Annotated in this window: 53 protein-coding genes (1 of these 53 only partly in view); 33 read left to right on the forward strand and 20 right to left on the reverse strand. The window is 66.8% G+C overall.

The window, feature by feature from the left end:
- Positions 1 to 110: 110 nt before the first annotated feature.
- Positions 111 to 1,040: an NADP-dependent oxidoreductase gene (locus tag ACNPNP_RS15395; RefSeq protein ID WP_448966898.1), complete on the reverse strand. Its 930-nt coding sequence runs from the start codon at positions 1,038 to 1,040 to the stop codon at positions 111 to 113.
- A 94-nt stretch (positions 1,041 to 1,134) separates the two neighbouring features.
- On the opposite strand from ACNPNP_RS15395, the gene ACNPNP_RS15400 reads away from it, so the two are divergent.
- Both ACNPNP_RS15400 and ACNPNP_RS15405 read left to right on the forward strand, forming a co-directional pair.
- Complete coding sequence (locus tag ACNPNP_RS15400) at positions 1,135 to 1,638, forward strand: MarR family winged helix-turn-helix transcriptional regulator (RefSeq protein ID WP_448966899.1); 504 nt, start codon at positions 1,135 to 1,137, stop codon at positions 1,636 to 1,638.
- A gap of 140 nt (positions 1,639 to 1,778) precedes the next feature.
- Positions 1,779 to 2,537 (forward strand): SDR family NAD(P)-dependent oxidoreductase, encoded by a 759-nt coding sequence (locus ACNPNP_RS15405; RefSeq protein ID WP_448966900.1) that lies wholly within the window; start codon positions 1,779 to 1,781, stop codon positions 2,535 to 2,537.
- A 39-nt stretch (positions 2,538 to 2,576) separates the two neighbouring features.
- On the opposite strand, the gene ACNPNP_RS15410 is transcribed toward ACNPNP_RS15405, so the two are convergent.
- Complete coding sequence (locus ACNPNP_RS15410) at positions 2,577 to 2,882, reverse strand: ArsR/SmtB family transcription factor (RefSeq protein ID WP_448966901.1); 306 nt, start codon at positions 2,880 to 2,882, stop codon at positions 2,577 to 2,579.
- 95 nt (positions 2,883 to 2,977) lie between these two features.
- On the opposite strand from ACNPNP_RS15410, the gene ACNPNP_RS15415 reads away from it, so the two are divergent.
- Entirely contained in the window at positions 2,978 to 4,210 is a 1,233-nt protein-coding gene (locus ACNPNP_RS15415; protein ID WP_448966902.1) for an MFS transporter, read from the forward strand.
- Positions 4,211 to 4,295: 85 nt separating this feature from the next.
- Here ACNPNP_RS15415 and ACNPNP_RS15420 read toward each other — a convergent pair whose 3' ends face one another.
- The 9 genes from ACNPNP_RS15420 to ACNPNP_RS15460 form a co-directional block, all read right to left on the reverse strand.
- A complete protein-coding gene (locus tag ACNPNP_RS15420) occupies positions 4,296 to 5,303 on the reverse strand; it encodes a PfkB family carbohydrate kinase (RefSeq protein WP_448966903.1) in 1,008 nt (335 codons plus the stop codon).
- Positions 5,304 to 5,626: 323 nt separating this feature from the next.
- Positions 5,627 to 6,496 (reverse strand): 3-methyl-2-oxobutanoate hydroxymethyltransferase, encoded by an 870-nt coding sequence (gene panB, locus ACNPNP_RS15425; RefSeq protein ID WP_448966904.1) that lies wholly within the window; start codon positions 6,494 to 6,496, stop codon positions 5,627 to 5,629.
- Complete coding sequence (gene panD / locus ACNPNP_RS15430) at positions 6,493 to 6,903, reverse strand: aspartate 1-decarboxylase (protein WP_448966905.1); 411 nt, start codon at positions 6,901 to 6,903, stop codon at positions 6,493 to 6,495. The genes panB and panD overlap by 4 nt, the downstream gene beginning before the upstream one ends.
- The gene (panC, locus tag ACNPNP_RS15435; protein WP_448966906.1) at positions 6,903 to 7,754 is read right to left on the reverse strand and encodes a pantoate--beta-alanine ligase; all 852 of its coding nucleotides are present in this window, start codon (positions 7,752 to 7,754) and stop codon (positions 6,903 to 6,905) included. The genes panD and panC overlap by 1 nt, the downstream gene beginning before the upstream one ends.
- The gene (locus tag ACNPNP_RS15440) at positions 7,751 to 8,500 is read right to left on the reverse strand and encodes a Rossmann-like and DUF2520 domain-containing protein (protein WP_448966907.1); all 750 of its coding nucleotides are present in this window, start codon (positions 8,498 to 8,500) and stop codon (positions 7,751 to 7,753) included. The genes panC and ACNPNP_RS15440 overlap by 4 nt, the downstream gene beginning before the upstream one ends.
- A gap of 181 nt (positions 8,501 to 8,681) precedes the next feature.
- The gene (locus tag ACNPNP_RS15445) at positions 8,682 to 10,007 is read right to left on the reverse strand and encodes an enolase C-terminal domain-like protein (protein WP_448966908.1); all 1,326 of its coding nucleotides are present in this window, start codon (positions 10,005 to 10,007) and stop codon (positions 8,682 to 8,684) included.
- A complete protein-coding gene (locus ACNPNP_RS15450; protein ID WP_448966909.1) occupies positions 10,004 to 11,590 on the reverse strand; it encodes an aldehyde dehydrogenase (NADP(+)) in 1,587 nt (528 codons plus the stop codon). The genes ACNPNP_RS15445 and ACNPNP_RS15450 overlap by 4 nt, the downstream gene beginning before the upstream one ends.
- A gap of 47 nt (positions 11,591 to 11,637) precedes the next feature.
- Positions 11,638 to 12,573: a 5-dehydro-4-deoxyglucarate dehydratase gene (locus ACNPNP_RS15455; RefSeq protein WP_448966910.1), complete on the reverse strand. Its 936-nt coding sequence runs from the start codon at positions 12,571 to 12,573 to the stop codon at positions 11,638 to 11,640.
- A gap of 139 nt (positions 12,574 to 12,712) precedes the next feature.
- Positions 12,713 to 13,690, reverse strand: coding sequence for a 2-hydroxyacid dehydrogenase (locus ACNPNP_RS15460; protein WP_448966911.1), 978 nt, complete (start codon positions 13,688 to 13,690; stop codon positions 12,713 to 12,715).
- Between the two features lie 259 nt (positions 13,691 to 13,949).
- Here ACNPNP_RS15460 and ACNPNP_RS15465 point away from each other — a divergent pair, with 259 nt between their 5' ends.
- Genes ACNPNP_RS15465 through ACNPNP_RS15480 form a run of 4 tightly spaced genes read left to right on the forward strand, consistent with a single transcriptional unit; the run spans position 13,950 to position 18,230 of the window.
- Positions 13,950 to 15,515, forward strand: a complete 1,566-nt coding sequence (locus tag ACNPNP_RS15465) for an ABC transporter substrate-binding protein (RefSeq protein WP_448966912.1) — start codon at positions 13,950 to 13,952, stop codon at positions 15,513 to 15,515.
- 31 nt (positions 15,516 to 15,546) lie between these two features.
- Positions 15,547 to 16,536 carry an ABC transporter permease gene (locus tag ACNPNP_RS15470; protein ID WP_448966913.1) on the forward strand — a complete coding sequence of 330 codons (990 nt, stop codon included), beginning with the start codon at positions 15,547 to 15,549 and terminating at the stop codon, positions 16,534 to 16,536.
- The gene (locus ACNPNP_RS15475) at positions 16,529 to 17,497 is read left to right on the forward strand and encodes an ABC transporter permease (protein WP_448966914.1); all 969 of its coding nucleotides are present in this window, start codon (positions 16,529 to 16,531) and stop codon (positions 17,495 to 17,497) included. The genes ACNPNP_RS15470 and ACNPNP_RS15475 overlap by 8 nt, the downstream gene beginning before the upstream one ends.
- Positions 17,498 to 17,504: 7 nt before the next feature.
- Entirely contained in the window at positions 17,505 to 18,230 is a 726-nt protein-coding gene (locus ACNPNP_RS15480) for a sulfite exporter TauE/SafE family protein (RefSeq protein ID WP_448966915.1), read from the forward strand.
- Between the two features lie 19 nt (positions 18,231 to 18,249).
- On the opposite strand, the gene ACNPNP_RS15485 is transcribed toward ACNPNP_RS15480, so the two are convergent.
- Complete coding sequence (locus ACNPNP_RS15485) at positions 18,250 to 19,230, reverse strand: 2-hydroxyacid dehydrogenase (RefSeq protein ID WP_448966916.1); 981 nt, start codon at positions 19,228 to 19,230, stop codon at positions 18,250 to 18,252.
- Positions 19,227 to 20,540, reverse strand: coding sequence for a glucarate dehydratase family protein (locus tag ACNPNP_RS15490; protein WP_448966917.1), 1,314 nt, complete (start codon positions 20,538 to 20,540; stop codon positions 19,227 to 19,229). Before ACNPNP_RS15490 ends, ACNPNP_RS15485 begins: the two co-directional genes overlap by 4 nt.
- A gap of 94 nt (positions 20,541 to 20,634) precedes the next feature.
- Here ACNPNP_RS15490 and ACNPNP_RS15495 point away from each other — a divergent pair, with 94 nt between their 5' ends.
- From ACNPNP_RS15495 to ACNPNP_RS15505, 3 genes are all read left to right on the forward strand, one after another.
- Complete coding sequence (locus tag ACNPNP_RS15495) at positions 20,635 to 21,543, forward strand: LysR family transcriptional regulator (protein ID WP_448966918.1); 909 nt, start codon at positions 20,635 to 20,637, stop codon at positions 21,541 to 21,543.
- A 103-nt stretch (positions 21,544 to 21,646) separates the two neighbouring features.
- Positions 21,647 to 23,374, forward strand: a complete 1,728-nt coding sequence (locus ACNPNP_RS15500; protein WP_448966919.1) for a dipeptide ABC transporter ATP-binding protein — start codon at positions 21,647 to 21,649, stop codon at positions 23,372 to 23,374.
- Between the two features lie 31 nt (positions 23,375 to 23,405).
- Positions 23,406 to 24,068 carry a hypothetical protein gene (locus ACNPNP_RS15505; RefSeq protein ID WP_448966920.1) on the forward strand — a complete coding sequence of 221 codons (663 nt, stop codon included), beginning with the start codon at positions 23,406 to 23,408 and terminating at the stop codon, positions 24,066 to 24,068.
- 216 nt (positions 24,069 to 24,284) lie between these two features.
- On the opposite strand, the gene ACNPNP_RS15510 is transcribed toward ACNPNP_RS15505, so the two are convergent.
- Together ACNPNP_RS15510 and ACNPNP_RS15515 are read right to left on the reverse strand one after the other, a co-directional pair.
- The gene (locus ACNPNP_RS15510) at positions 24,285 to 26,336 is read right to left on the reverse strand and encodes an aldehyde dehydrogenase (NADP(+)) (protein WP_448966921.1); all 2,052 of its coding nucleotides are present in this window, start codon (positions 26,334 to 26,336) and stop codon (positions 24,285 to 24,287) included.
- A complete protein-coding gene (locus ACNPNP_RS15515) occupies positions 26,333 to 27,340 on the reverse strand; it encodes a dihydroxyacetone kinase subunit DhaK (protein ID WP_448966922.1) in 1,008 nt (335 codons plus the stop codon). The genes ACNPNP_RS15510 and ACNPNP_RS15515 overlap by 4 nt, the downstream gene beginning before the upstream one ends.
- A gap of 155 nt (positions 27,341 to 27,495) precedes the next feature.
- Here ACNPNP_RS15515 and ACNPNP_RS15520 point away from each other — a divergent pair, with 155 nt between their 5' ends.
- From ACNPNP_RS15520 to ACNPNP_RS15555, 8 genes are all read left to right on the forward strand, one after another.
- Positions 27,496 to 28,413, forward strand: a complete 918-nt coding sequence (locus ACNPNP_RS15520) for a dihydrodipicolinate synthase family protein (protein ID WP_448966923.1) — start codon at positions 27,496 to 27,498, stop codon at positions 28,411 to 28,413.
- A gap of 33 nt (positions 28,414 to 28,446) precedes the next feature.
- A complete protein-coding gene (locus ACNPNP_RS15525) occupies positions 28,447 to 29,325 on the forward strand; it encodes a dihydrodipicolinate synthase family protein (protein ID WP_448966924.1) in 879 nt (292 codons plus the stop codon).
- 182 nt (positions 29,326 to 29,507) lie between these two features.
- Complete coding sequence (locus tag ACNPNP_RS15530) at positions 29,508 to 30,509, forward strand: tripartite tricarboxylate transporter substrate binding protein (protein WP_448966925.1); 1,002 nt, start codon at positions 29,508 to 29,510, stop codon at positions 30,507 to 30,509.
- Between the two features lie 65 nt (positions 30,510 to 30,574).
- The gene (locus tag ACNPNP_RS15535) at positions 30,575 to 31,063 is read left to right on the forward strand and encodes a tripartite tricarboxylate transporter TctB family protein (protein ID WP_448966926.1); all 489 of its coding nucleotides are present in this window, start codon (positions 30,575 to 30,577) and stop codon (positions 31,061 to 31,063) included.
- Positions 31,064 to 31,065: 2 nt separating this feature from the next.
- Entirely contained in the window at positions 31,066 to 32,616 is a 1,551-nt protein-coding gene (locus ACNPNP_RS15540; RefSeq protein ID WP_448966927.1) for a tripartite tricarboxylate transporter permease, read from the forward strand.
- A 16-nt stretch (positions 32,617 to 32,632) separates the two neighbouring features.
- Complete coding sequence (locus ACNPNP_RS15545; RefSeq protein WP_448966928.1) at positions 32,633 to 33,463, forward strand: SDR family oxidoreductase; 831 nt, start codon at positions 32,633 to 32,635, stop codon at positions 33,461 to 33,463.
- Entirely contained in the window at positions 33,460 to 34,365 is a 906-nt protein-coding gene (locus ACNPNP_RS15550) for an N-acetylneuraminate lyase (RefSeq protein WP_448966929.1), read from the forward strand. The genes ACNPNP_RS15545 and ACNPNP_RS15550 overlap by 4 nt, the downstream gene beginning before the upstream one ends.
- Positions 34,366 to 34,479: 114 nt before the next feature.
- On the forward strand, positions 34,480 to 35,175 hold the full coding sequence (locus ACNPNP_RS15555) for a FadR/GntR family transcriptional regulator (RefSeq protein WP_448966930.1): 696 nt from the start codon (positions 34,480 to 34,482) through the stop codon (positions 35,173 to 35,175).
- A 39-nt stretch (positions 35,176 to 35,214) separates the two neighbouring features.
- On the opposite strand, the gene ACNPNP_RS15560 is transcribed toward ACNPNP_RS15555, so the two are convergent.
- A complete protein-coding gene (locus tag ACNPNP_RS15560; RefSeq protein ID WP_448966931.1) occupies positions 35,215 to 36,114 on the reverse strand; it encodes a LysR family transcriptional regulator in 900 nt (299 codons plus the stop codon).
- 114 nt (positions 36,115 to 36,228) lie between these two features.
- Between ACNPNP_RS15560 and ACNPNP_RS15565 the strand changes: the two genes are divergently transcribed.
- The gene (locus ACNPNP_RS15565; protein WP_448966932.1) at positions 36,229 to 37,536 is read left to right on the forward strand and encodes an MFS transporter; all 1,308 of its coding nucleotides are present in this window, start codon (positions 36,229 to 36,231) and stop codon (positions 37,534 to 37,536) included.
- Between the two features lies 1 nt (position 37,537).
- Complete coding sequence (locus tag ACNPNP_RS15570; RefSeq protein ID WP_448966933.1) at positions 37,538 to 39,175, forward strand: amidohydrolase; 1,638 nt, start codon at positions 37,538 to 37,540, stop codon at positions 39,173 to 39,175.
- A gap of 5 nt (positions 39,176 to 39,180) precedes the next feature.
- On the opposite strand, the gene ACNPNP_RS15575 is transcribed toward ACNPNP_RS15570, so the two are convergent.
- Together ACNPNP_RS15575 and ACNPNP_RS15580 are read right to left on the reverse strand one after the other, a co-directional pair.
- Positions 39,181 to 40,032 (reverse strand): hypothetical protein, encoded by an 852-nt coding sequence (locus ACNPNP_RS15575; RefSeq protein WP_448966934.1) that lies wholly within the window; start codon positions 40,030 to 40,032, stop codon positions 39,181 to 39,183.
- A complete protein-coding gene (locus ACNPNP_RS15580) occupies positions 40,033 to 41,115 on the reverse strand; it encodes a type I restriction endonuclease (protein ID WP_448966935.1) in 1,083 nt (360 codons plus the stop codon).
- A gap of 248 nt (positions 41,116 to 41,363) precedes the next feature.
- On the opposite strand from ACNPNP_RS15580, the gene ACNPNP_RS15585 reads away from it, so the two are divergent.
- A complete protein-coding gene (locus ACNPNP_RS15585; protein ID WP_448966936.1) occupies positions 41,364 to 41,762 on the forward strand; it encodes a (deoxy)nucleoside triphosphate pyrophosphohydrolase in 399 nt (132 codons plus the stop codon).
- Between the two features lie 10 nt (positions 41,763 to 41,772).
- On the opposite strand, the gene ACNPNP_RS15590 is transcribed toward ACNPNP_RS15585, so the two are convergent.
- Positions 41,773 to 42,660 (reverse strand): HNH endonuclease, encoded by an 888-nt coding sequence (locus ACNPNP_RS15590; RefSeq protein WP_448966937.1) that lies wholly within the window; start codon positions 42,658 to 42,660, stop codon positions 41,773 to 41,775.
- Positions 42,661 to 42,720: 60 nt separating this feature from the next.
- Here ACNPNP_RS15590 and ACNPNP_RS15595 point away from each other — a divergent pair, with 60 nt between their 5' ends.
- Together ACNPNP_RS15595 and ACNPNP_RS15600 are read left to right on the forward strand one after the other, a co-directional pair.
- The gene (locus tag ACNPNP_RS15595; RefSeq protein ID WP_448966938.1) at positions 42,721 to 43,044 is read left to right on the forward strand and encodes a nucleotide pyrophosphohydrolase; all 324 of its coding nucleotides are present in this window, start codon (positions 42,721 to 42,723) and stop codon (positions 43,042 to 43,044) included.
- Positions 43,041 to 44,762 (forward strand): DNA/RNA helicase domain-containing protein, encoded by a 1,722-nt coding sequence (locus ACNPNP_RS15600; protein WP_448966939.1) that lies wholly within the window; start codon positions 43,041 to 43,043, stop codon positions 44,760 to 44,762. Before ACNPNP_RS15595 ends, ACNPNP_RS15600 begins: the two co-directional genes overlap by 4 nt.
- A gap of 686 nt (positions 44,763 to 45,448) precedes the next feature.
- On the opposite strand, the gene ACNPNP_RS15605 is transcribed toward ACNPNP_RS15600, so the two are convergent.
- Positions 45,449 to 46,312 carry an NmrA family NAD(P)-binding protein gene (locus ACNPNP_RS15605; protein ID WP_448966940.1) on the reverse strand — a complete coding sequence of 288 codons (864 nt, stop codon included), beginning with the start codon at positions 46,310 to 46,312 and terminating at the stop codon, positions 45,449 to 45,451.
- A gap of 82 nt (positions 46,313 to 46,394) precedes the next feature.
- Here ACNPNP_RS15605 and ACNPNP_RS15610 point away from each other — a divergent pair, with 82 nt between their 5' ends.
- The 10 genes from ACNPNP_RS15610 to ACNPNP_RS15655 all read left to right on the forward strand — a co-directional run.
- Positions 46,395 to 47,123, forward strand: a complete 729-nt coding sequence (locus ACNPNP_RS15610) for a helix-turn-helix transcriptional regulator (RefSeq protein ID WP_448966941.1) — start codon at positions 46,395 to 46,397, stop codon at positions 47,121 to 47,123.
- A 116-nt stretch (positions 47,124 to 47,239) separates the two neighbouring features.
- Positions 47,240 to 47,725, forward strand: a complete 486-nt coding sequence (locus tag ACNPNP_RS15615; RefSeq protein ID WP_448966942.1) for a pyridoxamine 5'-phosphate oxidase family protein — start codon at positions 47,240 to 47,242, stop codon at positions 47,723 to 47,725.
- A gap of 48 nt (positions 47,726 to 47,773) precedes the next feature.
- Complete coding sequence (locus ACNPNP_RS15620) at positions 47,774 to 47,944, forward strand: hypothetical protein (protein ID WP_448966943.1); 171 nt, start codon at positions 47,774 to 47,776, stop codon at positions 47,942 to 47,944.
- 115 nt (positions 47,945 to 48,059) lie between these two features.
- Complete coding sequence (locus ACNPNP_RS15625) at positions 48,060 to 49,085, forward strand: LacI family DNA-binding transcriptional regulator (protein WP_448966944.1); 1,026 nt, start codon at positions 48,060 to 48,062, stop codon at positions 49,083 to 49,085.
- A 176-nt stretch (positions 49,086 to 49,261) separates the two neighbouring features.
- Entirely contained in the window at positions 49,262 to 50,209 is a 948-nt protein-coding gene (locus ACNPNP_RS15630; protein ID WP_448966945.1) for an ROK family protein, read from the forward strand.
- On the forward strand, positions 50,206 to 52,008 hold the full coding sequence (locus tag ACNPNP_RS15635; protein ID WP_448966946.1) for a class I mannose-6-phosphate isomerase: 1,803 nt from the start codon (positions 50,206 to 50,208) through the stop codon (positions 52,006 to 52,008). The genes ACNPNP_RS15630 and ACNPNP_RS15635 overlap by 4 nt, the downstream gene beginning before the upstream one ends.
- Positions 52,009 to 52,053: 45 nt before the next feature.
- Complete coding sequence (locus tag ACNPNP_RS15640) at positions 52,054 to 53,319, forward strand: ABC transporter substrate-binding protein (RefSeq protein WP_448966947.1); 1,266 nt, start codon at positions 52,054 to 52,056, stop codon at positions 53,317 to 53,319.
- A gap of 8 nt (positions 53,320 to 53,327) precedes the next feature.
- Entirely contained in the window at positions 53,328 to 54,203 is an 876-nt protein-coding gene (locus ACNPNP_RS15645; RefSeq protein WP_448966948.1) for a carbohydrate ABC transporter permease, read from the forward strand.
- A 1-nt stretch (position 54,204) separates the two neighbouring features.
- Positions 54,205 to 55,014 (forward strand): carbohydrate ABC transporter permease, encoded by an 810-nt coding sequence (locus ACNPNP_RS15650; protein WP_448966949.1) that lies wholly within the window; start codon positions 54,205 to 54,207, stop codon positions 55,012 to 55,014.
- 12 nt (positions 55,015 to 55,026) lie between these two features.
- Positions 55,027 to 56,883, forward strand: partial view of a glucosidase family protein gene (locus ACNPNP_RS15655; RefSeq protein WP_448966950.1) — the 5' portion only. Its footprint extends 267 nt past the window's final position; only the first 1,857 of its 2,124 coding nucleotides appear in the window; it begins with the start codon at positions 55,027 to 55,029; its stop codon lies off the right edge, out of view.

Here is a 56,883-nt window from a genome sequence, read left to right on the forward strand (position 1 = left end):
GCCGCTCCCCAGCGCCGCGATCGTCAACGCATTCGAGCTGATCCTGCTCATCGGCATCGTCGCAACGATCGCGTTCCAGGATCGGATCGCGGCCCGCCCCGCGCCCGGCCTCACGGGATCACGATGACCTTCCCCGCGATCCGACCCTCGGCCGCCTCCGCGTGCAGAGCCTGCAACTCGGTCAGCGGGATCCGGCGGGTGACCTCGAGATGCAGGGCGCCGCTGTCGACGAGTGAGACCAACTCGGCGAGCCGCTCGGTGTCGCTGCGGACGAACACGACGGCCGAGCGCACGTTCCGTTCGGCGTCGTCAGGCGCCGGCATCCAGGCGGTGGTGCTCACGACGACTCCACCCGATCGGACGAGGCTCACCAGGGCGGTGAACTCCGCCGGCTCGATGGGAGCGAGGTTGAGCAGAAGGTCGACCGGCTCGGAGACCGCATCGAGCACCTCGGCCTCGGTGCGGTCGATGATCTCGTCCGCACCCGCAGCTCGCACCGCGTCGACACTCCGCGGGCTCGCGGTCGCGATCACGTGCGCCCCGGCTCGCTTCGCCAGGGCGATGGCGTACTTTCCGACCACCCCGCCGGCGCCGACGATCAGCACCCGCTGACCGGCCTCGAGTCCTCCGTCGTCGGACAGCGCCTGCCACGCGGTGAGCGCGACCGAGGGCAGAGCCGCAGCATCCGCGAGCGGCACGCTGGTCGGTGCCGCGACGAGCACATCCGCGGGTGCGACGACGTACTCCGCCGCCCCGCCGTCCTCACCCATCGGCAGGAATCCGATCACCTCGTCCCCGATGGCGAACCCGTCGACTCCCTCGCCGATCGCATCGATCGTGCCCGACACGTCGTACCCCGGGACGTGCGGGAGCGTGAGTGGGATCGGCAGGAATCCTGCGCGCATGCCGTTGTCGGCTGCGCTGAACGCGGATGCCGCGACCCGCAGCCGCACCTGCCCCGCACCCGGCTCTGGTCGATCGATCTCGCCGTACTGGAGTACCTCTGGTCCGCCCACTTCGTGGAACCGCACTGCCTTCATGATCCTGTCCTCTCATTTCGAATGTGCTTCGAATTCGAAGCACATTGTGACAGTAGCACTGCTTCGAATTCGAAGCAACACGTATACTTGAAGCATGAGCACTCGCCCTCCCCAGCTCTCCTCCACCGAGCTCGCGGCCTACTTCGCCTTCACCGAGGTGAGCAGCCTTCTGCGGCATGCGGTGGAGAAGCAGTTGCGCGACGTCGGAAAGCTCAGCTACGTGCAGTTCCAGGTGCTCGCGCGGCTGAGAGACGCACCGAACGGCAGCCAGCGGATGACGGACCTCGCCGACGACCTCGTCTACAGCCGCAGCGGGCTGACGTACCAGGCCCAGTCGCTCGAGGAGCGCGGCCTGCTCACCCGAGCGCCCTCCCCCGAGGACGAACGCAGCACGATCGCCGCCATCACGGCTGAGGGACTCGAGGTGCTTGCGAAGGTGTTCCCCGGGCACATCGAAGTCGTCAAGAGTCTGCTGTTCGAGTCACTCGCCGGCGACGATGTCGAGGTGCTCGCCCGAGTGATGACGCAGGTCAGCGGTCACCTGCGCGCGAACCCTCCGCGGTCTGCGACGAGGCGGAGGAGCAGCAAGACGGCGTAGCGGCTTGCGGCGGGGAGACGTTCACGGTGCGCCGCACGGGACGTGACATACTCGCGAAGCACAAGGAGACGCCGCTCCTCGACCTCGCCGTCAACGCGGTGGACTGCTGATGCGCCCCGGCATCCTCGAAGGAGCTCACCATGCCCAACGCCCTCGTCACCGGCAGTTCCCGCGGCATCGGTCGCGCGATAGCGCAGAACTTCGCCCGCCGCGGTGATCGGGTCGCGGTGCACTACTCCAGCGATCGGGCAGCCGCGGAGCAGACGCTCGCATCACTCCACGGCACCGGGCACGCGATCGTCGGCGGCAATATCGGTACACCAGCAGGCAACCAGCAAGTCGTCGACGATGCGGTCGCCGCACTCGGATCGCTCGACATCCTGGTCAACAACGCCGCGGTCGCGCCGAACGCAGGCAACGCGCACCGGCCCGACTCGACCACATTCGAGCAGTGGCAAGAGGCTTGGATCCCGATGGTGGAGGTCAACCTGCTCGGGGCCGCGAACGTGACCCTGTTGTTCGCCCAGCACCTGATCGCCCGCGGATCCGGCGGCGCGATCGTGAACATCGGCTCGCGAGGTGCCTTCCGCGGCGAGCCCGATCACCCGGCCTACGCAGCGACGAAGGCCGGCTTGCAGGCACTCGGGCAGTCGATGGCGCTCGCGTTGGCCCCGCACGACATCGCGGTCGCCTCGGTGGCGCCCGGCATGATCGCGACCGAGCGTCAGGCCGAGATCCTCTCCGGCGCATCGGGCGACCGCATCAAGGAACAGAGTCCATTCGGTCGAGTGGGAACGCCGGACGAGGTCGCCGAAGCCGTCGCCTACCTCACATCGGGTTCGGCGACGTGGGCGTCAGGCACGATCCTCGACTTCAACGGGGCCTCTCACCTTCGATGAGCGACCTGAAGGATGCCGGCGGTCGCTCGCTGCAGCGCCCTATGCCTGCAGCACGGAATCCAGCAGCCCAGGGAACAGGGCGTCGAGATCGTCGCGCCGCAGCGTCAGCATCCGCCGGCGCCCGTTGGGCTCGTTGCGGATGACGCCGGCCTCGCGCAGCACCTTCATGAAGTGCGACTTGGTCGACTTCGGCAGGTTGGGATCGGTGGCATGGCAGGCGGCCATGTCGAGGGGGCCGTCGGCGAGCTGGCGCGCGATCGCGAGGCGCTCAGGGTCGCTGAGCGCGAAGAGAACGTCCGTCAGCTGGATGTCGGAGCGCTCCGGATGCGGGAGATCACCGGGCATGGTTCGATGATAGTTGAACAATTGAAGAAGGGCGAGTACGCTCCGATAGTTCGATGATTCTCGAACCGACAGAGTCTCGAACTCGAGGAGCACGCATGACCACGACCGAACCGATCACCATCCGGCAGACCAGCCCCGGCATCCCGTCGTACTCACGCTCCACCCGCACGCGCTTCGGATTCGCGCTGGCGGTCGTGGCGCAGATCCTGATGATGGCCGGCGCGAGCGCACCCTCGCCCTTCTATCCGGTCCTCGCCGAGCAGATCGGCTTCGCCCCGATCGTGATCACCGCCGTGTTCGCGGTCTACGCGATCGCGCTGCTGCTCACGCTGCTCACCGCCGGGTCGCTGTCCGATCACGTCGGCCGGCGTCCGGTCGCGATCGTCGGATTCGTCCTGCTCGCGGGCAGCATGCTGCTGTTCTCGCACGCGGACTCGGTCGCGCTGCTCTTCATGGCACGCATCATCCAGGGCATCGCGAGCGGGCTCCTGCTCTCTGCGCTCTCCGCCTCGGTGCTCGACCTCGCGCACCCGGCACGCCCCGCGACCGCGGCGCTGTGGAACGCGCTCGCCCCGGGCATCGGCCTCGCGACCGGTGCGCTCCTGTCCGGCGCCGCGCTCGACATCTTGGGCGAACCGCTGGTCGATGTGTTCGTACCGCTCACGGGTGCCTACTTCGTCCTCGCGGTGCTCTTCTTCTTCGCCCCCGAGACCGCCCCGAAGAAGCCGGGCGTCTGGGCCTCGCTGCAGTTCCGCCTCTCGATCCCGCCCGCGATCCGTGCAGACTTCTGGCGCGCCGCTCCCGCTGTCGTCGCGGGCTGGGCGACCGGCGGACTGTTCCTCTCCCTCGGAGCGAACATCGTGCACAACGAGCTCGGCGGCGTCGCGCACATCTGGCAGGGTCTCGGCCTCGCGATCCTCACCGGCGTCGGGGCGATCACGGCGTTCGTCCTCCGCCGCCGCTCACCGCGGACCATCACGATCTTCGGCACCGCCGCCCTCGCCGCCGGCACGGCGATGTCTCTCGGAGCCCTCGCCCTCGGCTCGCTCCCGGCCTACCTCATCGCCGCCGGCGTGACCGGGATGGGCTTCGGCACCGCGTTCTCGGGCGTGATCGCGTCGCTCGCACCGCGCATCCCGGCGACTGAGCGCGCCGACACGTTCGCGGTCATCTTCCTCCTTGCGTACCTCGCGTTCGGCGTGCCGGCCGTGATCGCAGGGATGCTGGTCGGCGTCGTGGGGCTCGGTGCGGTGTGCGTCGGCTACGGCGTGGTCGTCATCGCGCTCTCGGTGCTCGCGCTGGTGTTCCGGATGCGCAGCAGGAGCTGATCCCGCACTGGCATTCCGGGTGCGCAGCTGGGGTTGAGGACACGCTGGCGTTGGGTGCGCAGCAGGAGCTGAGGATGCCGCGGCCTCACCGCCCGCGCAGGAACTCCTCGACCTCGTCCGCGGTCGGAGCGGTCGTCGGCCCGCGGCGCGTGACCTTGATCGCCGCCGCGGCGTTCGCACGCCGGCACGCATCCACCCAGGTCGCACCTTCGGCGACGCCCGCCAGCAGCGCACCGGTGTGGGTGTCGCCGGCGCCGTTGGTGTCGACGGGAGTCTGCGGAAAGCCTGGCACGTAGGTGCTCTCGCCGTGCGCGTGCACCGCGCATCCTTCAGCTCCGTCGCGCACGATGGTGACGGCGCCGGCGCGCATGAGCGGGACCAGCGCGCGAGCGTGGGCCACGATCTCGCGTTCGGATGCGTCGGTCGAGTCCTCGACGGGCACAGCCAGCGCAGCCATCAGATCGGTCGCCTCCTCGGCATTGCCCGTCCACACGTCGGTGCGGGCGAGCATCGCGTCGCGCACGTCTGCCGGCAGCTCGGCGAAGGCCGCACCGGGGTCGAGGACGACGACAGCATCCTCGGGAAGCGTCTTCAACCACGCCAGCAGCGGATCGCGGGTCTGCGCGACGGCCAGCGAGTATCCGGTGACGCAGATGAGATCGCCGGGCTGCACGTCGGCGGTGGCGAGCGAGTCGACGGTGATCTCGCGCTCCGCGCCCAGCGTCGTGACGAACGTGCGCTCCGCGGAGGGCTCGATCAGCACGACGCACACCCCGGTGTCCTGCGTGGTCACCGGCGGGGCGGATGCGGCGATGCCGTCAGCATCCAGCGCTTCACGGATCAGATCGCCGTACGGACCGGTGCCGATCGCCCCGGCATGCAGGCAATCAGCGCCCAGCCGCGCCGCCGCGAGCAGCACGGTGACGGAGCCGCCCGCGTACTCGGCCACGGAGTCGGCCATCAGGTTCTGCCCCCGCGCGGGAAGGTCTGCCACTTCGATGACCAGGTCGACCAGGGCTTGTCCGGTGTGGATCACCCGTGGTCGGCGCGCATCCCGCGCGAGGAGATCATCGGTCTCGGCACGGCTGCGCATCCCGACAGCCTATCCATCAGGCGCCTCAGCCTGACTACGCCTACCTTGAGGTTTGAACGTCGCACTAAACGATCATTTGAGGATCACAAATGATCGCCAAAGGGGCATAGAGTTACATTATGGACCTGGCAATGTTCCAGAACACCGCCACAGGGTCGTTGGTGCCCATCTCGGCGTCTCTTACCCCCGCGCGAACAAGCTCGTGAGCCAACTGGTGGAACTCGGAATTCTGCGTCAGGTCTCAGGCGCTTCTTACGATCGACGCTTCGTCGCGCCACGGGTGCTTCAGACGCTGACTGCGGGAGAATCAGCGTAGTCTCGCTTCACCGCCCGACGAGCATCCCCCGCAGCTCCGCCGCCTCATCAGCCGGCATCGAGTACGAGTGCTCCGTCGCCGGATACGCTCCCGAACGCACGTCTTCGGCGTACGCCGCGACCCCGGCGACAGCATCCACCCGCAAGTCCGCGTAGCGCTTGACGAACTTCGCCGCACCGCCGTCGTACAGCCCGAGCAGGTCGTGGAAGACGAGTACCTGGCCGTCGGCATCCGCCCCGGCGCCGATCCCGATCACGGGGATTCGCATGAGCGGCTTGAGTGCGGCAGTCACCTCCGACGGCACGGCTTCGATGACGAGCAGCGAGCAACCGGCATCCTGCAGGGCCAGCGCGTCATCGATCACGGAACGCGCAGCTTCGGCAGTACGACCCTGCGCCCGGTAGCCGCCGAGAGCGGTGGCGGTCTGCGGGGTGAGCCCTACGTGACCGACGACCGGGATGCCGGCGGAGACGAGAGCACGCGCCCGATCGACCGAGGTGCCGCCGCGCTCGATCTTCACGAGGTCGCAGCCGGCCTCCTTGATGAAACGCTGCGCCGTGGCGATGGCGAGCGCATCGGATGCCTCGTACGATCCGAACGGCAGGTCACCGACGAGCAGCGGAACCGTCAGACCGCGCCGCACCGCGCGAGTGAGCATGAGCATCTCGTCGACCGTGACAGGCACGGTGCTGTCGTAGCCGAGCACCGTCATCGCACCCGAGTCGCCGACCAGCACGACGTCGACGCCGGCGGCCTCGACGATCTGCGCGCCGGGATGGTCGTAGGCGGTGACCATGACGATCGGCTCACCGACGCGCTTCTTCTCGACGAGACCCGCAAGAGTGACCCGCGTGCGCGTCGTCGCGTGCACGCTCATGCGCCTGCTCCGACCGAGGAAGAGGCCTCGGTCAGCAGCCGGTCCACGACGTCGTCGACCTGGATGATCCGGTTCGCCCGGTCGACGTGCACGACGACGGGCTCGTACGTCTCGAGGTCTTCACGCGAGTAGTCGGCGTAGGAGATGACGATGATGGTGTCACCGGAGTGCACGAGCCGGGCAGCGGCGCCGTTGACCTGGATGACACCGGATCCGCGTTCCCCGGCGATCGTGTACGTCTCGAAACGAGCGCCGTTGTCGACGTCGACCACGTGCACTTGCTCGTGCGCGAGGATGTCGGCGGCCTCGAGCAGATCGGGGTCGATCGTGATCGAGCCGACGTAGTTGAGGTCGCTGCCGGTGATGGTGGCGCGGTGGATCTTCGACTTCAGCATGGTGCGACGCATCAGGCGCTCCGTTTCAGCATGTGGTTGTCGATCAGTCGGGCAGCGCCCACACGGGCGGCGACGGCGAGCAGGGCGTCGCCTTCGACGCTCGTGACCGACCGCAGGCTCTCGGCGTCGCGGAGCTCGAGGTATTCGGGCGTGATGCCGGCCTCGTCGAGCACCCGGCTCGCGGCGGAGAGGATGCTGTCGCCGTCGCGCTCGCCCGACTCGTGCAGAGCCGCGGCGGCGTCGAGTGCACGGTTGAGTGCCGTGGCCTGCACGCGGGCGTCGGGGTCGAGGTAGACGTTGCGCGAGCTCATGGCGAGTCCGTCGGCTTCACGCACGATCGGGCACGCTTCGATACGCACGTCGAGGTCGAGGTCGCGCACGAGACGGCGGACGACGGCGATCTGCTGCGCATCCTTCTGCCCGAAGTACGCGACGTCGGGGCGGACGATGCCGAACAGCTTGGCGACGACGGTGGCGACGCCGTCGAAGTGATGCGGTCCGCGGGCCGCGCCGTCGAGCATCTCGGTGACGCCCGCGACGTGGATGCTGGTCGCGAAACCGTCGGGATAGATCTCGGCCGCATCGGGGGCGAAGAGGATGTCGACGCCTTCCTGCTCGGCGCGCGCGGCATCCGCCTGCTCGTCGCGGGGATAGCTGCCGAGGTCTTCGTTCGCACCGAACTGGGTCGGGTTGACGAACAGCGAGACGACGACGAGGTCGGCGTTCTTCCGCGCCTCGCGCATCAGCGAGACATGGCCGTCGTGGAAGGCGCCCATGGTCGGGACGAGACCCACTCTGTGACCGGCGCGCCTCGCGTTCTCGACGGCGGCACGCACTTCGGGGATCGTGCGGAGGATTCTCATGCCGCGGCCTTCTCGCGGGCGATCGCACGCGTGGCGGCGGCGAGCTCGTCGAAGAGACTCGTCAGCGCGGGGTCGGCTTCGTCGACGGCCGCGCGCTGGCGAGCGATCGTGACCTCGTCGCCGCGGGCGATCGGTCCGGTCAGGGATGCTGCCGCGCCCCCGCGCTGCCAGTTGTCGACCGTGCGGCGGAGGAGCGGAGCGAGGAGGTCGCGCGCCTCGTCGGACGAGATGCCGGCGGATGCCGCGAGCTGCTCCGCCGCGTCGAGCACGGTGAGGACGAAGTTCGAGGCGAACGACGCGGCCGCGTGATAACCGGCACGGTCGGCGTCGTCGATCTCGAACGGTCTGGCGCCGAGGGTGCGTGCGAGCTGCGCGGCCAGACGCTGATCGTCGAGGGTGCGACCGGAGATCGCGGCGCCGATGCCGTGGAACACGTCAGGGGACTCGGCACCCGTGAACGTCTGCAGCGGATGCACGCTGAAGTCGACATCATCGAGCGGGGTGGCGCCCGAGACGTGACCGATGCGGGTCGCCGTCCGTCGAGCCGAGGCGGCGGCGTCGAGGATGGCCGAGTCCGGGACGCAGAGGATCGCGATGTCCGCGTCTGGGACTTCATCACCGCGTCCGAGCGGACCGTGGACGACGAGGCCCTGCGCGCGGAGCGCCCGCGCGAGCACGCCACCGAGGCGGCCGGCGCCGATGATGGCGATGGTCGTCTCGGGCGCGAGAGTGACGGAAGATGTCATGGTGGTTCGGGGCCGGGATCGGACGGCTCAGATGCCACGAGTATCCGCCCGCTCGGCGTGTCGCACCAAATCCAGATGCAATACGCACACCCTAGCGCCACTTCTGGTGGGCTATCTGCGCACGAACAACGCAATCGGCATTACGTATTGATCTCGGCGCCTTCCGGCGCGAAGAGCGAGCTCAGCGCACGAGACAGGGCCGTTTGCTGTCGAACGTCCAGTCCTTCACGAGGTACTGCATCCCGATGGCGTCGTCGCGCGCGCCGAGCCCGTGCTCGACGTACAGCTCGTGCGCCTCGGCCAGACGTGCACGATCGAGCGTCACCCCGAGCCCTGGCTGTTCGGGCACGCGCACCGCTCCGTCGCGGATCTGCGGCGCGTCGACGGTCAGCTGCTGACCGTCCTGCCAGATCCAATGCGTGTCCAGCGCCGTGATCTCGCCAGGCGCCGCCGCGCCCACCTGAGTGAACATCGCCAGAGAGATGTCGAAGTGGTTGTTCGAGTGCGAACCCCACGTGAGGTCGAAGTCGTCGCAGAGCTGCGCCACCCTGACCGAACCGGCCATGGTCCAGAAGTGCGGGTCCGCGAGGGGGATGTCCACGGCATCCGATCGGATCGCGTGCGCCATCTCGCGCCAGTCGGTCGCGATCATGTTCGTCGCCGTGCGCAGTCCGGTGCGCCGACGGAACTCCGCCATCACCTCACGCCCCGAGAACCGCCCCTCCGCACCGCACGGATCCTCGGCGTACGCGAGCACATCCCGCAGGCGATGCCCGATGCGCACGGCATCCTCCAGCAGCCACGCCCCGTTCGGGTCGAGTGTGACGCGCGCCTCGGGGAACCGCTGCGCGAGAGCGGTGACGACGTCCGCCTCGACCTCGGCGTCGAGCACTCCGCCCTTCAGCTTGAAGTCGGCGAAGCCGTAGCGCCGCTGCGCCGCCTCGGCCAGACGCACGACGCCGTCCGCGGTCATCGCCTCTTCGCGCCGCACGCTCTCCCACGATCCGGCGTCGCCTCCCTCCCGCAGATACGGCAGATCGGTGCGATCCGGATCGCCGACGAAGAACAGATAGCCGAGCATCGGCACGCTCTCGCGCTGCTGACCGTCGCCGAGCAGCTCAGCGACCGGAACCCCGAGGTGCTGGGCGTGCAGGTCGAGCAGCGCCGACTCGATCCCGGTGACGGCGTGCACCGTCGTGCGCAGATCGAACGTCTGCAGCCCGCGCCCTCCGGCGTCGCGGTCGGCGAACCGCGTCGCGACCGCCCGCAGCAGCGAGCGGTACCGGCCGACGGGCTGCCCCGCGAGCATCTCCCCCGCCTCCGCGATCGTCGAACGGATCGACTCACCACCGGGAACCTCGCCCAGGCCCTCTCGCCCGTCCGAATCCGTCGCGATCACGATGTTCCGCGTGAAGAACGGCCCGTGAGCGCCGGAGAGGTTCAGCAGCATCGAGTCGTGCCCGGCGACCGGGACGACCTCGATCCGCTCGACGGTGGGAACGGTCATGCCGGCGCCTCGCCGCGCCCGTCGATCAGTCGAGGGACGTTCCACGGGTTCGCATCGCGCAGCGGCTCCGGCAGCAGTTCGTCGGGGATGTTCTGATACGCCACCGGGCGCAGGAAGCGCTCGATCGCCAGGGTTCCCACACTCGTCGAACGCGAGTCGCTCGTCGCAGGGAACGGACCGCCGTGCACCATCGCGTGCCCGACCTCCACACCTGTCGGCCAGCCGCCGGCGAGGATGCGCCCGACCCTGCGCTCGAGCACGGGCAGCAGCGCGGCGGCGAGCTCGTGATCGGCCGGGGACAGCTGCAGCGTCGCGGTCAGCTGGCCCTCCAGCTGCGATGCGGCCTCGACCAGCTCGGCGGCATCTCCGTAGCGCACCACCAGCGACGCGGCGCCGAAGATCTCGTCGTGCAGCACGTGGTTCTCCTCGAACGAGGAGATGTCGGCAGTGTGGATCACCGGCGCCGGAGCGTGCGGTCCATCGCCGTCCGCCCCTCGTGCGAGCACCGCCGCATTGGCGTCGCGCGTGGCGACGCCGTCACGCCACGCGGCGGCGATGCTCGGCGAGAGCATGGTCTGCCCTGTCGACTCGAGCACCGCACCCGAGACGGCGCGCACGAACTCGTCGCCCTTGTCGCCGCGCGGCACGAACACGATCCCGGGCTGCGTGCACAGCTGCCCGCTCGACCCCGTCGCGCTCTGCACGTATCCGGAGGCGAGCGCCGCGATGTCGCCGTCGAGCGCCCCGGGCAGGATGAACACCGGGTTGACCGAGCTCATCTCGGCGTACACCGGGATCGGCACCGGCCGCTCCTGCGCCGTGCGTACGAGCGCGAGTCCGCCTTCCCTGGAACCGGTGAACCCGACGGCATGGATGCCGGGATCGGCGACGAGCGCCTGGCCGACGCTGCGTCCAGGTCCGAAGATGTGCGAGAACACTCCAGGATGCAGTCCGTTCGCCTCGATCGCCCGTGCGATCGCGGACGCGACGAGCTCGCTCGTGCCGGGGTGCGAGCTGTGCGCCTTGAAGACGACAGGGCAGCCTGCGGCGAGCGCGGAGGCCGTGTCTCCGCCCGCGGTCGAGAACGCGAACGGGAAGTTCGACGCCCCGAACACCGCCACCGGCCCGAGCGGGATCTTGCGCTGGCGGATGTCGAGTCGCGGCATCGGCGTGCGATCCGGCTGAGCGGGATCGATCCGCACTCCGCGATACCGCCCTGCGCGCACGACGTCGGCGAACAGGCGCAGCTGTCCGGTCGTCCGCGCCCGCTCTCCGACCAGACGCGCCTGCGGCAGCCCGGTCTCCCGCATCGCCCGCTCGATCAGCGGGTCGCCGATCGCCTCGATCTCGTCGGCGACAGACTCGAGGAACGCGGCGTGCGCCTCCGGGTCCAGACGCGAGAACGACTCGAACGCCTCGGCCGCGGCGGCCGTCGCCTCACGCAGCTGCTCGACGTCGATCTGCGAGTACGGCGGCTCGAGCTGCTCGTTCGTGTCCGGCGCGATGGCGTGCAGCGCCGTGCCTGTGCCTGGCACGGAACGTCCGGCGATCGAAGAATGGCCGGTGAGGACGACGGCGGTCATGTCACACTCCTTGAGTCAGCGATGCGTCTATGAAGGGATAGCAGGGATCAGGCCGGAACCGAGGCGCGCACTCCGGCGCGCTCGATCAGCGCCAGCAGGTCGGCGTCGTCCTGCTCCGAGAGGTCGTGCAGAGGCGGACGCACCGGCCCGACACCGCGTCCGGTCACCCGCAGCCCCGCCTTGACGATGGACACGCCGAAGCCGCGCCCGCGGTCGCGGATCGCGAGGTACGGCAAGACGAAACGGCCGAGCTTCTCGGTGACGGCGGCGCGGTCCTGCGCCCGCACGTCACGGTAGAACTCGAGCGCGAACTCTGGGACGAAGTTGAACATCGCCGAGGAGTACGTGCTCATGCCCATCTGCAGCAGGGGCAGCGCATAGGTCTCGGCGGTCGGAAGGCCGCCCAGGTAGAACAACCGCTCGCCGTTGCGCACGTAGACCGACGCGAGGTGCTCGATGTCGGCTGTCGCGTCCTTGAAGCCGATCACGTTCTCGTGGCGGTCGGCGAGGATCGCCATGGTCTCGGCCGAGTAGATCGCGTTGCCGCGGTTGTAGACGATGATCGCGAGGCGCGTCGCGGCGGCGATCGCCGAGACGTGCTCGACGAGGCCCGCCTGGTCGCACTCGGTCAGGTACGGCGGCAGCACGAGGAGGCCCTCTGCGCCGGCCTCCTCGGCGGCACGGGCGTTCGCGATCGCATTGCGGGTCCAGCCGCCGGCCGATGCGAGCACCGGCACCTCTGGCCGCGTCGACTCCACCGCCGCGCGGACGACTAGGGCCGACTCGGCCGGGTCGAGACTGAAGCCCTCGCCCGTGCCGCCCGCTGCGAAGAGGCCGGCGACGCCGAAGCCGGCCTGCCACTCCACGTGCTCGCGGTAGCGCTTCTCGTCGAACTCGAGGTCGGGCGTGAACGCCGTCGCGGGGAAGGAGAGGAGACCATCGCGAAGGTGGTCGGCCAGCTCGGTGGGCGTGAATCGTGCCACGGTGCACTCCTGGGGTTTCTCGCCGGGGTCCGGCTGGGGTTGCTGCCGGTGACCGGCGGGGATCTGAACAATGGTCACGCTAGGCGTGAAACGATGCGCTTACAAACCAAATGGTGGATAGATCAATGCACCGACTGCATCAACGTGCGGAAGTCTCCGGCACGGGCGTGAGCAGGGGCTCGCCGGCGAGGTACGCCCGCAGGTTCGCGAGCGTCAGATCCCGCATGTCCTGGCGGGTCTCGTGCGTACCGCTGCCCACGTGCGGCAGCAGCGTGACGTCGTCGCGGATCAACTGCTCCGGCACATGCGGCTCGTTCGCGAACACGTCGAGACCCGCTCCCGCGATCTCTCCGGCCTCCAGTGCGGCGATCAGCGCATCCTCGTCGACGACCGAGCCCCGTGCGATGTTCACGAGGAACCCGTCCGATCCGAGGGCGCGCAGCACCTCGGCATCCACGAGGTTCACGGTCGACGGCCCTCCGGGAACGGCGACCACGAGGACGTCGGATCGCCGCGCGAGATCGACGGCGGATGCCACGTGCTCCCACGGCACGCCCTCGACGGGGCGGCGGGTCGTGTACAGGATCGTCGTGTCGAAGGCGGCGGCACGCCGGGCGATCGCCTGCCCGATGCGACCGAGCCCGAGCACGCCGACCGTGCTGCCCGAGAAGCGGCGGGTCAGCGGGAACCCGCCCGACTCCCATCTGCCGTCACGGAGGAACCTCTCGGACGCCCCGAACCTGCGGAACACGTCGAGCATGAGGCCGAGCGCGGTGTCGGCGACGCAATCGGTGAGCACGTCAGGTGTGTTGGTCACCCTGATGCCTCTGGCAGCCGCCTGCGCGACATCGGTGGTGTCGTACCCCACTCCGAAGTTCGTCACGATCTCGAGGTGGGGAAGCGCCGCCATGAGCTCGGCCGGAACACCGAAGCGGCCGCTGGTGACGACGGCCCGCACCCTCGCGGCATCCGCCGGATCGAGGTTCGCGACGTCGTCGGGAAGACGCACCGCGTCGTACTCGTCGCGGATGGTCTGCTCGAGGGATCCGAGCAGAGGACCGGCCTGGGCGACAGTGCCGGGTGCGACCGACGGAGCATGTGAGGGAAGGTTCGTCATGGCGTGAGACTACGACTCGCGAACGATGCGCGTCCAAAAGCGAACTTGCATGGATTGATGCGCGTGCTGTATTCATGGGGGAAGAACGGCGGAATCACGCGGGTCGCATCGCGCTCGGCGCAGACAGCCAGGCACCGAGGTCCGATGACACCGGCCGATGCACCCGACGCATCGGTTGACGCCCGTGAAGCGCTCTGCGACATTCACAACGAGCCGTCAGCCATTCGGGGCCGCGGCCGTCCCCTACCTGGAGGAACCGATGAAGCTTTCTTCCCCCCGACGCACAGCCTCCCGAGCGTCGGCCGTCGCCGCCGGAATCGCGTCGATCGCACTGCTCGCATCCTGCTCGGTCGCGAACTCGGAGTCGCAAGGCGGCGGCGAGGGCGGCACGGATGAGACCCTCCGCGTCGTGCTCACGCAGGAGCCGCCGACACTCGAGGCGTGCGACGCGAACCTCACCTCGACGGGTGTGGTCGTGCGCAGCACGGTCACCGAGCCCCTCGTCGAGCGCAACCCGTCCACCGGTGACCTCGAGCCGCTGCTCGCCACCGAATGGGAGCAGACGGGCGACAACGAATGGACCTTCGCGATCCGCGAGGGCGTGACCTTCCAGGACGGCACGCCGTTCGACGCCGAGGCGGCCGCCTACTCGATCGATCGCGCCGTGAACGGCGACCTCGGCTGCAACGTCGAGGGCTACATCTTCGGTGACGACGACCTCGAGGTCGAGGCCACCGACGCCACCACGCTCACCGTGACCACCCCGAACCCCGACCCGATCCTTCCGCTGAAGCTCTCGTTCATCGAGATCGTCTCGCCCGAGACCTCCAACACCGAGTTCGTGCGCGAGCCGATCGGCACCGGGCCCTACGCGATCGGCGAGTGGCAGGCCGGCACGAAGCTGACTCTCGACCGCAACGACGGCTACTGGGGCGACGCTCCCGAGTTCTCGTCGGTCGAGTACCAGTGGCGCTCCGAGGGCACTGTCCGCGCGGCGATGATCACCAGCGGCGAGGCCGACATCGCCCTCGGGCTCAGCGCCGAGGACGGCATCGGCGATCTCGGCGTGAGCTACCCGAACAACGAGACGATCGCGCTGCGCTTCTCCGGCCAGACCGCACCGCTCGACGACATCCGCATCCGCCAGGCGATCAACTACGCCATCGACCGCGAGGGCATCGTGTCGTCGCTGTACCCCGATGGCGACAAGGTCGCAGCGCAGCTGATCCCCGAGGGCATCGTCGGATTCAACGCCGACCTCGAGCCGTGGCCATTCGACGTCGAGAAGGCGAAGTCGCTCGTCGAGGAGGCGAAGGCCGACGGCGTTCCCGTCGACACGCAGATCATCATGCCGGTGCGCACCGCGCAGTTCCCCAAGGTCAGCGAACTCGGTGAAGTGCTGCGCGAGCAGCTCGCCGCGATCGGCCTGAACGTCGAACTTCGCATGGTCGACACCACGCAGCACCTGCAGTACCAGCTGAGCCCGTTCGTGACGAACGAGGGTCCGATCGCGATGCTCGTGCAGCACGGCAACCAGGCGGGTGACGCGCAGTTCACTGTCGAGCAGTACATGCTCACGGGCGGTGCGCAGGCCGAGTTCGGAGACCCGGGTCTGGACGAGCTCATCAACACGGCTCGCACCCTGACCGGCGAAGAGCGCCAGGCCGCGTACGAGGAGGCGTTCGCCTTCGAGCGCGAGAACGTCGTCGCCCTCGCACCGATCGCCCACCAGACCGTCATGCTCGGACTCGCCGACCGGGTGACGTACGAGCCCAACTCGTCCACCGGTGACGAGCTGCGCATCAAGGAGGTGCTCGCGGGCTGACCGCGAGCGAGAGTGAGGAAGGCGGGCGACCATGTGGACCTACCTGAGAAGACGGATCCTGCAGAGCGCATTGCCGCTGATCGCAGTCGTACTGGGTGTCTTCGTGCTCGCCCGCCTCACCGGAGATCCGTCGAAGCTGTATCTGCCGCTGAACGCGACCGATCAGATGCGCGAGGACTTCGCGGCAAGGAACGGATTCGACAAGCCGATCTGGGAGCAGATGGGCGACTACTTCCTCGGAGTGCTGCGGCTCGACTTCGGTGAGTCGCTGCGCACCGGAGAGCCCGCCGCCGAGATGGCCCTGCGCGCCTTCCCCGCCACGCTCCAGCTCGCCGCGGTGACCATGGTGCTGGCGATCATCGTCGCCGTCGTGCTGGGCAGCTGGGCATCGCTGAAGCCCAACGGCATCGCCGACCGGATCGTGAGCTTCTTCTCGATGACGGCGGCGAGCGTGCCGGACTTCTGGATCGCGATCCTCGGCATCTGGATCTTCGCGATCACGCTGGGCTGGCTCCCCACCTCGGGCACCTCCGGCCCGCTCGTGTGGATCCTGCCGATCGCGACACTCATGCTGCGACCGGTCGGCGTGCTCGCCCAGGTCGTGCGCGGGTCGATGGTGACGGTGCTCGGACAGCCCTACATCAAGGTCGCCCGCAGTCGTGGTGCCGGCGAGATGCACATCGTCACCAAGCACGCACTGCGCAATGCCGCCGCGCCCGCCCTCACCGTCGCCGGTGACCTCGCCGTCGGCCTCGTCAACGGCGCGGTCGTCGTCGAGTCGATCTTCGGTTGGCCCGGCATCGGCAAGCTCATGATCGACTCGATCCTGCAGCGCGACTTCGCCGTCCTGCAGGCCGCCGTTCTGATCACCGCACTGGCGATCTTCGCCCTGAACATCATCATCGACCTCGGCTACGCACTGCTCGATCCTCGCGTGCGCCCGGCGGCCGGCACCCGTGCCCGCCGTCGAGGGCCAGGGGCGATCTCCGACACGAAGGCAGAGGCACTGACGAATGTCTGACGACAACGCATCCACCGTCACCGTCCTCACGCAGAAGGCGCGCAAGACCCGCGGGACGGGCCGTGCGAATCTCTGGCAGCTGCTGCTGAAGGACAAGGTCGCCACGGCCGCCGCGATCGTGCTGGCCTTCATCATCCTCACGGCGATCATCGGCCCGACGCTGTTCGGCGATCTCGCGCAGCGTCAGGATCTCGGCGCCCGCAACATGCCGCCGTTCAGCATGCATCTCGGCTGGGAGTACATCCTCGGCAGCGACTCGCTGGGTCGCAGCCTGCTCGCCCGCATCATCGCCGCCGGCGGCACGACGCTCGGCGTGGCCGGCGCGGCCGTGCTCGTCTCGGCCGTCGTCGGATCGATCTGGGGCATGTGGGCCGGATTCCACCGCGGATGGCGCGAAGCGGTCTCGATGCGCATCGCCGATGTCATCATGAGCTTCCCGTCGCTGCTGCTGGCCGTCGTGATCCTCTACGTGTTCAACCCGAGCGCGGCGAACATCGTGCTCGTGCTGGCGATCACCCGCATCCCGCTCTACCTGCGCACCGCTCGCGCCGAGGCCGCCGAGCTGCGTTCACGCATGTTCGTCGACGCCGCGACGAACTTCGGCGCCAAGCAGGGCGCGATCGTCTTCCGGCACATCGTCCCGAACGTGCTGCCGACGCTCGTCACGCTCGCGACTCTCGAGTTCTGCTATGTGATGCTGGCCGAGTCGTCGCTGAGCTTCCTCGGCATCGGCATCCAGCCGCCGGACGTCAGCTGGGGCCTGATGGTCGCCCAGGGCCGTCAGTACCTCGCCGAGGCGTGGTGGCAGTCGGTGCTCCCCGGCCTCGCGATCGTGATCACCACGGTCGCCGCGAACGTCCTCGCCGCCTGGCTGCGTCTCGCGACCGATCCCGGTCAGCGCTGGCGCCTGCAGACGAAGAAGCGGCGCCGACTGATCGGTTCCGTCGTCCCCCAGCGCTGAGCATCCGGTGACGCCCCTCGAGTTCGCACTGCTGGCGCTGGTCATCCTCGCCGCCGCCTGCCTGCAGGGCTCGATCGGGTTCGGCATGGGGATGCTGGCGGCGCCGTTCATCGCGCTCATCGACGCGACCCTGCTGCCGGTGCTCGTGATCGTGCTCGCCATGGTCGTGACCCTGATCGTCGTCGTGCTCGATCGCGCCTCACTCGACCTGCGCGGTGCCGGTTGGGCGCTCGCCGGTCGCGTGCCGGGCAGCGTGGTGGGTGCGGGCCTGCTGACGATCATGTCGACGGCCGTGCTGTCGTGGGCGGTCGCCGCGGTGGTGCTGCTGGGCGTGCTCGTGTCGCTGCGCGGCTGGCACCCCAGGGTGACGCGGTCGACGCAGGCCCTGGCCGGCGCGCTGTCGGGCGTCATGGGCACCACCACCTCGGTGGGCGGCGCGCCGATGGCGATCGTGTGGCAGGGCTCGGACGGGCCGAGGCTGCGCGGCACGATGTCGGCGTTCTTCCTCGTCGGATCGTCGCTGTCGCTGGTCGCCCTGTTCCTCTGGGGTGCGGTGCCGCCCCACGCCGTCCTCACCGCGGCATGGATGATGCCGTTCGCCATCGCCGGCGTGGCGCTGTCGCGTTTCGTCAACCGCTTCCTCAACCGCCGCCGCACCAGGGCGATCGCGCTCGGCGCCTCTGCGCTCGGCGCGCTGACGTTGATCGCCACCCGCCTGTTCGGCATGGGGTGACGCCGACGCCGCTGTCCGCTCAGCGCACCTGCCGCTCCAGGGGAAGTCCGGCGTCGAGCAGGTCGATGTTCCGCACGATGTCGGCGGCGCGCGCCGTGAACACCTCACGTGCGTGGCCGGAGAAGTGCGGCGTCAGCACGACACGGTCGAGCGATGCGAAACGGTGCACCACGGGTGGAGCCTCGGTGCCCTGCGGTGCATCCCACCACACGTCGATCGCCGCGCCCCCGATACGGCCGGCGGCGAGCGCGTTGTGAAGCGCGTCCTCGTCGATCAGCGCGCCCCGGGCGACGTTGATGATCAGGGCGTCGGGATGCAGCTGGTCGAGCGCTTCGGCATCGATCAGGCCCCTGGTGGCCTCGGTCAGCGGCGCGGTGACGACCACGACGTCGCTCTCGGCGAGGAGCGGATGCAACCGGTCCTCGCCGTACACGCGGTCGAGCAGTTCGGTGCCGGTGCCCGAGGCGTCCGGATGCCGTCGCACGGCGATCACGCGCATCCCGAAGGCCTTCGCGAGGTGGGCGACGGATCGCCCGATCTCGCCGTAGCCGATGAGCCCGATGGTGCTGCCGGCGAGCGCGCGGTGATACGGCGTGCCCGGTGCCGTGGCGACGGTGCGCCACTGCCCGGTTCGCATCTGCGCGTCGACCTCGAGCACGCGGCGGCGCATCATGAGCGCGGTCATCAGCACGTGCTCGGCGATCGCAGGGCCGTGGTGACCGGTGTTGCAGACGGCGGCCGTCGGCACCTGATCGAGATCGATCCGGTCGATGCCGGCGCCCGTCGCGTGCACGAGCCGCACACGGCCGCCTCCGGCCACGTCATCGCCCGTGAGCTGCGAGCACACGATCACGTCGGCGCCGTCGATGGCGGCTCGGACGGAACCGGCGACAGCGGGATCCGCGAAGGTCCAGTCGTGGGGACGCTGCGTGCGGCGCAGCTCGTCGGCGAACGCCGAGATGATCGGATCCGTGACGGCGATCCGCAGCAGGGCATTCACCAGCGCGGGCTTTCCAGGACGAACCCCGCATCGACGCGTTGCATGTAGCCGGTGTCGTCGCGTTCGCGGATGCCGCCGTCGAGGTACTGGCGATGCAGGCGCTCGAGCGCCTCGGTGTCGATCTCGACCCCGAGGCCTGGCGCGGTCGGCACCGAGAGCGCACCGCCGGTGAACGACAGCGCGCCTGGCACGATGACGTCCTCGTCCTCGCGCTTCCACGGCCAGTGCGTGTCGCATGCGTAGTCGAGGCCGGGAGTCGCGGCGGCGAGATGGGTCATGGCCGCGAGGCTGATGCCGAGGTGCGAGTTGGAGTGCATCGACAGGCCCCAGCCGAGGGTCTCGGCGAAGCCGGCGAGAAGGCGCGAGCGCTCGAGCCCTCCCCAGAAGTGGTGGTCGGACAGCACGATGTCGATCGAACCCAGGCGCACGGCATCCGCGATGTGCGAGAACGCGACGACGCACATGTTGGTGGCCAGCGGCAGCTCGGTGCCGCGGCGCACCTCGGCCATGCCCTCGAGCCCGGGGGTGGGGTCTTCGAGGTACTCGAGCACGTCCTTCAGGGCGTCCGCGACGCGCAGCGAGGTCTCGACGGTCCATGCGCCGTTCGGGTCGATGCGCAGCGGGTGATCGGGGAACTCCTCGCGCAGAGCGAGCACGGCGGCGATCTCCTGGTCGGGCGGGAGCACGCCGCCCTTGAGCTTGAGCGCCGTGAAGCCGTATCCGTCGACGATGTTCCGCGCCTGCGCGACGATGCCGTCAGGCGTGAGCGCCTCTCCCCATTCGTCGGATGCCGCGTCGGGGTGACCAGCCCACTTGTAGAAGAGGTAGCCGCTGAAGGGCACGGCATCCCGCACCCGCCCGCCCAGCAGTTCGCTGACAGGCACGCCCAGAACCTTGCCGCGGATGTCGAGCGCCGCCACGTCGAACGGCGACAGGACCCGGTCACCGGTGCTCGTTCCCGTGACCATGCCCGACATGCCGTGCCCGCCCTGCACGCCGTCGCCGGCGACGCCGCGTTCGACCCGTGCCCGCAGCTCGTTGGTCGCGAACACGTCGCAGCCGAGCACGGCGTCAGCGGCGGCACGCAGACGCTGCAGGTGCGCGCTGTCGCCGTAGGTCTCGCCGAGTCCGCGCACGCCGGATTCGGTGGTGACCTGCACGATCGCGCGGAGCGCGAGGGGCTCGTGCACGCCGACGGTGTTGAGCAGCGGAGGATCCTGGAAGGCGACCGGCGTGATGCGGATCGACCGCACGGCGTTCTCCGCCAGCCGGGTGGACGCGGGGACAGACAGCAGGATCTCTTCGGGCATCGCGCCTCCGTTGGTGGGACTGCTCCGACACTAAGGTGGGGACGGATGCGCAGACAAACCAAATTGCGCACTGACTGATGTCAGGAGTGGATCGATGATCTCACTGGTGCAACTCGAGTGCTTCATCGCGGTCGCCGAGGAACTGCATTTCGGTGCCGCCGCGACGCGGCTCAAGATGACGCAGCCGCCGCTGAGCCGGCAGATCCAGCAGCTCGAGCGCGAGCTGTCGACGCGACTGTTCGACCGGACCAGCCGCCGGGTCGCCCTGACGCAGGCGGGGCGGGCTCTGCTCCCGAACGCGCGGCGGCTGATCGACCTCGCGGCGAAGGCGGTGTCGGATGTGCGCTCCGTCGGACAGGGCGCGGCGGGCACCATCACGATCGCCTACACGGCGATGGCGGGACAGGCCGTCGTGCCCGATCTGCTGCGCCGGGCCTCCGCCGAACTGCCGGGGGTCACGCTGCTGCTGCGCGAGCTCGTCTCGCTGGATCAGATGGAAGAGCTCGAGAAGGGCACGGTCGATGTCGGGCTGATGCGTCCGCTGCTCGCGCGGCCGCAGATCAGCAGCCGCCCGGTGTATCGCGAACGGCTCGCCGTGGCGGTGTCGAGCGACTCGGAGCTGGCGCAGCGCGAGGAGCCGTTGAAGCTCATCGATCTCAAGGACGAGCGGCTGCTCATGTACTCGCCGAGCGTCGCGCGGTACTTCCACGACCTGCTGCTCTCGATGTTCGTGGCGAGCGGTGTGCATCCGCACATCGTGCAGTACGCGGGACAGGTGCCCGCGCTGCTCGCCATGGTGAGTGCGGGCCTCGGGTTCAGCCTGGTGCCGGAGTCCGCCGAGCGGATCGCCCCCGACACCGTGACGCTGCTGCCGATCAGCGACACCGATCCCTCGTCGCGCGTGAACAGCGTCGAGCTCGACATCGCGTGGAACTCCGAGTCGCACAATCCTCTGGTCGAGCGGTTGCTGGCCCTGGTCGAAGACGTCGACGACGAGGAGTGATCCATGCAGCGAGCGCATTGCCCAATGCTCATGTAGTGCTTGATCCGGATGAATCGACCCGCATAGCGTGAAGGAAAACGACCGTGCTCGACGAGGAGGACGCATGCTGCAGGACGACGTCGCCGCGACTGTCGATGAGCCCGCTCGGCACACCGAGTCGGGCGATCCCATCGAGCGTGAAGAGCCCGCCGCGCAGCATCCGTCTCCTGTGCAGGACGACATCCTGCGCGTCGACGACCTGCGCGTGGCGTACCGGATCGGCGACCGCGAGGTCGACGCCGTACGCGGAGTGAGCCTGAGCGTGAAGCGCGGCGAGGTCGTCGCGATCGTGGGCGAGTCCGGATCGGGCAAGAGCACGATCGCGCAGGCGATCATGAACCTCCTCGCACCGAACGCCGAGGTCACCGGCGGGCGCATCGAGTTCGACGGCGAAGACCTGCTTCCGCTGAGCGAACGGCGCTGGCGCGGCATCCGCGGCCGGCTGATGGGGCTGGTCCCGCAGGATCCGGCGCTCTCACTGAACCCCGTGCGCCGCGTCGGCGTGCAGGTCGCGGAGCCGCTGATCGTGCACGGGCTCGCGTCGAAGCACGACGCCGCGGATCGCGCGGTCGAGCTGCTCGAGATGGCGGGGCTGACCTATCCGGCCGAGCGGGCGAAGCAGTACCCGCATCAGTTCTCCGGCGGCATGAAGCAGCGCGCACTCATCGCAGGAGCACTCGCGGCGCAGCCGAGCCTGATCATCGCCGACGAGCCGACGAGCGCTCTCGACGTGACGGTGCAGAAGCAGATCCTCGACCACCTCGGGCACCTGACCCGCGAACTCGGCACGGCGATCCTGCTCATCACGCACGACCTGGGAATGGCGGCCGAGCGCGCCGACAGGGTCGTCGTGATGAAGCACGGCGAGATCGTGGATGCCGGACCAGCTGCGAAGGTGATGAACACGCCGACGCACGAGTACACCCGCAAGCTCATCGCCGCTGCTCCTCGGCTGAGCGCGCATGCGCGTCGGACGGCAGACACCCAGGCGCGCATCGAGTTCGGCGGAGAGCCGATCGTGCGCGTGACGGAGCTGACCAAGGTCTTCTCGCTGCCGAAGGGCGAGGGCGGACGCCGTTCGCTCACGGCCGTCGATGCCGTGTCGCTCGCCGTGCGACGCGGCGAGACGCTCGCGGTCGTGGGCGAGTCGGGGTCGGGCAAGAGCACGCTCGCGCGGCTCGTGCTGCGCCTGGACGAGCCGACCTCTGGCGCGATCTCGTTCGCGGGCGAGGACATCACGCACACCAAGGGCGAGAAGCTGCGTCAGCTGCGTCGGCGGTTCCAGATGGTCTATCAGAGCCCGTTCGACTCGCTGAACCCGCGGATGACGATCGAGCAGCTCATCACCGAGCCGCTGCTGTCGTTCGGCGAGGGGGACCGGTCGTCACGCTCGAAGCGGGCCGTCGAGCTCTCCGAGCAGGTGGCGCTTCCCGACGGGATGCTGGACCGCTACCCCGATGAGCTGTCGGGCGGCCAGCGACAGCGGGTGGCGATCGCCCGCGCGCTCGCCCTCGACCCCGAGTTCATCGTGCTCGACGAGGCGGTGTCGGCGCTGGACGTGTCGGTGCAGGCGCAGATCCTGCAATTGCTGGACGAGCTGCAGCGCGAACGCGAGCTCAGCTACCTCTTCATCACCCACGACCTCGGCGTCGTCGCCGAGACCGCCGACCGCGTCGCCGTGCTCAAGCACGGCGAACTCGTGGAGTGCGGCGACGCCGCGCAGATCTTCACGAATCCGCAGCAGGAGTACACCCGGATGCTGATCGAGGCCGTCCCGGCGTTCAGCGCGTGACGCTCTGCGGCGGGTGCCGCAGACTGGACGCATGAGCGACATCCTCGACCTTCTCCCCTCGGGTGCCACGCATGCTGACGCCGAGCGCGTGTTCGCCGAGGCCGGCTGGACGCCGTGCGGCGCCGGCGACTGGGCGATCGCGCTGCGCTCTCCCGACGAGACCATGGCCGTGCGGATCAGCCCGTTCGACCCCACAGGGCCGTACACGGCGGAGCTGTATCGCGAGGCCTCGCACACGCGGCAGGTACCGCAGCTGTTCGCGCACCGACGCCTCGTCGGCGGCGGTGATCTGCAGGTGATGGAGTGGCTCGACGCCGTGGACGAGCAGGACGCCGTCCAGTTCCACCAGGCGATCGAGAAGCGCGAGGAGCCGGTCGCCGAGCTGGTCGACATCGTCCGTCGCATCCACGAGCGTGCGCTGCGCGAGCTGCCGTGGTGCGGACCGCTCGACCAGAACCCGTCGAACGTGATGCGCGGATCCGACGGCCGCCTCGTGATCTGCGACCTGTTCTACGCCGACGGACCCGACCTGTATGCGACGGCGGCGGCGAACCCTGAGCAGGTGGCCGAGCGGATCCCCGAGAGCGAGCGCCGCTTCATGACCGAGATCCCACTGGCCGTGTCGGGCCCGTGGGATGCGGCGGGGCGTGAGGCCATGCGCGTGGGGCTGGCAGCGGTGGATGCAGGGAGCTGATCCCCGCGGACGGACAACTTGAGCTCCGTCCCGTCCGCGCCGGTTGAGCGTGACGATTGACAAGGACGCACTGCGATGGTCGGACACCACGGTCTGGACACGCCCGCTCGACGCGCATTCGCATAGGTCATGGGGCTCGGCCTGAACCGACGGTCGGATGCTGGGGTCACCGCCCTCGAGCATCTTCACCATCTCCGTGCGCTGACCACCCCTCGGTCAGTCCCGCATCTCGTCCGGAAGCCGTGCCGACGGGAAGTTCTGGTACGCCACCGGACGAAGGAACCGATCGATCGCCGCTGTTCCGACCGAGGTCGTCTGCGACGCGGTGCTCGACGGGTAGGGACCGCCGTGCTGCTGCGCGTCCGTGACCGACACCCCGGTCGGCCACTGCCCCCACAGCACCCGGCCGGCCCGGTCCGTCAGCACGTCCACCAGCTCATCCACCTCGCAGTCAGGCGTCGCGAAGATGGTCGCCGTCAGCTGCCCGGGATGAGCCTCGGCGAGCGCAAGAAGCTGCTCATCAGTGTCGTACTCGACGACGAGCGCGGCAGGACCGAACCGCTCATCGAGGTAGTGGGGAGGATCGGCGAGCACAGCTTTCGCATCCACCCGCACGAGCGTCGCGGCCGGATGATCGCCGAACGGATCGCCGTCACATCGCATCACCTCGGCGCCCTCGGCATCCACAAGCGCACGCATCCCCGTCAGGTACCCGTCGCGGATACGAGAGTTCAGCATCGGCATCGCGACTGGCAGCGCCTCACCCCGCAGCTTCTCCGCGATCCGGGATGCCCGGGGCACGACGAGCACACCCGGCTTGGTGCACAGCTGACCCGCACTGCCGGTGAAGGATTGGATGAACCCGGCAGCGATCTCGTCGGCGGATGTCGCATCCGCCCCACGCGTGACGAACGCGGGGTTCGTGCTGCCGAGCTCACCGAAGAACGGAATCGGCTCCGGTCGGGACTGAGCGATGTCGAACAGCGCTCGCCCTCCGGTGATCGAGCCGGTGAACGCCGCGGCCGTCACCCGGGGATCGCGCAGAGCCTGCAGACTCGCCTCCGTGCCTTCGATCAGCGCGAAGGTGCCGTCTGGGGCGCCGACCTCGCGAAGCGCCGCGCTTGCGAGCTCGGCCGTGAGCCTGGACAGCCGGGGGTGGCCAGGATGAGCCTTGACGATCACCGGATTGCCGGCAGCCAGCGCCGATGCCGTATCCCCGCCCAGCACCGAGAACGCGAACGGGAAGTTGCTCGCCGCAAAGACCAGCACAGGGCCGATCGGTCGTAGGGAGCGTCGCAGATCGGGCCGTCCAGCCCCGTTCTGCCATTCGGGATCCGCGTGGTCGATGCGCACATCGCGGAAGAAGCCCTCTCTGACCATCGACGCGAACAGACGCAGCTGGAATGCCGTGCGCGAGACCTCGCCCCGCAGCCGCGCGTCCGCGAGGTACGTCTCTTCCCGGGCGACTCCGACGAGGGCGTCGGTCTCTCCCTCGAGCATGTCGGCCAGCGCCTCGAGCAGCACGGCACGCTCGTCGAGCGGCATCCGCGCGAGTGGACGCCGCGCAGCGTCGGCCTGTACGAGCACGTCGTCGACGTCGTCGTTCCGGGCCGGCTCGGTTTCCCCTTCCGAGAGCGTGAGCTCGGTCACCTTGCGGAGTGAGTCTGCTGCAGGGTCGCCGATCGCCCGGCTGAAGGCGATGAACATGAGTGCGATCCCCACCGCGCCAGGGTCAGGACTGCCGACCGCGCGCTCGCCGACGTAGCTTGCTCGGCCGCGCCGCGCGATGAGCGCCTCGGTGCTGCGCGCTCCGTCGGCCGCGGCTCGCGCCGCCTGAGCGACCCCGTCACCGGAATCAAGGGATGCGGCGGCCGGCGCGAGTGCGTCGACGATCGTACGGTCGCCCACCTCCGCCTCGCCCACGCGCTGGATCGCATCCAGCCCCTCACGCACGCCGACGCGAAGGACGTCATCGAGCGATTCTGCTGCGTCGGCAGCGGTATGGATCCGGTCGAAGAGCAGCCCGAACAACGGGCCGCTCGTCCCGCCGACATCGTCAAGGAAGACCCGCGCGAGACGACCCCAGCGGTCGCGTCCGGAACGCGTGACGCTGTCGACCGCTGCACTCTCGAGGCCCCCGGTGAGGTTCGTGCCGAAGTCTCCGTCGCCCGATCGTTCGTCGAGGGCTGTCAGCGTCGGTTCGTGGGTGCGCGCCAATGCGAGGTATTCATCGAACGCGTCGATCAGGGCGGTGTCGAGCGAGGTCATCGGTTCGTTCCCTTCCAGCCGGGGGCGCTGGCGTCGGCCAGCCACAGGTCGAGCCATTCCGGCTCGCTGATGTCGAGAAGTGTGAGTGAGAAGCCATGCATATCGAGCGCGGAGACGAGAGTGTCCGCCAGAGTGTCGGCGATTCCGATGCTCCGCGCGTCCAGCTGCGTCGCCACCTCGTCGAGAACGGCGTACAGCTCGAGCGGGGTCGCCGACCCCAGCCCGTTGATCAGCACGATCACGTCGCCCGACGGCGTTCCCAGCGACTGCAGCACGTCATCCAGCATCCGCTGCACCAGAGACCGCAGATCGGAGAATCGCTCCGACGAGGCCGCTCGCTCGCCATGGATGCCGACACCGTACTCGAGTTCACCCTCCGGCAGATCGAACACCCGCTCGCCGGTGTGCACCGAGGTCAGTGACTCGCTCGCCACGGCGATGCTCCTCGCGCGCTCCCCTACGGCCGCGCCTAACCGGGCGAGGTCGTCGAGCGACGCCCCGGCGTCAGCGGCGGCTCCCAGGATCTTCTCGATGAGCACAGTCGCCGCCGTGCCTCGTCGCCCGGTCGCCGTGTGCTCTGATTCCGTTGCGACATCGTCCTGCACGAGCACACGCTCCACCCGGATGCCGTCGGCGCGCAGACGCTCGGCTGCGATGCCGAAGTTGATCCGGTCACCCGTGTAGTTCTTGACGATGTGGAGAACGCCGCCGCTCAGCGCGACAGCACGACTGGCCTCGTAGACCTGACGATTGTGCGGCGACGCGAAGATCTGGCCTGGGGCGACCGCGTCGAGCAGTCCAGGCCCGAGGAACCCGGCGTGGAGGGGCTCGTGCCCTGATCCGCCGCCCGAGACCAGACCGACTTTCCGGCCGGAGGCGCGGTGTCTGGTCGTGAAGTACGCCGGATCATCGTTGAGCTGAACTTCGGCGGCGTGAGCGCGCTCGAACCCGCGAAGTGCTGAGGACAGCCGCTCGGAGCCCGGGGGAAGGAAGAGCTTTGACATCGTGAGTGAAGCCTCCGTTGACTTTCGACGTGCGAGCATGATCCGTTAGGACAACAGACAACGGCATTCAATCACACCTGCGATGCGGTTGACAGTTGTCTGACATCCGCTAAGCTTCCGGAAGTCCCATCAACGAAGATTGAGAAAGGCAGTCCATGCCCACGTTTTCCAAGTCGCAGCACGGCATCCAACTGAACCTGCAGGGGATCGTCCCCCCGATGGTCACGCCGTTCATCGCAGGCACCGAGGAGATCGACTTCGAGCTGCTTGCTCGGGAAGCCGAGTTCCTGGCCTCGCAGGGGGTGCACGCGATCTGTGCCACCGGAAGCACCGGTGAGGGCCACGGACTGAGCGCCGACGAGATCTACCAGATCACCAAGACCATCGTCGAGGCGGTCGGCGAAGATGTGCACGTGATCGGCGGCGTGATCGCCGACACCACCCACGAGACGATCGAGAAGGGGCTCGCCGCGAAGCGCGGCGGCGCCGGCTCGCTGCAGATCACTCCGCCCCACTACCTCTGGGCGCCGGATGCCGAAGGTCTCGTCCAGCACTTCCAGAACGTCGGCGAGGCCGTAGAGCTCCCCCTGCTCATCTACAACGTGGTGCCGTGGGTCGACATCGACGTGCACGCCATGAGCCGCATCATCGACGAGGCGCCGTGGGTGCTCGGCGTGAAGCAGAGCGGCGGAGACATGCACAAGGGCGCTGACATGAGGGCGGCGCTGCACGACCGCGTGCCGATCACGACCGGCATCGATGACCTTCTCTACCCGACGTTCGCGCTCGGCGTCGATGGGGCGGTCTCATGCCTGTGCGCCATCTTCCCCGCGCTCACCCAGGAGCTGTTCGACGCCGTGCAGAACGGTGACCACACCAAGGCCAAGCAGATCCACGATCGACTGCTGCCGGTGTGGCGGACGATCGAGGGGAACACCATGACCGCCAAGGCGAAGTATGCGATCGGTCTGCTCGGCCGCGACGTGGGTGTCTCACGCGGACCTATCCTCCCTCCGAACGATGCCCAGAAGACGGCGATTCGCGAGGCTCTCGAAGCCGGACAGTTCATCTGACCGCTGACCTACGCACTCGATCTGGAGAATCACATGGACCTCACGGGAATCATCTCCCCGGTGATCACACCGTTCACCGACAACGACGACGTGGACTACGCCCTGTTCGAGCGGCACGTGGTGCGCTTGCTCGACGTGGGCATGCACGGCATCAGCCCCGGCGGGAGCACCGGCGAAGGTGCGGCGCTGAATGACGACGAGCTGTCGAAAATGGTCGGGATCGCCAAGAAGAACGCCGGCGACAAGCCGGTCGTCGCCGGCGTGATCCGCTCGTCGACGAGCGCGGCGCTGCGCACCGCGAAGATCGCACGGGATGCCGGCGCCGATGCGCTGATGGTCACCCCGGTCTTCTACAACGTGCTCGTCCCCGACGACGCGGGCAACACCGACTTCTACGCGAAGATCTCGGACGAGGTCGGGTTGCCGATCGTGATCTACAACGTGGTTCCGCAGAACACGATCTCGCCCGAGCTGTTCACCCGGATGCGTGCGGATATCTCGAACCTCGCGGGGGTCAAGCAAAGCGTGGGCGGCATCCAGTCGCTCTACGCGATGCGCATCGCCGATCCTGATGCACTGGTCTACGCGGCGACAGACGAGATGCTCTATTCCTGCTTCACGCTCGGCGCGGATGGCGCCATCTCCGCGGTCCTCGCGCTCTTCCCGGAGCTCTCGCTCCGACTGTGGGACCTGAACCGCACCGGCGAGCACGCCGAGGCGATGCGCATTCAGAACGAGATCCATCAGCTCTGGATGAAGATCACCGGGCCGCAGTTCCCGTCGCGCATCAAAGAGGCGATGCGTCAGCGGGGCGTGGAGAGCGGGTTCTCCCGCAGCCCCTCCACGCCCGTGGACAGCACGACAAGGAAATCGATCGAAAGTGCGCTCGCCGCGATGAGCGAGCCCGTCTGACCATCACAACTTCATAATCGATCGTTGCCAGGGGGCGCCGCACAGAGACGGCATCCCCTGGCGCCACGCTGAGGCCTCACGAAGAGGCCCACGGAGACGCGTTTCAATGGCGGAGCGTTCCACTTGAGAAACCGTCTGAAACCGACCGTTCAGAACAACTCGTTTTCTCAGAAGGAGCAATCATGCGCAAGAAACTCGTCGCAACCCTCTCCGTCCTCGCCGGATCCGTGCTCGTGCTCGGCGGATGCGCGAACACGGCCTCCAACAATGGAGGCTCCTCAGACGGCGGTGCCGCGGCCGACTACCCGACAGGGCCCATCGAGCTGGTCGTCGCGTGGAGTGCCGGCGGCGGCACCGACGTGATGGCCCGTGCCTTCGCGCAGAGCGCCGAAGAGCATCTCGGGGTGCCGATCAATGTCGTCAACAAGCCGGGCAGCTCAGGAGCGGTCGGCTGGGGCGAGATCGCGCACTCGACGGAGCCGGACGGCTCGACCCTCACCCTGGTCTCACCCGAGATCGGATTCATGGAAGAGCAGGGCCTGTATGACTTCGGGCTCGACGACTTCACCCTCATCACACTCATCAACCAGGACCCGGCCGCTCTGGCAGTTAAGGCCGACGCGCCATGGGACACGCTCGAAGAGTTCCTGGAGGATGCGCGAGCCAACCCCGGATCGATTTCCGTCGGCAACTCCGGTCCCGGACTGGCCTGGGACCTCGCCACGACGGCGATCGAGATGGAAGCCGACGTCGAGCTGACTCACGTCCCCTACGACGGCGCGGCCACCGCCGTGCAGGCAGTCTTGGGCGGCACCCTCGACGCCATGACCTTCTCCATCGGCGAGGTCCGTGCTCAGGTTGATTCGGGCGAGATGAAGGTGCTGGCCCTCGCCGATGAGGAACGGCTCGAGGCGCTGCCCGACGTGCCGACGTTCACCGAGGAAGGGTACGACGTCGTCACCGGCACGTTCCGCGGGGTCGCCGGCCCAGCAGGGATGGATCCCGAGATCGTCTCCAAGCTGAACGACGCGTTCGTCGACATGGCTGAAGAAGACGTCTTCGTCGATGTGATGAACAACAACAGCTTCGGCATCCGTGTCATGGAGACCGACGACTTCCAGCCCTTCTTCGAGAGCGCTCGTGAGATGTACGTCGAGCTGCTGAACGCAGGCACGGAGAAGTAGTCGTGTCATCCGCAGATACACCAGAAGGCGAAGCGAACGCGGCTCCGGCGATAGAGAACTCCGCCGTGACCGAGCGATCCTCGCTGTCACGCAAGGCGGTGCCGATCGCCCTCGCCGGCCTCCTTCTCGTTGCAGCTGTACTCATCGTCATCGAGGTGCCCGGCTACCGCGCCACCACCGGCGGCGAGCCAGGGCCTGCCATGTTGCCGCTGATCGTGGCAGGTCTCAGTGCGCTCGCCGCGATCTTCCTGATCGTGCAGACCTTGGGAGGTGCACACGAGATCGAGGACGACGGTGCAGGAAAGATCGTGCCCGTACGCATCCTCGTCGCGTTCGCGTCGCTCATCGCCGGAGCGATCCTGTTCAAGGAGCTCGGCTTCTTCGTCGTGTTCGCGGCACTCATGTTCGTGATGGGGTGGCTCGCCGGCGCGCGCCGCTGGTGGGTGAACCTGATTGTCGCGATTGCGACCACCTGGCTCGTCATGATCGTGTTCGGCCGACTGTTCTCGGTACCGCTGCCTGCGGGACCGATCGATGTGATCCTGGGAGGCTGACGGTGGACGTTCTCGATTCGATACTCGGAGGGTTCGGCACCCTCGTCTCGTCTCCGTTGCTGCTCGTCGCGATCGCTGGTGCGGTCGGTGCGGGTATGGTGATCGGCGCGCTGCCCGGCCTCACCGCCACGATGGCGATGGCACTGTTCCTCCCGTTCACGTTCTTGATGGAACCCGACGTCGGGCTGTCCGTACTCATGGGCATCTTCGCCGGCGGAATCGCGGGAGGCTCCATCCCCGCTATCCTCCTGAACGTGCCGGGCACGCCGGCCTCGGCTGCAACAGCACTCGACGGCTACGCGATGACGAAGGCCGGACGGGCACGCGAGGCGCTGAGCATGGCAATGTTCGCGTCCGCCATCGGCGGCGTGTTCTCCGCCCTGCTGCTGAGCGTGTTCGCACCATTGATCGCGCGGCTGGCGCTCAACTTCCAGGCTCCGGAGTTCTTCGTCCTGGCGATCTACGGTCTGACCATCATCGCGGCCGTAGCCGGTAAGTCGCTGCTGAAGGGGTACGTCGCCGGCCTGTTCGGTCTCATCGTCGGTCTCGTCGGACTCGACCCCATCGCCGGACAGCTGAGGCTGACGTTCGGGATGCAGGAGTTCAATGGAGGGATTTCGCTCATCCCCGTACTCATCGGTCTCTTCGGAATCACGCAGGCGCTGGCGATGATCCGGCAGTCGGCCACGGCAACGGCCGTGCCGACGATGAGCGGTCGCCGCTGGATCGCCAAGACGGATCTGCGCAACAGCGCCACGACCTTGGCTCGAGGCTCGCTGATCGGCACCGGCATCGGAGTCATCCCCGGGACCGGCACCGACATCGGGGCGTTCCTTTCCTATTCGGAGGCCAAGCGCAGACCGAAGGGGAGGATCCCCTTCGGCAAGGGCAATCCACAGGGAGTCGCGGCATCCGAATCCGCCAACAACGCCGTCGTCGGCGGCGCCATGATTCCGATGTTCACCCTCGGCATTCCGGGCGAGGCAGGAACGGCTGTCCTGCTGGGCGGCCTGCTCATCCACGGCCTGACCCCGGGACCGCAGCTGTTCACCGGCGAGCAGTCGTCGATGGTCTATACGATCTTCGCCACGTTCATCGTCGCGAACATCATGATCCTGCTCGTCGGCTTCGTCGCCGCTCGCGCGTTCTCCTACGTGGTGCGCATTCCGACGCACGTGATCGTGCCCATCATCGTGGTGCTGTGCTTGGTGGGGGCGTACGCGATCAACAACCGGTTCATCGACGTGTTAATCGCGATCGCCTTCGGAGTACTCGGATACTTCATGGTCACACATGAGTTCCCGGTGTCTCCGCTGATCCTCGGGTTGATCCTCGGCCCGATGGCGGAGACGAACTTCCGCCGGGCGATGACGATCACCGGCGGCGATTGGACGGTGTTCTTCACTCGACCGGCGTCCCTGATCTTCTGGGCGCTCATCGTGCTCTCACTCATCTACGTGTGGCGCTCAGGGAAGAAGCAGCGGAAGCAGATGGAGACCATGTTCGAAGAGGGCAGCGCAGACGCCGTCAAGGTGCGCGGAGGGGTGGACTGACATGGAGGAGGTAACTATGAGCAGCGATCCGCTGTTCGACGTCACCGGTAAAGTCGTCGTCATCACAGGAGCGCTCGGCCAGATCGGCGCCGAGTTCGCGAAGGCGTTCCATGACCGCGGGGCGCGCGTAGCCGTGCTGTCACGGTCGGTAAGTCATGAGCGCCTCGAGGAGGTGTTCGGTGCGCGCGCCGGCAGTGAGACGCTCGCTGCTTTCGCTGTCGACATCACGAGTAAGGACTCGGTGCGTGAGGCGGTGAATGCCGTCGAGGCGCACTGGGGTGCACCGGACGTACTGATCAACAATGCGGGGCTCGACACCCAGCCCTCGGCACCTCCGGAGGTCTCCGGGCCGTTCGAGGAGTTCCCGGAGGAGGTCTTCCGGGAGGTCGTCGACGTCAACCTCGTGGGCACGTTCCTGATGACGCAGGCGGTCGGCGCTCGAATGCGGTCGGCCGGCAAGCCCGGATCGATCATCAACGTCGGCAGCATCTACGGCATGGGCTCTCCGGTGCAGGACATCTACGCCTACAAGGAGGAGCAGACCGGAATCCCCTTTATCAAGCCGGTGGCCTACTCTGCGGCGAAGTCCGGCGTGTACAACCTGACGCGCTACTGCGCGACGTACTGGGGCAGGAACGGTATCCGGGTGAACACGCTCTCTCCGTCGGGCGTCCGGCGTGACACGCAGGATGCGACATTCCAGGCGAACTACATCGCACGCATGCCGATCGGGCGGATGGCGGAGGCGGACGAGTTCAACGGCGCAGCACTGTTCCTGGCGACGGACGCGTCACGCTACATGACGGGCGCGAACCTCGTCGTCGACGGCGGGTGGACAGCGTGGTGACGACGAAGACGGTTACGGCGGACCTCGATCGCATCTTTTCGGCTCTGGGCACCCCGATGACGGAGGACGGCTCGGTCAACGACGCCGCAATCGAGGGGCTGGTCGAGTGGCAACTGAACCAGGGCGTCGAGGGCTTCTACTGCTGCGGCTCGTCGGGCGAGGCGCCGTTGCTCAGCCTCGACGAGCGCCGGAGCTTCGTGCAGCGCGTCATCCGGTCGGTCGCCGGTCGCGTGCCGGTCGTGGCGCACGTCGGGACGGTGTCGACGGCTGACACGATCCGTCTCGCCGTAGCCGCCGAGGAAGACGGCGCGCACGCCGTCTCGATGGTTCCGCCCTACTATTACGGGTTCTCTCAGCGGGAGATCATCGATCACTACCGGCAGACGATGGATGCCTGCGGCCTGCCGATGATCGTGTACAACATTCCCCAGTTCACGTCCGTGGCGTTCGACAAGGTCAGCGGGTCGGAGCTGTTCGCGGACCCTCGTGTCGTCGGGTTGAAGCACACGTCGCAGGACCTTTTCGCGCTGGAGCGCATCCGGTGGGGATATCCCGATCTCGCGCTCCTCAACGGCTTCGATGAGATGTACTTGCCCGCTCTAGTGGCCGGGGCCGGCGGGTGCGTCGGAACGACGGTGAACGTGCAGGCTCGGCGGTTCGTCGAGCTGCGCCGGCGCTTCGACGACGGAGACATCGACGGAGCCCAGCAGATGCAGCGCCGGATCAACGACGCCGTGGAGACGTTCATCGAGCATGGCATCTTCTCGTGCGTGAAGTTCTACCTGCAGCTGAGCGGGATAGATGCGGGGCGGTGCCGCGCGCCCTTCGCGAAGCTCGACCCCGTCGCTGAGAACGCCGTGCGCCAGGTCTTCGAGGAGATCCGTTCTGATACCGACACGTGAGCAGAATGCCCGATCGCGCCGGAAGTTCGTCGCGGCTCTCCCGGTCAGCGGTTGTCTGACCTCATACACAGCTGCACGGTATGTTTATCTCGTCCATCCTTTGAAAGGGGCATCATGCGACCGCCAAGACTTCGTCTGGTAGACGAAGTACTCCTCGTACTTCGCAAGCATGCCGAGGGCCTTGATGTCGGTCAGCAGATGCCGACCGAAGGACAGATCGTCGAAGAGTTCGGCGTCAGCCGGCAGACTGCGCGTGAGGTTCTCGTCACACTCCGCGCCGAGGGGTACATCGAGATCAAACACGGCCGCGGAGCCTTCGCGACGGATAAGGCCACCGGCGATCGACTGCGATTCCAGGAGTGGTTCAACGGCAAGCAGTTCGAGATCGCCGAACTGCTCGAGATGCGGACGGCTGTAGAGCCGTTCACCGCCGAGCTCGCCGCCGAGCGGATCACCGAAGAGGAGCTCGCCGAGCTCCGTGAGTCGGTCGAAGGATTCGAAGAAGTGTTGCTCGGCGACGATGTGGAGGCGAAGGTCGCCGCGGACGAGCGCTTCCACGGCATCATCCTGGGCGCGAGCCGCAACAGCGGGCTCAGCGTCTTCTACGAAACCTTCATCCCCAGCCTTCGCGAGTACCGCGCTCGGGTCTTCTCGCCGCCCGCGGATCCGCTGCTCGCGCTGCCGCACCACAAGCGGATCTTCGAGGCGATCGCATCTGGCGACTCAGACCGCGCTGGGAAGGAGATGCGCGAGCACATCGACCACTCGCGTCTGGACGTGCAGCGGCTCGCCGGCGAGCGGAGTTCCTGAACAAGTGGCCCCGAACCGCGTTCGGTCGACAGCCTCGAGTCAGTCAGACGCCGTGTACGCCCCCACTGGGTACAGATCGGGAACGTGCGTCGACACGTAATCGCTGAGCTGCTTCACCAGACGCCGGATGTCATCGCCCGCGTAGTGCGTGCGCTCCCACCCCGCATAGAGCGCCGCGTGCATGGCCGTTCCTCGATGCATCAGTCGCCGGGTGACGAGGCCGAACCGCGGCGGCTCGACGACCACGCACGGCCCGTGCCCTGCGGCCGATCGCGCCTGGATGATCGGAGCATCCGCCCCGAGGCTCGCCATCTCCAGCGACCACCCCTCGCCTTCCGCGACCTGCTGGATCTGCGCCCAGGCCGCGGACCCGCGCCCCGACGTGAGGAAGGGACCTGCGAGCAGGTCTTTCAGCTCGATCTGCTCGCCGTCGGCGAGCGGATGCGACGCGGGCAGCTGGCAGAACAGCGGCAGCGTCGTCACCCGGGTGCCGCGCAGCCTCGAGGCCGGCGGGCTCGTCGTCACCGCGAGGTCGGCACCGGTGCGCAGGCGGTCGTAGGTCTCGGCGGGTGTCGCGATCATCACGTCGGAGATCGGGCCGCCCTCGGCGATGAACGGTGCGAGCACGAGCACGCTGGTCATCTCGGGCGCGGCGACGACGAACGAGCGCTGCTCCTGCACGATGCCGGTCATCACCTCCCGCGCGCGACGCCCGCGGCGCACGAGGTCGCGGGCCATCGGTTCGAGGCGCTCACCGGCGTAGGTCGTCATCATGCCGTTCGGCATCCGGCGGAACAGCGCGGCACCCACCTGCCGCTCGAGCGAGGCGATCTGCCGCGACACGGTCGGCTGCGTGCGGATGAGCCGTTCGGCAGCCAGGCTCACCGATCCACTGTCGATGACCGCCACGAACGCTTCGAGTTCTCGTTCCCCGTACATGCACAAAGCGTATAGGCATACCCGTTTTTCTCATTGGACGGGCATGACGGAGTGCCGTCAAGATGGCCTGAACCCGATTCCCGACAACTTCCTCCCTGACAGAGAGGGCCACTGATGGCCACATCGCACACTGAGATCTCCCCGGCTCGTCAACGACGGTCGATGGTCGGCGCCTTCGTCGGCACCGCGATCGAGTGGTACGACTTCTACATCTTCGGCACGGCCGCCGCGCTCGTGTTCGGCCGCGTCTTCTACCCGGATGTCGCTCCCGGCGCGGCGCTGCTGGCATCGTTCGCGACCTTCTGGGTCGGCTTCCTCATGCGCCCCGTCGGCGGGCTCGTCTTCGGGCACTTCGGCGACAAGCTCGGACGCAAGAACGTGCTCGTCATCACGCTGATCATGATGGGCGCAGCGACCACCCTGATCGGTCTGCTGCCGACGTTCGCGCAGATCGGGATGCTGGCGCCGATCCTGCTCGTCGTGCTCCGTGGCCTGCAGGGCTTCGCGGTCGGCGGCGAGTGGGGCGGTGCCGTGCTCCTGTCCACCGAGAACGCGCGGCCTGAGAAGAAGGGCCTCGCCGGCGCGTGGGTGCAGCAGGGGTCGCCTGCCGGATCCATTCTCGCCACCCTGATGTTCCTGCTCGTGGGACTGCTGCCCGATGAGCAGTTCATCACGTGGGGCTGGCGCATCCCGTTCCTGCTCTCCGCGATCCTCGTGGTCGTCGGTCTCGTCATCCGTCTGAAGGTCGAGGAGTCGCCCGACTTCGTGGCGGCGAAGCAGAAGCAGGAGGTCGTGAGCGCGCCGGTGCTCGTCGCTCTGCGCACAGCTCCGCTCTTCATCGGGCTCGGTGTCCTGGCATCCGTCATGGGCATCTCGAACGCCTACTTCTCGAACACGTTCCTGCTTTCGTGGACGACCGGATCGCTGGGCCTCGACCGACAGCTGATGCTCAACATCCTGCTGGGTATGGCGGTGCTGCAGTTCATCTGGCAGCCGATCGCCGCGAAGATCGCCGAGCGCTTCGGCATCGCCAGGGTCATGCTCACCGGACTCGTGTTCAGCGTGCTGCTGACCGTGCCGTACTTCCTGGCCATCCAGGCGGCGTCCGCGCTGTGGATCACCGTCACGCTCTACGCCACGATCCTCGGCAGCACGGCCTACTACGCACTGCTGGCCACGTTCCTCGCGTCGGCCTTCCCCGCCCGCATCCGATACTCGGGCGTCTCGCTCGCCTACCAGCTGTGCGCCACGGTGTTCGGCGGTTCGACGCCGCTGGTCGCGCAGTGGATCCTGAACTCCAGCGGCGGCAGCGTCTGGGCGGTCGCGGTGTTCTACGCCGTGATGATCCTCGTCACGATCGCCGGCGTGTGGGGTCTGCAGCGTCAGATCGTGCGGCAGGTGGAGCGGGAGAGCGCGGCCTGACATGCACATCGACGCGATCTTCACCAATGCCCGCATCCGCACCCTCGACCCCGAGCGGCCGTTCGCGCACAGCATCGGCACGCTGAACGGCCGCATCGTCGGCTTCGACGACGATCTGCACGGCCTGGACGCCGACCGCATCGTCGATCTCGGCGGGCAGCCGGTGCTGCCCGGATTCCACGACGCGCACCATCACCTCTCGCTGACGGGGTTCCGCCTGGCGTCACTGAACCTGCGCCCTGGCGCAGTGAACTCGCTGGCGGAGCTGTACGACGCGGTTCGCGAATATGCGAACGATCTCGCACCGGATGCGTGGGTGCGGGGCGCCGGCTACGACCAGAACTTCCTCGAGGATCATCCGACCGCAGAGGCACTGGACCGCGTAGCCGGCGGCCGGCCTGTACTACTGGAGCACGTCTCAGGGCACATGCTCGTGGCCAACACGCGTGCGTTCGAGCTCGCCGGTTACCCGCGCAGGGAGGGCTATCCCGACATCGCGGGTGGCAGCATCCCGCGCGATGCCGACGGACGACCGCAGGGTCTGCTGCAGGAGTCGGCGATGGGCCCGATCAATGCGCTGGTGCGGCCCGTCGAGCTGGACGAGGTGCAGCGGAATCTGCAGCTGGCGAGCGATCAGGCGCTCAGCTACGGGCTCACGTCGGTCACTGAGCCCGGCGTCGGCGAGATCCGCGTGGTCGGCAACAGCCCGCTCGATTACCACGCGTATCAGACGGCGATCGAGCAGCGGATGCTGCGGGTGCGGACGACCCTGATGCCGTACATCACCGTCTTGCACCCGTTCGAGGACCTGCCCGACAAGGACGTGCTGGGGTTGGACCTCGGCATCCGCACAGGGCTCGGCGACGACATGCTGCGCGTGGGTCCGGTGAAGATCGTCGCGGACGGTTCCTTCATCGGGCGATCGGCGGCCATGCACGCGTGCTTCCACGGCGAGGCCGACAACTTCGGTGTGCTGCTGCACGAGCCTTCCCAACTTCGTGACTACATCGTCGGCGCGCATCGCGCGGGCTGGACGGTCGCCACCCACGCGATCGGCGACCGCGCGATCAGGCATGTGCTGGATGCCGTGGAGGAGGCGCAGCGCATCGCGCCGCGGCCGGATGTTCGTCACCGTATCGAGCACTTCGCTCTGGCGAGCGATGCCGATGTCGCGCGCGCTGCCCGCCTCGGGGTGATTCCGGTGCCGCAGGGCGTGTTCCTCTCGGACTTCGGCGATGGCATGGCCGCTGCCGTGGCGGAGGGTCGTCGCGACGACATCTACCGGGTGAAGTCGTTGGCGGATGCCGGGATCGTGCTGAACGGATCGACGGACTCCCCCGTGTCGGACGCGAACCCGCTCGTCTCGCTGCGCGACATGGTGCTGCGGCGGACAGGTTCCGGTGCCGTGCTGGGCGAACGCGAGCGGATCAGCGTCGACGAGGCGGTGCGGGCGTACACGCACGGATCGGCGTATGCAGTGGGCCAGGAACTCTCGAAGGGGACCTTGAAGGTCGGGATGCTGGCGGACTTCATCGCGCTGAGTGATGACCTGTATGAGATTCCGGCGGAGCGCATCGCGGAGCAGGAAGTGACCGCGACGGTCGTCGGTGGGGTCGTGGAGTTCGGGGACGTCGGGTAGGGCGTTCAGACCTCGAGAAGCGTTCGCACCTCAGCGATCGAGCGTCCGAAGGCGAGCCGGGCGACGCGTGCTGCGCGTTCCGTCCTGACCTGGACGACAGTCGCTCCGTGTGACATCCATCGCCCACCCGTCTGCGTGAGCTCCAGACCAGGCAGGGGGTCGGCATCCGGAAGGTCAGGAAGCCCCGCGGCGGCGCGCGCCGAAGTGCCGAGTATTCCGACGAGCCACGCTTCTCCGAGTACGTGAGGCCGGATCGACGCGATCGGCGCTCCTCCGCCGACAAACACCTGGAGCATCGTATCGGCGCGCCGCACGGCCCACTCATCGCCCCGGTAGGTGAAATCGCAGGCGACGTCGGCGTGCAACGTGACGTCGGCACCGTAATGCCGGACGGCCATGATGCACTCGGAGGTCAGCAGCCGGGCATCGATCTCCCGCTCGCGGCGGAGGAGTTCGGCTCGGTACTTCTCTCGCGCGATGGGGGCGTACTCGCGTTCGAGGTCGCGGCGATTGGCGGGCGCGCCCTGGGCTAGGCGTTCGAAGAGCCACCTCGGATCGATCTGCACGAAGTAGCGGAAGTGGATGTCGATCGGCCCATGCGTGAGCTTCCGGTCTTCGACGAGCAATTGCACGCCGTGGTCGACGGACCAGACCGCGGCGGTCTCGCCGTCGACATCGGCGACCCATGACCAGCCTGAGGAACGGATCTCGGGAGAGCACTGCTCGAGTGCGGCGCTGAGCAGAGTGCCCCGGGGAACCGTCGTCGTCTTGGCGTGCGACACAGCATCGTCGCCCATCGCGACGCTGTCGCGGTCGACGCGGAGTTCGATGGTGGGGCGCCAGTGCCCGAACGTCACCTACTGATACCGCCGCACAGCCTCACGGATGGCTTCTGCATGGCTATACAGCTCGTCCAGGTCGCTGATCGGGTGTCGTTCCTCAACCTTGTCCTCATCGAGCAGACCGAGGTACTTCTGCTTGCCGTTGAAGTGCAGACGCGCAATCGGCTTGCGATTGTTGTCGTCGAGAAGCACCGCGAAATAACTCTTCGCGTCGCGATGGGTCACTCGCTGCGGCTTCACGTCTCCGCACGCGATCGCCTTCACGATCTGGTAACCCTCGAGCTCTTCGAGCGTCGTTTCGATCTCGGTATCGCGATCGAGATCGTCCGCCGCGGCTTCCGCACTTGTCGTCGGCGGCGCGGACGATGTCGAGGTGATTCCAGAGACGCCCAGCGCTGTCTTCAGGCGGTCATTGACGCGCTCGTTGAGGAACTGGTGCGCTGCCTTTCCAACGAGACTGGTGAACTGCTGACGAACCTTCTGCGTGTACGAGCCCTCGTAGACCCGCGTTGCGAAGAACTTGATCCATTCATCCGTGGGCTCCCGGAACTGGCTCGCGATCTCGCGCTTGAGCGCTCCGATATATTTCAGCTCTTCCGCGGCGCTGATGATCGAATCGAGATCGAAACTCTCCTTACTGAGCTTCTGAATTTCTGCGATGAGAGTCTCATCGATGTCAAGCAAATCGAGGACGAGGAAGGGCTTCGCGTCCATGCGATTTGGGGCATCGAGATCCGTATAGAAGTGCCAGACCGCGCCATTCGTCAGGACCGCGATGCGCGCGTTGGTCACCGCAAAATAGCGGAAGAGCTGAGAAGCATGCTCGATCTTGAGCGACCCCATGGACGGTTTACATTCGATGAGGATCTGCACCTCGCCATCTCGCATGATTGCGTAGTCGATCTTCTCCCCACGCTTCGTTCCCACATCGGCGGTAAATTCCGGCACTACTTCAAGCGGGTCGAACACGTCGTAGCCAAGGATCGTCGAAATAAACGGCATCACAAATGCGTTCTTCGTCGCCTCTTCAGTGCCGATCGCGGTGGCCTGGTTCTTCACCTTTGTCGCGATCGAGTCGAGACGCTCTGCAAACTCCATTGATGCTTCCGATCTTTCGTAGACCTGCGGGTGATTCAGAGCGTATCGGAGCTGCGGGTCTATTCAGACAAATAATTGCGGTGGGCGGCGGCCTGAGCGTCTACGTCTTGCTCGCGTTAGCGGCCCATCGAGATGGGCCCCAAGAACCCGTAGGACAACTCCGACTTCACGGGGTGGTGTGGGGAGCCACAGTCTCGCGTCGTTACTCGCTAGGCTGCGGCCAGGCAGTCGAAATCATGGAGCGGCGCGTGAGCAAGCAGATAAACGTCGTGGGTGCAGTGGTGATCCGGGCGGGCGCGGTGCTCGCCGCGCAGCGGAGCCAGACGATGTCGCTACCCGGGCTATGGGAGTTTCCGGGAGGGAAGATCGAGTCCCGCGAATCCCCGCAGGAAGCGCTCGCACGCGAGATACAAGAGGAGCTTCTCTGCCGAGTCTCCGTCGGCGAACGCGTGGAGGCGACGACGTACGAGTACGAATTCGGCGTTGTTGCGCTCACCACCTTTTATGCAACCATCCTCGATGGCGAGCCCCAAGTCACCGAACACGCTGACCTACGCTGGATCCCCATGGAAGATCTTCACAACCTGAATTGGGCTCCCGCAGACCTCCCGGCCATGAGACGCGTCCTCCGCGACCACGCCGCATGAATCCTCGCCGCTACGCGGCGAACAGCGCAAACTTCTCAGCTAGTCGTTCTCTCGATGGGTGATCGGACATGCGCCGTGGCAACGTCAATGGCCGCCCGTGCATGTCCTGTAGGCCGTGCCGAAGCATCGGCCCGTCGACCTCTTCAAGAAGGTCTCGGTCAATCCGAACCTCATAGTCGGGTGTGATGCCCAGGAGGTTCTGGTCGTACGACGCGTGATGAATTTTGCATAAGGCGAGCCCGTTGGTCACTTCGGCGACGCCACCCGTCTGCGAATCCGCGATGATATGTGCGGCGTCAAGCAGTTCAGCGTGTTTTAGATCACAGATGGCGCACGTTGTGTCGTAAGCCCGCAGCACACGGGCGCGGAACATCGGCTGATGCAGGCGCGTCCTGACGAGACGTTCGGCGTATCGACGCTCGTACTCTTTGAGATTGAGCGGATCGTCAAAGTGACGGAGAGTCTCATCGAGCGCGATACTCACGGTGCGTCTAACCGGATCGTCATGAACGATGTACGCGGGGTAGAAGGCGACAAAGTAACCCGGTCGCACGCCCAGAAAGTAAACGAGCGGATCAGCGCTCTCGAAGGCGCGTCGTAGTTTGACATTGTCCCCACCCTCTCGCGACTGATACGAGTACGTGACGAGCCCCTCGGGACTAATCCCATCCGAGTACGCCGTCTTCTTCGAGCTCGTCATAATCGTCAGAGTCGAGTCGAAGTCTGCAGGATTACGGATGCCGCGGCCCGTGTCGAGAAGCGGGATCCGCTCACCATTGAACGTGTAGTTGACCAACTCCTCACGGCTGTACTCGTACGCCCCCGCGTTGCGGCGCAGGTCGAGCCACCGGAAGACATCATCGCGAATGGCGTCTTGTTCGGGATGGGGGCGAGTCACGTGGACAGGCTACCGTGGGCAGGGGTCGAGATCGCCATCTGCCCTGCTAGCCTCGGCCCCATGCCAACTTCCTATACTCTCGCCGCCCTCCGCACTTTCGTGGCCGAGCGTGATTGGGACCAATTCCACTCGCCCGAGAACCTAGCGAAGAGCGTCTCGATTGAGGCAGCAGAATTACTCGAGTGCTTCCAGTGGTCGCCCGACTTCGACCAGACGCGTGTTGAGGAAGAACTCGCAGACATCGTTACTTACTGCATTCACCTGGCGAATAAGATCGGCGTCGACCTCGACGACATCGTGATGGCCAAGCTCGCAAAGACAGAGCAGAAATATCCAGTCGAGTTAAACCAAGGCCTCATCAACAAGCGAGAGCGACCCGAGTGACGAGCATCCATCGTCTGCCGTTCATCAAAGCGGCAATCAACGAGAACCATGACGCGCAGCTCCGAGACTGGCCCGTCGTCTACGTCATCGATGGTCGTCACAAGCTCTACGTCGGCGAGACCATCAGTGCGCAGAAGCGGTTGCGCCAGCATCTTGACGGCCCCAAGAAGCACGCAGGCCTGAAGTCGGTCCGTGTCGTCGTCGATGACACCTTCAACAAGTCCGCCTGCCTCGATCTCGAATCGCATCTCATACGCTGGTTCTCCGGCGACGGGCGGTACGAGGTCCTCAATGGCAACGACGGTCTCACCGACGCGAACTACTACGACCGCGAGCTGTACCGGCAATCCTTCCACGATGTTTTCGAACGACTCCGCGATGAGGGGCTCTTCACCCGCAGCATTCCCGAGATCGAGAATTCCGACCTCTTCAAGCTGTCGCCCTTCAAAGCACTGACGCCCGACCAAGCGGCAGCAATCGAGGACATCGTCGAGGGTCTGCTCCAAGACCTCCAGCATCCCGATCGCCGATCGACGCTCGTCGTACAGGGAAACCCCGGGACAGGCAAGACGATCATCGCGATCTACCTAATGAAGCTCCTCGCCGACATCCGCGATTTCGATCACCAGGACGACATCGAACCCGACTCGATGTTCGCGGAGTTCTTCGTCCCGGAGAATCGCGAGTTGCTCAGAACCCTGCGTATGGCCCTCGTCATCCCCCAGCAGTCCCTGCGCGAGTCCGTCAAGCGGGTGTTCAAGAAGACCCCGAAGCTGCATCCCTCGATGGTTCTCACCCCGTTCCAGCTCGCCGAGTCAGCGGATGCATTCGATCTGGTCCTCGTCGACGAAACTCACCGCCTAGGGCAGCGGGCGAATCAGGCGTCCGGCATGCAGAACAAGAAGTTCACGCAGCTCAACGAGAAGTTGTTTGGCAGCGACGATCCGCGCTACACGCAGCTCGACTGGATCAAGGCGCGCAGTCGACATCAGTTGCTACTCGTCGACGGCGAGCAGACGGTGCGCCCGCACGACCTGTCGCCGAGTGTGCTCGGTGCCGAGATTCAATCAGCTCGCAACGCTCACCGGCTATATCCCCTGATGACGCAGATGCGCGTACGGGCCGGTGCGGACTATGTGGAGTACATCCGATCGCTGCTGCGTGGAGATGCCGCCGCTAGGCCTCATCTCGGCGATTACGACCTGCGATTCTTCGACAATCTTGGAGAGATGCGCGCGGCTATCCGTGCCCGCGACAGCGAAGCCGGTCTGTCGCGCATGGTCGCCGGGTACGCCTGGGATTGGGTTTCTCATCCGAAGCGCAACCCGGATGCATTCGATATCGAGCTCGACGGCGAGCAGATGCGCTGGAACAAGGCGCAGAAAGACTGGATTAACTCACCCGGTTCCCTCGAGGAAGTCGGCTCGATCCACACCGTGCAGGGATACGACCTCAACTATGCGGGCGTCATCATCGGTCCGGACCTTCGCCTGGATGCCGAGACGGGACACATCGTCGCCGACCGCGAGAACTACCGAGACAAGAAAGGCAAGGAAAACACCGGTCACCTCAAAGGTGCGTTCGGTGACGACGACTTGCTCGTTTTCATCCGCAACATCTACGGTGTATTGCTGACGCGCGGAATGCTTGGAACGTACGTGTACGTGTGCGACTCCGGCTTGCGGGAGAAGCTCCGGTCAGCTCTCGCTGGAGTCTGACGTGACCAGGCCGTCTTCCGGCGTCCACGACCAATGCGACTTCGTCGGGTCCTCGAATGAGATACGGGTCACTGCATACCTCTGCGCCTTGACGAGAGGTTCGTATGACACGTCCGAAGCCACGGACTGCGGGTCTCCCCACGCCTGATCAGCGCCGCGTTTGTTGCTCGGGATCACATACGATCCCGGCGGAAGCGAAGTGAACGTAATGTCGCCGGATCTCCCTGTCGCGAGCGCGTTGCCGCACGTCTCGATGCGGACATTGCGGAAGACGGTCGCGCCCTCGCCGGCATTCGTGACCAGAACTCCGAATAGTTTCTCTCCGCCAACGTGCCAGATAACCCACCAGGCCTGCAGCTGACGCGCGACCGTAGCAAGCCGTCGCTGTTCCTCACGCCGACTCGTCGCGGCAGCGCTACCTTTGCTCAGCCGTCCGATTTGCGGCAAGTGCGGTGCGCAACGCGAGCACGCTGACGACGGCCGCCGCGAGCCCTCCAACTGCCGCGACGACATCCGCCAAAGTTCCGAACTCCATTAAGCCCCCCTCCGGTCCGACGTTATCGCAGGGAAGTGCGATGGCGTCGGTGCCAACTTTCTTGACATTGTGATGTCGAGGCAAGAACCCTGTCCTCGACACCCTCCGCCGCTGCCTCCATGCGCCTCGCGCTGCGGCGCCTCGTCATCCGTCACCCCGCAAGCTCCTCCCGCACCCACGCCCGCAACGTCGTCGGAGTGGTCGTCACCACCGACCGCTCCTGCTCGGGCGTGAAGTCGTCGCGCAGTCCGGTCGACATCCCCAACACGGCATCCGCCATCGCCTCCGGCAATCCGGCGTCGACGTACTGCTGCCGCATCTCTTCATCTGCGATCCGCTCGACGGTCACATCTCGCCCGAGCTCCTGCGTCAGGATCCCGGCGACCTGCGACCAGCTCAGGTCTTCAGGCCCGTGCACGGCCCGCACGCGATGTCCGGTCCATTCGCGATTGAGCAGCGTCAGCGCCGCTACCTCAGCGATGTCGCGGGGCGCCACCCAGGCCATCGGGGCGTCGATCGGCAGTACCGTCTGCAGCCTGCCTGACTTCAATGACTCGACGTCGAGCAGAAGGTTGGTGAAGAAGTAGCCGCACCGCAGATGGGTGACGTCGGTGTCGAGACGGTCCAGCGCGACCTCGGTCGCTGCGAGCCCGTCGATCTCACCGGCACCGTGACGCTTCTCGGCGCCGACGCTGCTCTGGAACACGACGCGACCGATACCGTTCTCGGCGACCGCACGCACGAGAGCCTCGGTGGCGCGGGCGTAGTCCGCGAGCGGATCCTCAGACATGACCGACGGATCGACCCAGTAGATGGCATTCACGCCGCGAGTCGCGTCCACGACCTCGTCGGCATTCTGCGAGTCCGCGCGCGCCACGTCGACGTAGGGGATCAGCTCCGGGGAGATCCGTTCTGGGTGCCGCGTGAGCAGCAGCGGCCGGATCCCTGCGCGCACCAGCATCCGCGTGAGGTGGTGACCGACGTTGCCGTTGGGGGTGGTGACAGCGATTCGCATAACTAGTCCTTTCGTGTGGGACTGGCCACGTTAGATGCAGATGCGGCCTGTTTTTGGCCGCATCCTCGGCGATCATGGAATCGTGGACTCGCCATCGAATCGCACCCTGCGTCTGCTGTCACTGCTTCAGGCAGGTGGCGATTGGAGCGTTGCTGCGGTCGCTGAGCGACTGGAAGTGAGCCAGCGAACCGTGCGGCGAGACGCGCAACGACTGCGGGAGCTCGGGTACGACGTGCAGTCCAGACCGGGTCCGGGAGCCGGATATCAACTGCGCCCGGGGACGAAGATCCCCCCGCTCCTCCTCAGCGCTGATGAGGTCGCGACGATCATCACGAGCCTGCTCGTGCTCGAGACGTGGAGCCCCGATGACCCGACGGCATCCGTCGCCCGCTCGAAGCTCGAGCAGACATTGCCGCCCGCCCTGCGCCGACGCGCGGCCGCCACCGCGATCTCGACCCAGATCCTGCAGGAGCCGCCCGCACCCGTGGACTGGGCGATCGTCGGCATCCTGTCCGATGCGGTCGCCCAGGGTGCACGCGTCGGCTTCGATTACACGGATCAGTCCGGGCGGCCGTCGGCGCGCGTGGTGGAGCCGCACCGCCACTTTCTACGGAACCGGCATTGGTACGTCGTCGGCTTCGATCTCGACCGAGGCGATTGGCGCTTGTTCCGACTGGACCGGATGCAGTCGACCAGCATCCTTCCCGGCGCGCACTCGTCCCGGGAGTTCCCGTTCGCATCGATCGAGAGCTGGTTGGCCAGCGACTTCGGTCGGACCAGCTCACCACTTGATGAAGCCAAGAATCGCTGAGCACTGATCACCCCGCCATATCCCGGACCCGCGTCGCTTTCAACCCCGTTCCCGCGAATGCGCAAACAGCGCATCGTTGGCTGCGACAGATGGAACGGAAGAGAAAGGTGTACGACATGACTGACTCCACGGACGATCGCGCGAAGGTCGCAGAACTCGTCAAGAAGTTCCGATTCGCGATGTTCGTCACCCGTCACACCGACGGCACGCTCGTCGCGCACCCGCTCACAGTGCAGGAGGCGGAGTTCGACGGCGACCTGTGGTTCCTCGTCTCGAAGAACTCGTCGCCGATCAGAGACCTCGCCGCCGACTCGCACGCCAACGTCTCGCTCAGTTCGAGTGACGCCTGGGTCTCGCTTTCGGGCACGGCCCGACTCATCGAGGACCGCGAGAAGATCGGCGAGCTGTGGAACCCGGTGGTTGAGGCCTGGTTCCCCGATGGCCCGGATGACCCCGCTGTCGGCCTGCTCAAGTTCAGCGCGGACTCGGCCGAGTACTGGGACACCCCGGGCGGAAAGATCGCCACAGCGTTCAGCTTCGTGAAGTCGAAGATCACCGGCGAGCGCTACGACGGCGGCGAAAGCGGCAAGGTGGATCTCTGAGCCGGCGGGCGCGACGAGCGCAGGCTGCCATATAACGAAGGAGGCGCCATGAGTTCCCCCGAGGACCAGCCACACCGGAAGCACATCCCCGACCCGACCGAGGCCACCGTGCCGGAGATCGAGCTAGACGAGAACATCGCGCCCCGACCGGAGGAAGTAGTCGCTGACTTGCTCCGGGCAGAACCCGACGTCGAGGATCATGCCCAGCATCCGGAATGAGCCTGCGCCGCAGTGAGCCGAGCCGCATCTTGCGAAAGCTGGGCACCCAGACTGATAACGTTCCCTCGTAGCGCTCTCATGCTCCCTATGTGAGCGCGCGTCGAAGGGCAACATAATGGCTGGCAAGCCGCACCGTCCGACCGTCAAAGAGGTCGCGCAGCGCGCGGGTGTAAGCCCGATGACGGTCTCGCGCACGCTCTCCGGCGGTGTCAACGTCAAGCCCGACGTACAGCAGCGAGTGATGGATGCCGTGGCCGAGCTCGGCTATCACCGCAACGAGAACGCGCGCAGCATCCGTCCTGGCCAGAGCAGCGGGCTCATCGGCGTCGCCATCACGAACATCGCCAACCCCTACTACAGCACGTTCGCCCTCGGCGTCGAAGAGGAAGCCGCCCTCACTGGCCGGCGCATCCTGCTCGGCAATACATCGGAGGATCCGGCCCGCGAAGCGGAACTCGTCGGCGACTTCCTCGGACGACGCGTCGACGGGCTCATCGTTGTCCCCGCCAGCTCCACTTCATTGCACCTCGCGCACTCGCAGAGTCAGGGCGTGCCCGTCGTGCTCGCCTCGCGCCGCGTCGACGGGCTCGACGCGGACAGCGTCGTGCTCGCCGACGATGACGGCGCCTATCGCGGAACCATCGCCCTCATCGATGCCGGCCACACACGCGTCGGATACCTCGGCAACACGCTCTCGATCTTCACCGGAGAGCGCCGGCACGCGGGGTTCATCCGTGCTCTCGAAGAACGCGGCATTAAAATCGAGCCGACACTCATCGCCGCTGGTCAGCAGACCGTCGACCAGGCCCGCGACGCCACCCGCGCGCTGCTCGGAATGAAGAACCCGCCGACCGCGATCTTCTGCGCCAACAACCGCAACGCGATCGGCGCCGTCAAAGAGATCAGCCAGCAACTGCACGCGGGGCTCAAGACGGCGGACGAATTCCCTGAACTCATGAGCTTCGACGACTTCGAGCTGGCCGAGCTGTCACCGGTGCCGATCAGCGTCATCGACCACGACCCGCGGGAACTGGGGCGAACAGCGGCGCGGATGCTGTTGGACCGGCTCGATGCTGGTGGCGAGGATGCTGCGGTGCGGGAGGTCGAGCTGCCGGTGTCGTTACGGATGCACGTGCGGTAGGGCGTTCGTTTCGACTCGCTGGCGCTCGCTCAACGCGTTTCGTCTCGCCTTCGGCTCTCTCAACGCCCCGCAAAGTGGTGCTCGCTGGCCGCGCGGAGGACCATTGCAGAAAAGTAGTTGACACCCTTTGATCAGATTGGTAACGTTACCAATCACGCAGCAGACGAGGAGGCCTGATGGAGCTGTGCATTGACTTCGGTGGCACCGAGATCAAGCTCGCCGTCATCGATGGCGGACGCGTCCTCGGCATCGACAGCATCCCCATTCGCGGCGATGAGACCGACCTCGCAGCAGCGATCATGGCATCCCAGGCACTGATTGTGCAGACCGACACCGCACCCACCGCGGTCGGGATCGCCGTTCCCGGTGTCGTCGACCCGGCATCCGGACGCATGCTGCACGCCAACGACAAGTACGACTTCCTGCGCGGCTTCGATCTCCACTCCTGGGCAAAGAGCGAACTCGGCCTGCCCGCCGTTGTTGAGAACGACGCGCGCGCGGCACTCATCGGCGAGACATCCACCGGCTCCGCCGGCGGCGAGCGCGATGCCGTGCTCGTCACGCTGGGGACCGGCATCGGGACGGCCGCGATGATCGACGGGGTCCCGCTGCGCGGGGTCACCGGGCATGCCGGCATTCTTGGTGGGCACGTCACCGTCGATATCAATGGACCGGCCTGCCCTTGCGGGAACGTCGGGTGCGCGGAGGTGCTGGCCAGCGCTTGGGCGCTCAGGGAGGGGACGCTTCGACTCCCTTCGGTCGCTCAGCGCGTTTCGTCTCGCTCCGCTCGCTCAACGACCCGCAACTCGACCATGCGCGAACTCTTCGAGAGTGACGACCACGCCGACGTCCGCAACAGCTTCCTGCATGTGTGGGGCGCGACAGTCGTCACGCTGATCCACATGTACGACCCCTCGGTCGTGATCCTCTCGGGCGGCATCCTGCGCGCGGGCGACGCCGTCAGCGCGCCTGTCGAGGCATACGTGCGAGAGCACCTCTGGCCGTCCATGACCGCGCCACGATTCATCGTGCCGCCGGAACCCGAATACTCCGTCGCCCGCGGGCTGAGCACGCTCGCCCGCCAGGCGCATCCACACACCGAGCAAGACCAGGAGAACAAGTGAGCACGCCGATCAGCGACATGCACGAGGGCCACACCGAACGCGGCCGCTACGACACCCAACCCACCGTGGCACTGCCCGAGGGAGAGAAGATCCTCCGCGGAGCGGCTGCGTGGCAAACAGCCGCAGAGGGCACGAGCATCCTCCTCGTCGACACCTACCCGGGCGTCGACGTTCCCGCCCTCACCGCGCAGATCCGCGAGGCCCTCCCCGCCTGGAACATCGTCGACGTCGAAGACGCCGCCCGCCCCGTCACCGAGGTCGAGCAGCTCATCGCCCCGAACCTCACCGACGACCGGGTCTTCGGCGTCATGAGCCACTTCACGCTCACCGACTTCTACGACGATGCCAAGCTCGCCGCGCTGGCCGGCACCGTCACCGAGAAGACCGTCGTCATCGGCTGGGGCGCAGCCCTGCTGGCAGAAAAGACCGAGGACGCCACGACCGTCATCGTCGACATGGCTCGCTGGGAGATCCAGTTGCGGCAGCGCGCCGGCGCCACCAACTGGCGTGCGAACAACCCGAGCGAAGACAATCTGCGCAAGTACAAGCGCGGCTTCTTCGTCGAGTGGCGCGTCGCCGACCGCCACAAGCGCTCCCTCTTCGACACGGTCGACTTCGTCGTCGACGGCAACGCCATCGCCCCAGCACAGCCGTCCGAGCACGCGCACGACGCCGGCATGATCACCGGCGACGCGTTCCGCGCCGCGCTCAAGGAAGCAGCATCCCGTCCCTTCCGCGTCGTGCCCTTCTTCGACCCCGGCGTATGGGGCGGCCAGTGGATGAAGAACCTCATCGGCCTCGACCCGTCGAAGGACAACTACGCGTGGTGCTTCGACTGCGTACCGGAGGAGAACTCGCTGCTGCTCGAGGGCGACGGCGGCGTCATCGAGATCCCCTCCCTCGACCTCGTCTTCGCCCAGCCGGTCGAGCTGCTCGGCGCCAAGACGTTCTCACGCTTTGGTGCGGAGTTCCCGATCCGCTTCGACTTCCTCGACACCATGGACGGCGGCAACCTCAGCCTGCAAGTGCACCCGCTCACCGACTACATCAAGAACACGTTCGGCATGCCCTACACGCAGGACGAGAGCTACTACATGCTCGACGCCGGCGACGACGCAGTGGTCTACCTCGGCACCAAGAACGGCATCGACCAGGACGCCATGGTGCGTGACCTCGTCACCGCCCAGAACGGCGACCAGCCGTTCCCCGCCGAGAAGTACATCAACTCGTTCCCGGCGAAGAAGCACGATCACTTCGCCATCCCCGCCGGCACCATCCACTGCTCCGGGGCGAACTCGATGGTGCTCGAGATCTCGGCGACGCCGTTCATCTTCACGTTCAAGCTGTGGGACTGGGGCCGGGTCGGACTCGACGGCATCCCGCGCCCCGTGCACCTCGATCACGGCGCCCGCAACATCCAGTGGGACCGCGACACCAACTGGGTGAACGAGAACCTCATCGACCAGGTCGACACGATCCGCGAAGACGGCGACGTCGTCGAAGAGCGCACCGGCCTGCACGAGCTCGAGTTCATCGAGACCCGACGCCACTGGTTCACCCAGAGCGCCGACCACGATACCGAGGGCACCGTCAACGTCATCAACCTCGTCGAGGGCGATGAAGCGCGGGTCGTCAGCCCGACCGGGTCATTCGAGCCGTTCGTCGTCCACTACGCCGAGACCTTCATCGTCCCGGCATCCGTCGGCCCGTACCGGATCGAACGGACCGAGCACTCGCAGAGCGCCCGATTCGCCACATTGAAGGCCTACGTGCGGGGATCCCGCACGAGCGACAACTGAACACACAGCACCCCACAACGCACCACCAAGAACAAGGGAGTTCCCATGATTTCGCGACGCAAGATCGCCATCGCCATCACCGGCGTGGTCTTGGCCGGAGTGGCCCTCGCAGGCTGCTCCGGCGGTTCCGGCGGCAGTGACGGTGAGACCACCGGCACACTCAACTTCTACACCGACAAGGCCGCGTGGAAGCCCGACTTCGAGTCGCTCAACGAGACGAGCGGCGCCGACGTCGACATCACACTGAAGACGACGGGTTACTCGGACGCCAACCAGTACGACGCCTTCATCAAGCAGTCGTTCCGCACCAACAAGTCGCCTGGCCTGTTCACCTGGCACACCGGCCAGGCGCTGAAAGAGCTCGTCGATGACGGCCTGATCGCCGAGACCACAGACATCTGGAAGAAGGCGATCGACGAGGGCTGGGTGAGTGAAGACCTCGCCGAGAGCTACACCTTCGACGGCAAGCAGTACTGCGTGCCGATGAACATCGCCTACTGGATCATGTTCTACAACAAGGCCGCATTCGCCGACAACGGCGTCGAGGTGCCCACCACCTGGGACGAGCTCGACACCGCCGCCGAGACGCTGAAGGCCGCGGGCGTCACGCCGTATTACCAGACCAGCACGCTGTTCACCTTCCAGTGGTTCCAGCATCTGGTCGCCTCGACCGACCCGGAGCTCTACGAGGGTCTGACCACGGGTGAGGTCAAGTACACCGACCCCGAGATCGTCGACGTCATGAACATCTGGCTCGAAGAACACGAGAACGGCTGGTTCAGCGATGCCGGCAGCACGACCGATCCCGCCGTCGCGCTCAAGCAGGGCGACTTCGCGATGATCAACTTCGGCACCTTCTACGCCGGCAACCTCGACGGTGCCGGCATGAGCGCCGACGACTACGGCATGTTCGCCATCCCGGCAGTCAATCCCGACCTCGAGAAGACCCCCGTCGCCGTCGAGTCCGGACCGATCTGCGTCGCCGAGAGCTCCTCACAGAAGGATCTCGGCCTCGCCTACTCGGAGTGGTGGATGTCGGAGGGTGCGCAGACCGCGTGGAACGCCGCCCACGGTGACGTCGCCTTCAACCCGAAGGCCGAGGTCGCCGACCCCGCCCTCGCCGAGATTGGCACCGCGATCGCCGGCGACGACTACCAGCTCTACGACCGCTTCTTCGAGGCCATGCCGACCGAGATCGTGACCACCGCGATCGAGCAGTTCGGCGCATTCAACGCCAACCCCGGCGACCCGATGCCGTTCCTGGAGAAGATCCAGGCCACGGCTGACAAGTACTGGGCTGAGCAGGAGTAACGCCCCGCATGGCGCATCAGAAGACGCGTTATCAGTGGTCCGCCCGGGGCTTCATCGCCCCGGGCGTGCTGCTCATCGCCGTACTGCTCTACCTGCCGCTGCTGTGGACGGTCTTCCTCAGCTTCACCGATTACAACGGCCTCGGCAGCCCCGACTGGATCGGCTTCGACAACTACGTCGAGATGTTCACCGACGGCGACTTCGTCACCTCGGTACTGAACACCCTGCTCTGGGTCATCGGCACGCTGATCATCCCGGTGGGCATCGGCCTCGCGGTCGCGCTGCTCACCTGGAACCTCGGCGGCGGGCTCTGGCTGCGGCTTCCCTTCCTCATCCCGTATGCCCTCTCGGGCATCGGCGTCGGCGTCGTGTGGTCGTTCATCCTGTCGTCCGGCGGCGCGCTCGATCAGGCTCTCGCGATGTTCGGCATCATGGATCCCCCACGCTGGCTTCTGGATGCTCCGCTCAACACGATCGTCATGATCATCGCCGCCTCGTGGCAAGGCGTGGGCGTGAACGCGTTGCTGTTCACGGTCGGGCTGCAGGCCATCCCCAAAGAGCCGCTCGAAGCCGCACGCATCGACGGCGCCAACGGCATCCGTCTTTTCACCAGCATGCTGTGGCCGATGCTGCGCCCGCTCACCGCTGTCGTCGTCGGACTTTCGATCGTCGCCAGCCTGAAGACCTTCGACATCGTCTGGGGCATGACCAAGGGCGGACCCGGCACCGTCTCCGAGACCCTCGCGCTCACGATGTACAAAGAGACCTTCGTCAACAGCGACTACGGCCTGGGTTCCGCGATCGCCGTGTTCCTCACGGTCATCACCCTGATCGCCTCCGTGACGTACCTGCGCCAGCAGCTCTCGCCGAAGAAGGAGATGTGACATGAAAGCCCTCCGCTACGGCATCCTCATCGTCCTGGGATTCGTGTGGCTGCTGCCCGCGTACCTGCTCGTCGTCAACGCGATGAAGGACCCGACGACCTTCACCTCGAAGACGTCGTGGATCCCCACCGACTTCCACCTGTTCGAGAACATCGCGGCGGCCTTCGAGTTGTCCGGCCTCGGCAGCAGCGTACTGAGCACGCTGCTCTACGCGATCATCTCGCCCACCATCGCGGTGCTCGTCGGGGCGGCCGCGGGATTCGCGATCGTCGCGCTGCGCCTGAAGCACGGCTTCACCTGGTTCGTCGTGATCTTCGGCGGATCGGTGTTCCCGTTGCAGATGATCCTGCTGCCGCTGTTCGACGCCTACTCCCGCACGGGAATGTTCGACACCCGCGTCGGCATGATCATCATCTACACGGTCATCTCGATCCCGTTCTCGGCCTTCGTGATGCGCAACTTCTTCACCGGCGTCGCGCACTCGACTTTCGAGGCCGCGGTGCTCGACGGCGCCACGACGTGGAAGATCTTCACCCGCATGTACCTGCCGATGGCATCGAGCGCGCTGGTCGCGATCTTCATCCTGCAGGCGACATTCGTGTGGAACGATCTGCTGCTCGGTCTCACGCTCAGCCAGTCCGACGACATCCGCCCGATCATCACCACCCTCTCCGGAATGCAGAGCACGTACGGCGGCGCGCAGATGTCGACCGTGCTCGCCGCGGCCGTGATCGTGTCGCTGCCCACCGTCGTGCTGTTCCTCTGCACGCAGAAGTTCTTCAGCAAGGGCCTGGCCCTCGGCCAGTACTGAAAGGCATCCATCTTGCTTCCTCTCATCCCCACCGTCGACGATCTCGCGGCCGACCCGGTCACGCATCACTACGACGACATGATCGCGCCCTCTGGACTCACGAACATGCTCGGCACCGTGCGTATCGACCATGACCTCACCGCTGTGTCTGCCGTGCAGTTCCCGCCCGTGTCGCAAGGGCTCACGCAGACCGCCGTGCTGTTCGTCGACGGACGGCTCTTCGCGTCGTACGGCGTGCCCGTCACGCACGAGGGGCGGCCGGATCGGGTGGTGCGCCGGGCGACGCTGGGCGACCTGACGATCGAGACGACGACGGTGTGCGTGCCTGATTCTCAGGCGGTGGCCATTGATATTGCCGTGTCGTCGCCTGTCGCACGTTCCGTGCGCATCGGATTGTCGGCAGCGGCACGGGTGACGCGGTCGACCGATGCCTGGTTGGACGCCGAGTCGCCGTCAGAACCGGATGCCGTTGCCGTGGTCGAAGGGACGTTGGAGTTCTCTTCGGCGGATGCCGGAGCATGGAGCGTGCAGGGGCTGCTCGGCGGTTCGGCTGCACTGAGCGGCGTCGCGGAGTCGGAGGAGTTCGACCTCGGCATCGGCGGCAACGGACGCGGCGGCGACCTCACCGTGACGCTCGAGGTGCCGGCGGGCGGCACCGCCCGCACCTCCTATGTGCAGGCGGTCGGGACGACGGCATCCGCGGCGCGCTCGGTGTACTCGACGATCGTCGCCGACGTTCCCGCCGCGATCGCCGCGGCGGAGGAGTTCTGGAACCGGCAGCTGTCGGCGACCTTCACCCCCGGCAGCGGCGAGTTCTCGGGTTCGCTGCCGGTGCTGGAGACGGCATCCGAGCCGCTGCGCCGCATCTACTGGTGGGCCGCGCTCGGCGTGATCTGGTTCCGCCGCGACTACGAGGGCAATGTTCTCGGCCGCTCGTATGACACTCTCATGCCGAACTACTGGGGCACGACGACCTTCATCTGGGACTACAGCCTCAGCTCGCTCAGCCATGCGCTGCTCGACCCCGCCGAGATGCGCAATCAACTGAAGCACTGGATCTCGCTCGACATCCACTCGCACTTCGGCACGTCGTCCCTCACCGGCGGGCCGGTCGGACGCTGGTACTCGGTGAACGACTACGCCATGATCCGGCTGGTGCACGACTACGTGCGGCTGACCGGCGACGTCGAGTTCCTGTCGGAGCGGGTCGGTTCCGTGACCGTGGCCGAGTCCGTCCAAGAGTGGGCGACGGCCTGGAAAGCGCTGCGGCAAGACACCGATCTCGCAGACTACGGCGAGATCGACAATCTGCTCGAGTGCGTGAGCTCGTACACGCACGAGGTCGCGAGCCTGAACGCGGCGAACGTGTGGAGTATGCGGACGGCGGCGTCCCTCGCCGACCTGCAGGGTTCTTCCTCTGAGGCATCGGCGCTGCGGGCATCGGCGTCTGAACTGCTGCCGTCGGGCGTCGCGCGCTACCTGCCGGGCGAGGGCATCTTCTCGGCCGGTCAGCCAGACGGCACGCAGCTCGCGGTGCGGCACTGTTACGACTTCAGCGGCGTCGGCACGACGATCGCCGACGATCTCGCGCCTGCGGTGCGCGCCGAGATGGTCGAGTTCTTCCAACGCGAGCTGCAGACCGACAACTGGATGCGCGCGCTGTCGCCCTGGGATCCGGATGCCAGTTACAGCGTGCGACCCGACCACCAGTGGAACGGCGCGTACCCGGCATGGCCGGCGGATGCGGGGCGCGCACTCGCCGCACTCGGAGCACCGGCGGTGCTGCTGGATTGGCTCACCGGACTCGCGCAGACCGCGAACCAAGGCCCCATGGGACAGGCCCACTTCGTGGAAGAGGCCGTGCCCGGC

Source organism: Microbacterium xerophyticum (genome assembly GCF_053543555.1).

Excerpts from the sequence above, each read along its gene's own strand:
- ACNPNP_RS15395 (WP_448966898.1), bottom strand. The coding sequence starts at position 1,040 with ATGAAGGCAGTGCGGTTCCACGAAGTGGGCGGACCAGAGGTACTCCAG.
- ACNPNP_RS15400 (WP_448966899.1), top strand. The coding sequence starts at position 1,135 with ATGAGCACTCGCCCTCCCCAGCTCTCCTCCACCGAGCTCGCGGCCTAC.
- ACNPNP_RS15405 (WP_448966900.1), top strand. The coding sequence starts at position 1,779 with ATGCCCAACGCCCTCGTCACCGGCAGTTCCCGCGGCATCGGTCGCGCG.
- ACNPNP_RS15410 (WP_448966901.1), bottom strand. The coding sequence starts at position 2,882 with ATGCCCGGTGATCTCCCGCATCCGGAGCGCTCCGACATCCAGCTGACG.
- ACNPNP_RS15415 (WP_448966902.1), top strand. The coding sequence starts at position 2,978 with ATGACCACGACCGAACCGATCACCATCCGGCAGACCAGCCCCGGCATC.
- ACNPNP_RS15420 (WP_448966903.1), bottom strand. The coding sequence starts at position 5,303 with ATGCGCAGCCGTGCCGAGACCGATGATCTCCTCGCGCGGGATGCGCGC.
- panB (WP_448966904.1), bottom strand. The coding sequence starts at position 6,496 with ATGAGCGTGCACGCGACGACGCGCACGCGGGTCACTCTTGCGGGTCTC.
- panD (WP_448966905.1), bottom strand. The coding sequence starts at position 6,903 with ATGCGTCGCACCATGCTGAAGTCGAAGATCCACCGCGCCACCATCACC.
- panC (WP_448966906.1), bottom strand. The coding sequence starts at position 7,754 with ATGAGAATCCTCCGCACGATCCCCGAAGTGCGTGCCGCCGTCGAGAAC.
- ACNPNP_RS15440 (WP_448966907.1), bottom strand. The coding sequence starts at position 8,500 with ATGACATCTTCCGTCACTCTCGCGCCCGAGACGACCATCGCCATCATC.
- ACNPNP_RS15445 (WP_448966908.1), bottom strand. The coding sequence starts at position 10,007 with ATGACCGTTCCCACCGTCGAGCGGATCGAGGTCGTCCCGGTCGCCGGG.
- ACNPNP_RS15450 (WP_448966909.1), bottom strand. The coding sequence starts at position 11,590 with ATGACCGCCGTCGTCCTCACCGGCCATTCTTCGATCGCCGGACGTTCC.
- ACNPNP_RS15460 (WP_448966911.1), bottom strand. The coding sequence starts at position 13,690 with ATGACGAACCTTCCCTCACATGCTCCGTCGGTCGCACCCGGCACTGTC.
- ACNPNP_RS15465 (WP_448966912.1), top strand. The coding sequence starts at position 13,950 with ATGAAGCTTTCTTCCCCCCGACGCACAGCCTCCCGAGCGTCGGCCGTC.
- ACNPNP_RS15470 (WP_448966913.1), top strand. The coding sequence starts at position 15,547 with ATGTGGACCTACCTGAGAAGACGGATCCTGCAGAGCGCATTGCCGCTG.
- ACNPNP_RS15475 (WP_448966914.1), top strand. The coding sequence starts at position 16,529 with ATGTCTGACGACAACGCATCCACCGTCACCGTCCTCACGCAGAAGGCG.
- ACNPNP_RS15490 (WP_448966917.1), bottom strand. The coding sequence starts at position 20,540 with ATGCCCGAAGAGATCCTGCTGTCTGTCCCCGCGTCCACCCGGCTGGCG.
- ACNPNP_RS15495 (WP_448966918.1), top strand. The coding sequence starts at position 20,635 with ATGATCTCACTGGTGCAACTCGAGTGCTTCATCGCGGTCGCCGAGGAA.
- ACNPNP_RS15500 (WP_448966919.1), top strand. The coding sequence starts at position 21,647 with ATGCTGCAGGACGACGTCGCCGCGACTGTCGATGAGCCCGCTCGGCAC.
- ACNPNP_RS15505 (WP_448966920.1), top strand. The coding sequence starts at position 23,406 with ATGAGCGACATCCTCGACCTTCTCCCCTCGGGTGCCACGCATGCTGAC.
- ACNPNP_RS15510 (WP_448966921.1), bottom strand. The coding sequence starts at position 26,336 with ATGACCTCGCTCGACACCGCCCTGATCGACGCGTTCGATGAATACCTC.
- ACNPNP_RS15515 (WP_448966922.1), bottom strand. The coding sequence starts at position 27,340 with ATGTCAAAGCTCTTCCTTCCCCCGGGCTCCGAGCGGCTGTCCTCAGCA.
- ACNPNP_RS15520 (WP_448966923.1), top strand. The coding sequence starts at position 27,496 with ATGCCCACGTTTTCCAAGTCGCAGCACGGCATCCAACTGAACCTGCAG.
- ACNPNP_RS15525 (WP_448966924.1), top strand. The coding sequence starts at position 28,447 with ATGGACCTCACGGGAATCATCTCCCCGGTGATCACACCGTTCACCGAC.
- ACNPNP_RS15530 (WP_448966925.1), top strand. The coding sequence starts at position 29,508 with ATGCGCAAGAAACTCGTCGCAACCCTCTCCGTCCTCGCCGGATCCGTG.
- ACNPNP_RS15545 (WP_448966928.1), top strand. The coding sequence starts at position 32,633 with ATGAGCAGCGATCCGCTGTTCGACGTCACCGGTAAAGTCGTCGTCATC.
- ACNPNP_RS15555 (WP_448966930.1), top strand. The coding sequence starts at position 34,480 with ATGCGACCGCCAAGACTTCGTCTGGTAGACGAAGTACTCCTCGTACTT.
- ACNPNP_RS15560 (WP_448966931.1), bottom strand. The coding sequence starts at position 36,114 with ATGTACGGGGAACGAGAACTCGAAGCGTTCGTGGCGGTCATCGACAGT.
- ACNPNP_RS15565 (WP_448966932.1), top strand. The coding sequence starts at position 36,229 with ATGGCCACATCGCACACTGAGATCTCCCCGGCTCGTCAACGACGGTCG.
- ACNPNP_RS15570 (WP_448966933.1), top strand. The coding sequence starts at position 37,538 with ATGCACATCGACGCGATCTTCACCAATGCCCGCATCCGCACCCTCGAC.
- ACNPNP_RS15580 (WP_448966935.1), bottom strand. The coding sequence starts at position 41,115 with ATGGAGTTTGCAGAGCGTCTCGACTCGATCGCGACAAAGGTGAAGAAC.
- ACNPNP_RS15595 (WP_448966938.1), top strand. The coding sequence starts at position 42,721 with ATGCCAACTTCCTATACTCTCGCCGCCCTCCGCACTTTCGTGGCCGAG.
- ACNPNP_RS15605 (WP_448966940.1), bottom strand. The coding sequence starts at position 46,312 with ATGCGAATCGCTGTCACCACCCCCAACGGCAACGTCGGTCACCACCTC.
- ACNPNP_RS15615 (WP_448966942.1), top strand. The coding sequence starts at position 47,240 with ATGACTGACTCCACGGACGATCGCGCGAAGGTCGCAGAACTCGTCAAG.
- ACNPNP_RS15620 (WP_448966943.1), top strand. The coding sequence starts at position 47,774 with ATGAGTTCCCCCGAGGACCAGCCACACCGGAAGCACATCCCCGACCCG.
- ACNPNP_RS15625 (WP_448966944.1), top strand. The coding sequence starts at position 48,060 with ATGGCTGGCAAGCCGCACCGTCCGACCGTCAAAGAGGTCGCGCAGCGC.
- ACNPNP_RS15630 (WP_448966945.1), top strand. The coding sequence starts at position 49,262 with ATGGAGCTGTGCATTGACTTCGGTGGCACCGAGATCAAGCTCGCCGTC.
- ACNPNP_RS15640 (WP_448966947.1), top strand. The coding sequence starts at position 52,054 with ATGATTTCGCGACGCAAGATCGCCATCGCCATCACCGGCGTGGTCTTG.
- ACNPNP_RS15645 (WP_448966948.1), top strand. The coding sequence starts at position 53,328 with ATGGCGCATCAGAAGACGCGTTATCAGTGGTCCGCCCGGGGCTTCATC.
- ACNPNP_RS15650 (WP_448966949.1), top strand. The coding sequence starts at position 54,205 with ATGAAAGCCCTCCGCTACGGCATCCTCATCGTCCTGGGATTCGTGTGG.